The 57,671-nt window shown below is 69.0% G+C and carries 45 protein-coding genes (2 of these 45 running past the window's edge); 32 read left to right on the top strand and 13 right to left on the bottom strand.

Annotated features, from left to right (window positions below):
- Positions 1-1,551, top strand: the 3' portion of a protein-coding gene (locus E2F49_RS08490) for a S8 family peptidase (RefSeq protein WP_133393388.1). It extends 372 nt beyond the left edge of the window; only the last 1,551 of its 1,923 coding nucleotides appear in the window; its start codon lies beyond the left edge, outside the window; the stop codon is at positions 1,549-1,551.
- 84 nt (positions 1,552-1,635) lie between these two features.
- Here E2F49_RS08490 and E2F49_RS08485 read toward each other — a convergent pair whose 3' ends face one another.
- From E2F49_RS08485 to E2F49_RS08475, 3 genes are all read right to left on the bottom strand, one after another.
- Positions 1,636-2,790: a serine hydrolase gene (locus E2F49_RS08485; RefSeq protein WP_133393387.1), complete on the bottom strand. Its 1,155-nt coding sequence runs from the start codon at positions 2,788-2,790 to the stop codon at positions 1,636-1,638.
- The gene (locus E2F49_RS08480; RefSeq protein WP_243713518.1) at positions 2,787-3,815 is read right to left on the bottom strand and encodes a serine hydrolase; all 1,029 of its coding nucleotides are present in this window, start codon (positions 3,813-3,815) and stop codon (positions 2,787-2,789) included. Before E2F49_RS08480 ends, E2F49_RS08485 begins: the two co-directional genes overlap by 4 nt.
- A gap of 151 nt (positions 3,816-3,966) precedes the next feature.
- Positions 3,967-5,127 (bottom strand): heparan-alpha-glucosaminide N-acetyltransferase domain-containing protein, encoded by a 1,161-nt coding sequence (locus E2F49_RS08475; RefSeq protein ID WP_133393385.1) that lies wholly within the window; start codon positions 5,125-5,127, stop codon positions 3,967-3,969.
- A gap of 251 nt (positions 5,128-5,378) precedes the next feature.
- Between E2F49_RS08475 and E2F49_RS08470 the strand changes: the two genes are divergently transcribed.
- From E2F49_RS08470 to E2F49_RS08380, 19 genes are all read left to right on the top strand, one after another.
- Positions 5,379-5,786 (top strand): hypothetical protein, encoded by a 408-nt coding sequence (locus E2F49_RS08470; RefSeq protein WP_133393384.1) that lies wholly within the window; start codon positions 5,379-5,381, stop codon positions 5,784-5,786.
- A gap of 98 nt (positions 5,787-5,884) precedes the next feature.
- Positions 5,885-6,541 (top strand): DUF2242 domain-containing protein, encoded by a 657-nt coding sequence (locus E2F49_RS08465; RefSeq protein ID WP_082387525.1) that lies wholly within the window; start codon positions 5,885-5,887, stop codon positions 6,539-6,541.
- A gap of 125 nt (positions 6,542-6,666) precedes the next feature.
- Positions 6,667-8,400 (top strand): type II secretion system ATPase GspE, encoded by a 1,734-nt coding sequence (gene gspE, locus E2F49_RS08460; RefSeq protein WP_133393383.1) that lies wholly within the window; start codon positions 6,667-6,669, stop codon positions 8,398-8,400.
- Positions 8,400-9,050: a dihydrofolate reductase family protein gene (locus tag E2F49_RS08455; RefSeq protein ID WP_133393382.1), complete on the top strand. Its 651-nt coding sequence runs from the start codon at positions 8,400-8,402 to the stop codon at positions 9,048-9,050. Before gspE ends, E2F49_RS08455 begins: the two co-directional genes overlap by 1 nt.
- 2 nt (positions 9,051-9,052) lie before the next feature.
- The gene (gene xpsF / locus E2F49_RS08450; RefSeq protein WP_055249685.1) at positions 9,053-10,270 is read left to right on the top strand and encodes a type II secretion system protein XpsF; all 1,218 of its coding nucleotides are present in this window, start codon (positions 9,053-9,055) and stop codon (positions 10,268-10,270) included.
- Between the two features lie 31 nt (positions 10,271-10,301).
- Positions 10,302-11,177 carry a hypothetical protein gene (locus E2F49_RS08445; RefSeq protein ID WP_133393381.1) on the top strand — a complete coding sequence of 292 codons (876 nt, stop codon included), beginning with the start codon at positions 10,302-10,304 and terminating at the stop codon, positions 11,175-11,177.
- A gap of 62 nt (positions 11,178-11,239) precedes the next feature.
- Positions 11,240-11,677: a type II secretion system major pseudopilin GspG gene (gene gspG, locus E2F49_RS08440; RefSeq protein WP_133393380.1), complete on the top strand. Its 438-nt coding sequence runs from the start codon at positions 11,240-11,242 to the stop codon at positions 11,675-11,677.
- Between the two features lie 81 nt (positions 11,678-11,758).
- On the top strand, positions 11,759-12,223 hold the full coding sequence (gene xpsH / locus E2F49_RS08435; protein ID WP_243713517.1) for a type II secretion system protein XpsH: 465 nt from the start codon (positions 11,759-11,761) through the stop codon (positions 12,221-12,223).
- Positions 12,220-12,645 (top strand): type II secretion system protein XpsI, encoded by a 426-nt coding sequence (gene xpsI, locus E2F49_RS08430; protein WP_133393379.1) that lies wholly within the window; start codon positions 12,220-12,222, stop codon positions 12,643-12,645. The genes xpsH and xpsI overlap by 4 nt, the downstream gene beginning before the upstream one ends.
- Entirely contained in the window at positions 12,642-13,280 is a 639-nt protein-coding gene (locus tag E2F49_RS08425; protein WP_133393378.1) for a prepilin-type N-terminal cleavage/methylation domain-containing protein, read from the top strand. Before xpsI ends, E2F49_RS08425 begins: the two co-directional genes overlap by 4 nt.
- A 2-nt stretch (positions 13,281-13,282) precedes the next feature.
- Complete coding sequence (locus tag E2F49_RS08420) at positions 13,283-14,134, top strand: type II secretion system minor pseudopilin (RefSeq protein ID WP_133393513.1); 852 nt, start codon at positions 13,283-13,285, stop codon at positions 14,132-14,134.
- Positions 14,134-15,318 carry a PilN domain-containing protein gene (locus E2F49_RS08415; protein ID WP_133393377.1) on the top strand — a complete coding sequence of 395 codons (1,185 nt, stop codon included), beginning with the start codon at positions 14,134-14,136 and terminating at the stop codon, positions 15,316-15,318. The genes E2F49_RS08420 and E2F49_RS08415 overlap by 1 nt, the downstream gene beginning before the upstream one ends.
- Positions 15,308-15,970 (top strand): type II secretion system protein GspM, encoded by a 663-nt coding sequence (gspM, locus tag E2F49_RS08410; RefSeq protein ID WP_133393376.1) that lies wholly within the window; start codon positions 15,308-15,310, stop codon positions 15,968-15,970. The genes E2F49_RS08415 and gspM overlap by 11 nt, the downstream gene beginning before the upstream one ends.
- Complete coding sequence (locus E2F49_RS08405) at positions 15,960-16,814, top strand: general secretion pathway protein GspN (protein ID WP_133393375.1); 855 nt, start codon at positions 15,960-15,962, stop codon at positions 16,812-16,814. Before gspM ends, E2F49_RS08405 begins: the two co-directional genes overlap by 11 nt.
- 8 nt (positions 16,815-16,822) lie before the next feature.
- Positions 16,823-19,090 (top strand): type II secretion system secretin GspD, encoded by a 2,268-nt coding sequence (gspD, locus tag E2F49_RS08400; protein WP_133393374.1) that lies wholly within the window; start codon positions 16,823-16,825, stop codon positions 19,088-19,090.
- Positions 19,091-19,117: 27 nt separating this feature from the next.
- Complete coding sequence (locus E2F49_RS08395) at positions 19,118-20,080, top strand: glycosyltransferase family 2 protein (RefSeq protein WP_425481346.1); 963 nt, start codon at positions 19,118-19,120, stop codon at positions 20,078-20,080.
- Entirely contained in the window at positions 20,077-20,943 is an 867-nt protein-coding gene (locus E2F49_RS08390) for a glycosyltransferase (RefSeq protein ID WP_243713516.1), read from the top strand. The genes E2F49_RS08395 and E2F49_RS08390 overlap by 4 nt, the downstream gene beginning before the upstream one ends.
- Positions 20,943-22,130 carry a nicotinate phosphoribosyltransferase gene (gene pncB / locus E2F49_RS08385; protein WP_133393373.1) on the top strand — a complete coding sequence of 396 codons (1,188 nt, stop codon included), beginning with the start codon at positions 20,943-20,945 and terminating at the stop codon, positions 22,128-22,130. The genes E2F49_RS08390 and pncB overlap by 1 nt, the downstream gene beginning before the upstream one ends.
- A 91-nt stretch (positions 22,131-22,221) precedes the next feature.
- Positions 22,222-23,625 (top strand): hypothetical protein, encoded by a 1,404-nt coding sequence (locus E2F49_RS08380; protein ID WP_133393372.1) that lies wholly within the window; start codon positions 22,222-22,224, stop codon positions 23,623-23,625.
- 171 nt (positions 23,626-23,796) lie between these two features.
- On the opposite strand, the gene pyrF is transcribed toward E2F49_RS08380, so the two are convergent.
- The 4 genes from pyrF to E2F49_RS08360 form a co-directional block, all read right to left on the bottom strand.
- The gene (gene pyrF / locus E2F49_RS08375) at positions 23,797-24,627 is read right to left on the bottom strand and encodes an orotidine-5'-phosphate decarboxylase (RefSeq protein ID WP_133393371.1); all 831 of its coding nucleotides are present in this window, start codon (positions 24,625-24,627) and stop codon (positions 23,797-23,799) included.
- Between the two features lie 11 nt (positions 24,628-24,638).
- Positions 24,639-25,376 carry a type I methionyl aminopeptidase gene (map, locus tag E2F49_RS08370; RefSeq protein ID WP_133393370.1) on the bottom strand — a complete coding sequence of 246 codons (738 nt, stop codon included), beginning with the start codon at positions 25,374-25,376 and terminating at the stop codon, positions 24,639-24,641.
- 155 nt (positions 25,377-25,531) lie between these two features.
- A complete protein-coding gene (gene ettA, locus E2F49_RS08365; RefSeq protein WP_133393369.1) occupies positions 25,532-27,193 on the bottom strand; it encodes an energy-dependent translational throttle protein EttA in 1,662 nt (553 codons plus the stop codon).
- 169 nt (positions 27,194-27,362) lie between these two features.
- The gene (locus E2F49_RS08360) at positions 27,363-28,511 is read right to left on the bottom strand and encodes a DUF3667 domain-containing protein (protein WP_133393368.1); all 1,149 of its coding nucleotides are present in this window, start codon (positions 28,509-28,511) and stop codon (positions 27,363-27,365) included.
- Positions 28,512-28,687: 176 nt separating this feature from the next.
- Here E2F49_RS08360 and E2F49_RS08355 point away from each other — a divergent pair, with 176 nt between their 5' ends.
- Positions 28,688-30,067: an MATE family efflux transporter gene (locus E2F49_RS08355; protein WP_133393367.1), complete on the top strand. Its 1,380-nt coding sequence runs from the start codon at positions 28,688-28,690 to the stop codon at positions 30,065-30,067.
- 120 nt (positions 30,068-30,187) lie between these two features.
- The gene (gene sppA / locus E2F49_RS08350) at positions 30,188-32,083 is read left to right on the top strand and encodes a signal peptide peptidase SppA (RefSeq protein ID WP_133393366.1); all 1,896 of its coding nucleotides are present in this window, start codon (positions 30,188-30,190) and stop codon (positions 32,081-32,083) included.
- A gap of 73 nt (positions 32,084-32,156) precedes the next feature.
- Here the strand turns inward: sppA and E2F49_RS08345 are convergent, their stop codons facing one another.
- Entirely contained in the window at positions 32,157-33,185 is a 1,029-nt protein-coding gene (locus tag E2F49_RS08345; RefSeq protein ID WP_133393365.1) for a sugar kinase, read from the bottom strand.
- A 190-nt stretch (positions 33,186-33,375) separates the two neighbouring features.
- On the opposite strand from E2F49_RS08345, the gene E2F49_RS08340 reads away from it, so the two are divergent.
- The 5 genes from E2F49_RS08340 (at position 33,376) to E2F49_RS08320 (ending at position 45,490) form a co-directional block, all read left to right on the top strand.
- Positions 33,376-36,165 (top strand): TonB-dependent receptor, encoded by a 2,790-nt coding sequence (locus tag E2F49_RS08340; protein WP_133393364.1) that lies wholly within the window; start codon positions 33,376-33,378, stop codon positions 36,163-36,165.
- 266 nt (positions 36,166-36,431) lie between these two features.
- The gene (locus tag E2F49_RS08335) at positions 36,432-39,587 is read left to right on the top strand and encodes a TonB-dependent receptor (protein ID WP_133393511.1); all 3,156 of its coding nucleotides are present in this window, start codon (positions 36,432-36,434) and stop codon (positions 39,585-39,587) included.
- Positions 39,588-39,663: 76 nt separating this feature from the next.
- Entirely contained in the window at positions 39,664-40,563 is a 900-nt protein-coding gene (locus tag E2F49_RS08330; RefSeq protein ID WP_165971151.1) for a pectinesterase family protein, read from the top strand.
- Positions 40,560-41,621, top strand: coding sequence for a pectate lyase (pelA, locus tag E2F49_RS08325; RefSeq protein WP_133393362.1), 1,062 nt, complete (start codon positions 40,560-40,562; stop codon positions 41,619-41,621). Before E2F49_RS08330 ends, pelA begins: the two co-directional genes overlap by 4 nt.
- 53 nt (positions 41,622-41,674) lie before the next feature.
- A complete protein-coding gene (locus E2F49_RS08320) occupies positions 41,675-45,490 on the top strand; it encodes a LamG-like jellyroll fold domain-containing protein (protein ID WP_133393361.1) in 3,816 nt (1,271 codons plus the stop codon).
- Positions 45,491-45,577: 87 nt separating this feature from the next.
- Here the strand turns inward: E2F49_RS08320 and E2F49_RS08315 are convergent, their stop codons facing one another.
- The 3 genes from E2F49_RS08315 to E2F49_RS08305 form a co-directional block, all read right to left on the bottom strand.
- Positions 45,578-46,378 carry a rhamnogalacturonan acetylesterase gene (locus E2F49_RS08315; protein WP_133393510.1) on the bottom strand — a complete coding sequence of 267 codons (801 nt, stop codon included), beginning with the start codon at positions 46,376-46,378 and terminating at the stop codon, positions 45,578-45,580.
- A 113-nt stretch (positions 46,379-46,491) separates the two neighbouring features.
- Positions 46,492-48,114: a carboxylesterase/lipase family protein gene (locus E2F49_RS08310; protein WP_133393360.1), complete on the bottom strand. Its 1,623-nt coding sequence runs from the start codon at positions 48,112-48,114 to the stop codon at positions 46,492-46,494.
- Positions 48,111-49,034, bottom strand: coding sequence for an alpha/beta hydrolase (locus E2F49_RS08305; RefSeq protein WP_243713515.1), 924 nt, complete (start codon positions 49,032-49,034; stop codon positions 48,111-48,113). The genes E2F49_RS08310 and E2F49_RS08305 overlap by 4 nt, the downstream gene beginning before the upstream one ends.
- 169 nt (positions 49,035-49,203) lie before the next feature.
- On the opposite strand from E2F49_RS08305, the gene E2F49_RS08300 reads away from it, so the two are divergent.
- The 4 genes from E2F49_RS08300 to E2F49_RS08285 are packed head-to-tail and all read left to right on the top strand — an operon-like array spanning position 49,204 to position 52,873.
- The gene (locus tag E2F49_RS08300; RefSeq protein WP_425481344.1) at positions 49,204-50,052 is read left to right on the top strand and encodes a 2-keto-4-pentenoate hydratase; all 849 of its coding nucleotides are present in this window, start codon (positions 49,204-49,206) and stop codon (positions 50,050-50,052) included.
- Positions 50,049-51,044 carry a TRAP transporter substrate-binding protein gene (locus E2F49_RS08295; protein ID WP_133393358.1) on the top strand — a complete coding sequence of 332 codons (996 nt, stop codon included), beginning with the start codon at positions 50,049-50,051 and terminating at the stop codon, positions 51,042-51,044. Before E2F49_RS08300 ends, E2F49_RS08295 begins: the two co-directional genes overlap by 4 nt.
- A 25-nt stretch (positions 51,045-51,069) precedes the next feature.
- Positions 51,070-51,588: a TRAP transporter small permease gene (locus tag E2F49_RS08290; RefSeq protein ID WP_133393357.1), complete on the top strand. Its 519-nt coding sequence runs from the start codon at positions 51,070-51,072 to the stop codon at positions 51,586-51,588.
- Between the two features lies 1 nt (position 51,589).
- The gene (locus E2F49_RS08285) at positions 51,590-52,873 is read left to right on the top strand and encodes a TRAP transporter large permease (protein WP_133393356.1); all 1,284 of its coding nucleotides are present in this window, start codon (positions 51,590-51,592) and stop codon (positions 52,871-52,873) included.
- Positions 52,874-53,649: 776 nt separating this feature from the next.
- On the opposite strand, the gene E2F49_RS08275 is transcribed toward E2F49_RS08285, so the two are convergent.
- Together E2F49_RS08275 and E2F49_RS08270 are read right to left on the bottom strand one after the other, a co-directional pair.
- Positions 53,650-54,522 (bottom strand): methylglyoxal synthase, encoded by an 873-nt coding sequence (locus E2F49_RS08275; protein WP_133393355.1) that lies wholly within the window; start codon positions 54,520-54,522, stop codon positions 53,650-53,652.
- Complete coding sequence (locus E2F49_RS08270) at positions 54,522-55,928, bottom strand: sugar porter family MFS transporter (protein ID WP_133393354.1); 1,407 nt, start codon at positions 55,926-55,928, stop codon at positions 54,522-54,524. Before E2F49_RS08270 ends, E2F49_RS08275 begins: the two co-directional genes overlap by 1 nt.
- Before the next feature lie 447 nt (positions 55,929-56,375).
- Here E2F49_RS08270 and E2F49_RS08265 point away from each other — a divergent pair, with 447 nt between their 5' ends.
- Positions 56,376-57,671, top strand: partial view of a family 43 glycosylhydrolase gene (locus tag E2F49_RS08265; RefSeq protein ID WP_165971166.1) — the 5' portion only. It continues 270 nt past the right edge of the window; only the first 1,296 of its 1,566 coding nucleotides appear in the window; it begins with the start codon at positions 56,376-56,378; its stop codon lies beyond the right edge, outside the window.

The following is a 57,671-nucleotide window of genomic DNA, read 5'->3' as shown; positions in this document are numbered from 1 at the left end:
GCCGATCCGAACGTCAAGTCTGTCAGCGTGGACCGCTTCCGCCAGATCGCATCGGTGCAGCCGGCCTACGTGCCGAACGATCCCGACTTCCAGGAATACCAGTGGCACATGCGCGCGCCGGACGGCGGCGCGACCTTCGACGGCGGCCCGAACCGCGGCGGCGCGAACGTGCCGGCGGCCTGGGATCTGTCGGACGGCGAGGGCATCACGATCGCGGTGCTCGATACGGGCATCAGCGCACATCCGGACATCGACACCTCGCTGGCCGACGCAGGCTACGACTTCATCACCGACGCATTCGTGTCCGGTCGTGACACGGACGGCCGTGTACCTGGTGGCTGGGATCTGGGTGACTGGACCATCAACTACCCGGGCGCCAGCACCTGTCAGCAGCGCAACAGCTCCTGGCACGGCACGCACGTCGCAGGCAGCGCGGGTGCGCAGCTCACCGACAACGGCATCAGCATGACCGGCGTCGCCTATGGCGCGAAGCATCTGCCGGTGCGTGTGCTCGGTCACTGCGGCGGTGCGGAGGCTGACATTGTCGATGCGATCATCTGGGCGGCAGGCGGTGAGGTGGCCGGCGTGCCGACCAACCAGAATCCCGCGCAGGTCATCAACCTGAGCCTCGGCGGCTCCGGTCCGTGTTCCTCGGCCGAAGCGGATGCGATCGCGCAGGCCAACGCGCTCGGTGCGACGGTCGTGATCGCCGCGGGCAACAGCAACGGCGACGTCGCCAACTTCTCGCCCGCGAATTGCCCGGGTGCGATCGCGGTGGCCTCCAATGGCGTGACCAGCGCGCGCGCCTACTACTCGAACTACGGCGCCGGCATCGACATCTCGGCCCCGGGCGGTGGTGTGTACGCCAACGACGGCAGCGGCGGCACGCAGATCTACGACGGCTTCATCTGGCAGGCGAAGAACCCCGGCACCACCACGCCGACGCCTTCGGACGAGATCGCAGAGGACTACGCGTCCGGCTCGGCGGGCACCTCGCAGGCTTCTCCGCACGTGGCCGGCGTCGTCGCCCTGATGCAGAGCGCACGTCTGGCCGCCGAATTGCCGCTGCTGACACCGGTTGAGGTGCTCGACATCCTCAAGCAGACGGCAACGCCGTTCACCGTCACGCCAGCGGCGAACCGCCAGATCGGTCCGGGCATCGTGAACGCCGGCGCTGCCGTGCTGAAGGCGATCGAGCCGCCGTGTGAAGTCGACTGTGCGCCGCCGGCCACGCCGATCCTCAACGGCACGCCCGTGCGGTCGCTCAGCGGCGCAACCGGCAGCGAAACGCTCTACAGCATCGAAGTGCCTGCAGGCGTGACCGGTCCGCTGAGCATCACCACGAGCGGCGGCAGCGGTGACGTCTCGCTGCATGTCAGTCGTGATGAAGCGCCCGAAGCGACCGGTATGTGGAACTCCACGCGTCCGGGCAATTCGGAAACCATCCGGATCAATGCGCCGGCGGCCGGTACGTACTACATCAAGCTGGCCGGCACCCGTGCGTACGCCAACGTGATCCTGCAGGCGCGCTTCACCGCTCCGCAGAACTGAATCGAGGACCTGCTCCGCCTTCGGGCGGGGCAGGTCGAAGATTCCATGAGGGCCGATGGGCGCACCGCGCTTATCGGCCCTTTTTCATCTGGACGATCGTGTTTCAGCCGCCTTGCTTACCAGCACCGTCTCGCCCAGCGCGCGCCCCAGCCCTTGGAACGCGGTCTCCGCGTCGGCGATGTCGTCGAAATCCTCTGCACAGGCAAGAACCAGCGTCGCACCGTCACGCGCGCGTTCGGGGTCGACCACGCCGACGTTGCAGGCGCGCCGAAGCTGGGTGCCGGTCTTCTGCGCGAAATCGGTGCCCGGTGGCAGACCGGCCGAGATGCGGCGATCGCCGGTGCTGATGCCGCGCATGTGATCGAGCATCAGGCGTGTGCTGTCGGGCGACAGCAGCTCGCCGGCGGCGAGGCGGTCGAGCAGCGTCGCGAACGCGGGCAAGGTCGCGGTATTGCGATCGCTGCGGTAGTAGGCGTCGAACACGCCTTCGAGCGTGTCCGCGTCGAGATCGGTGCGCGCAACGCCGAGTTCACGGGCGAGCGCCTGCAGGCGTGCTTCGCCGGCGTCGGCATTGCGCAGCCGCACGATGGCCATGTTGTCGAGTCGCGCCACGCCCGGGTGCACCGGTCCGTAGGCGTCGTAGCGCACCTGCAGGATCGTGGTGACCGGGCCGAAGCCGCCGCCGGTCCATTCGCCGATGCGTGCGTTGAGCCGATCCTCGCCGAGCTTGCGGATCAGCATGTCGGTCGCGGTGCTGTCGCTGTCGCGCAGCGATTTCTCCAGCAGCGTGCCGATGCTGAAGCGCTCGCCGGGCTTGCGCTGCAGCATGTCGCCGGAACCGTCGACGAAATCGGTCTGCGCAAGCGTCAGCATCTCGTCGAGCGAGAGCGCACCGGCGTCGACCTGTTCGAGCACGGCGATCGCAACCGGAATCTTGATCGCCGATGACAGATACCAGGCCCGGTCGTCGCCGCGGTCCAGCGTGCCCGGCGCGGCGCCGTAGTGACGGACGTAGACACCGAAGCGTCCCGGTATCGCGTCATCCAGTGCATCGATGCGCGTGTCGAGTGCGCCGACCCAGGCCGCGTCGGTGGTCTGTGCGGCGGCGATCGCGGCACGCGCGTCGGGGTCGGATGCAGGCGATGGGGCGTCCGCGCCGCGGCAGGCGGCGAGCAGCGCGATCGCGAGCAGAATGCTCGCGTGCCGGAATGTCGTGCGCGAAGGAATGTGCGAGGTCATCGGCCGGTTGTCGGAACAGGGGGCTGTTCGAATACCGCCGATGCGGTGAGGGCCGCGCCAAGCTCACGCAGCGCGCGTTCGCTGGCCGCAGTGCCGGCGCCGCGCACGCAGGCGGCCACCACGACCTGCACCGGTGCGGCGCCACCGCGCGCCGGTACCGTCACGATGCCCGAGTCGCAGATGCGCCGGTATTGCGTACCGGTCTTGTGCGCGAAGCGTGCGCCCGTCGGCAGGCCTGCCCGGATGCGCTGCTTGCCGGTCTGCACGCGCGCCATGACGTCGAGCAGATAGCGCGTGCCTTCGGGGCCGAGCGCATCTCCGGCCTGCAGCGCGCCGAGCATATGGCCGTAGTCGCGCAGCGTGGCGCTGTTGGCATGGGTCGCGTAGTAGGACTCGAATGCGCTGTCCAGATCGGGCAGCAGAAAGTCCGACTGCGGTACGCCGAGCAGCTGCGAAAGCCTGCGCACGCGGGCCTGGCCCGCGCCGGCGCGTTGCAGTGAAAGCAGATCCTGCGAGGACAGCTGCGCGGCCGTGGGATGGAACATGCCGTAGGCAAGCCGACGCACGTCGGCCAGCGAGGTGATGCGCACATCGCGGGCGATCAGCTCCGAGGCGACCGTATTGACCTGTCCCAGCCCGACCGTGCGGATCAACACGTCGCTGGCGGTGTTGTCGCTGTGGACGATCATCTGCTCCAGCAGCCACGCGATCGTGAGCCGGTCGCCGGCGCGATGCGCGTTCGTGCCGCCGGCCCCATCGACGAAGTCGTCGGCGCGCAGCGTGACCTGGGTGTCCAGCGTCAGCCAGCCCTGTTCGATCTCGCGCAGGACCGCGATCGCGATCGGCACCTTGACGCCGGATGCGAGATACCAGACCTCGTCGGCACGGAAGCCGTACTGCGTGCCGCCATCGAGTCGCTGCACATGGACACCGAGTTCACCGGTACCCAGACGCGCGTCGATCGCGCGCACGTGATGGTCCAGTGTGGTCGTCCAGCGCGCATCGACCACGGGCGACGGCGTCACGTGGCCCGGCTGCGTCGCGGTCGCAGGTGGAACGGCGTTATCGCGTTGCGCCTGCGCTGGCGCGAGGCCAAAGACATAGACGGACACGACCGCGAAGACGAGGCAGTGCAGGCGTCTCAGCATGGGCACGGGAGCCTGCGGGCCGCGCCCTTCACTCGCGCTGAATCCGCGACTCGCGCGCCGTTCGCAGGCCGCGCTTCATGGCGCCCCACAGCCAGATCCAGGTCGCCGTGGCGATCAGCAGCAATGCGGTCAGCCACAGCGCACGCTCGTAGGTGACGGCCTGGTAGAGGCCCATCGCTTCGCGGAACACCAGGAAGATCACGCTGATGTGCACGATGAACGCCATCAGCGCGTCGCTGCCGATCACCGCGACCGGTCGCAGCCACTTCGCCAGCCACTCGCCGCCTGCGATGGCGACGGCCAGCAGCGCGAACGCGCCGCCGACACTGAAGAGCATGAACATCAGCTGCGGCGGGTGCTTGCCGGTGTTGCGCGCGATGTCGACCAGCAAGGGCCGCAGATCCCCGGCCCGCAGCAGGAACCAGGCGAACAGTGCGGCCGACAGCAACGCCAGGACGCCCGCCAGTGCCCAGCGCGTGCGCGGCGCGTGGTAGGCCTGCAACAGCACGCCGCCGATCAGCAGGCCGACGAGAATCAGCGGGCCCCGCGCGAGCTGGCCCCAGGTGTAGTAGTCGGGATGCTCGACGATCAGCGCCTGCAGCTGCGGCACGCCCCAGAAGTCGAAATGGTGCAGCAGCCACCACGAGGCGAAGGCGACCGGAACCGGACTCAACCAGCGCAGCACGGCGGGCGTCTTCGCCCACAACGGCAGCAGCCATGGAATCCACAGCAGGGCGATCGCATAGAAGCCGAGAATCTCGACGAACGACGGAAAGTCGCGATAGAGCAGGGTGTCGACGATCGCGGACGTGTCGTGTCGTCCATACATCTCCACGACCGTCAGCACCTTGTACCAGAACAGCACGAGCACGCCGCGCCACAGCAGACGGTTGCGACGCTGCGGCCAGTCCGGCGCACCGGTCTTGGGAACGAAGGCGACCGCCAGCGCGATGCCGAAGACCAGCACGAACAGCGACGAGGAGAACTTGGTGATCGCGTGGACCGGCACCTGTCCCCACGACGGGAAGTCATCGAACGGCAGCAGCGCGTTGGTGCCGTGGCTGAGGATCATCAGGCAGACCGCGAAGCCGCGGGCGAGATCGATCGCGCCGATGCGTCCGCTGCCTGGCGCTGCGCCGGCCCGGTCGTGCGCCACGCCTTGACTCGGGGTGGTGTCCGTGGTGCTCATGCCGCACCGCCGCGGTTGCGTGACGCGTGCGCCGCCACCGGTGTCCGGCGCATCAGCGGCCGGTCTCCAGGGCATCAACGCGTGCCAAGCCGTTGCGAATGTGGAAGCGCGCGAGGGCCATGTCGTGTCCATGACGTCGGGCGGTGCATTGCAGCAGCGACTGCGTGACGGAGCGGTCAGCGGAGATTCGCGGCCTCTGCCGGGTGATCTGGGATACTGTCGCGCCAGCCGACCGCGTTGATCGCCCGCCGATGTCCATTTCGTCCAAGTCCCGCCGTGATGCACGCCGTCGTACCGCGCCGCGTCGTACCGACAGCCAGACCGGCGGACCGAAGGTCCATGCGCAGCTCAAGGGGCCGGACGATCGCGTGCTCGCGGGCGCGACGTTTGCGGAAGGCGAGTGGACGCTGGTGCTGCGCGGCGAGCCGGTTGCCAGCACCGCGAGCGCGGCGATGCTGCTGGCGATGCTGCGCCACACGGCGGCCTCGCGGCACGCGCAGGGCATCGCGACGCGCCTGTCGGTCTCCAAGGCGCTCGACGCAGCCGCGAGCGCCGAGGCCGCGGCCGAGGGACGTACGCTGGCCGAGCATCTGGACTGGCTCGAAGCCGAGCGACGCACGCGCAACGACCCGCCCGCGGCCGCGCCCGTCGCGCACTGAGGTCTCGCCGTCTGCCCGATGAACCGTGCAGACGGTGTCGAAAGCCGCTGCGCGCTGCGCCGTTATCATCGCGTGCCCGCCCTGGAAACCCGCCTGCGATGCGTCCCACACTGTCCCTGCCGCGCCTGAGCGCCGTCGCCTTCGCCGTGATCGTGCTGGCCGGGTGCGGCCGCAATACGCGTGAGGACGCGCCGTTCATGGGTGAGTCCTTCGACTCGGACGAGACCTACTCGCGGACTTACGAGTTGCCGCCCGCACAGGTCTGCAGCTCCGCGCGTCTCGCGCTGCTCGGCCAGGGGTACGCCGTCGGCAAGTCCAGCGACGACGCGGTGGAAGCGACCAAGAATTTCCAGCCCGAGGACGAAGTGCACACGCAGCTGTCGGTGCGCGTGTCCTGCGTGCCGCGCGGCAACGAGCGCACGCTGCTCTTCGTCAGCGCGCTGCTGGATCGCTACGTGCTGCGCAAGAGTTCGAACTCGGCCAGCGTCGGTGTGGGCGGCATCGGCTCGTTGTCGCTGCCGGTCGGCAGTCGCGAGGATTCGCTGGTGCGCGTGGCCAGCAGCACGGTGCAGGACACCGGCTTCTATCGCCGTTTCTTCGAGCGCGTGGGCTACTACGTGCCCACGCCGAGCACCCGCGACCGCAAGCCCAGCGCGGACGAGATGCGCCGGGAGGATCCACCGCCGGCCGATCTGCAGCGCAGTGTCGAGACCGACGGCGTCGACGTGCCGTCGGATGGCGCCGCGCCGCGTTGATCCCGCGAAGCGCCGCGCCTCAGGCGCGTCCCTGATTCCGCTGTTTCCCGCTGTGGCTGTCGCCGCTGCCGGACCGTGCCGAACTGCTAAAGTCGACCGGTCCGAATCGAAGGAATGGCCAGTCCGTGAACGCGGTCCTCGAGGGTCCTGCTGCGCGTCCCGACACGCCCGAAGACCGTATCGTCGCGCGGTTGCGCGCGCTCGGCCGGCTCAAGGAGGTCGACCTGGCCCGCGCGCAGCGCCTGCACGCGGAAGCAGGCGGCAGTCTGCTGGGCTTGCTGGGGCGTCTGGGGCTGGTCTCGGAACGTGACCACGCCGAGGCCTGCGCTGCCGAACTCGAGCTGCCGCTGATCGCGGTGAAATCGGTGCCCGAGGACCCGCCCGAACTCGTCGACGGCGCGCAGCCGCTGTCGGTGCGCTTCCTGCGCCAGTTCCATCTGCTGCCCATCGGCGAGAGCCGGGGCCGCCTGCGCGTGTGGATGTCCGATCCCTACGACGCCTACGCGCTGGACGCGGTGCGGCTGGCGACCGGCTGCGACATCGCGCCGACCGTCGGCCTGCGCTCGGAAATCGACGACCTGATCGAGCGCTGGCACGGCCAGGGCCGCAGCGCGATGGGTACGATCATCGAATCGGCCGACGGCGAGGGCGGCGGCGACGTCGACGACGTCGAGCACCTGCGCGATCTCGCGTCCGAAGCGCCGGTGATCCGCCTGGTGAATCTGGTGATCCAGCGCGCCGTCGAGCTGCGCGCGTCCGATATCCACATCGAACCGTTCGAGAACCGGCTCAAGGTGCGCTACCGCGTCGACGGCGTGCTGATCGACGGCGAGAGTCCGCCGGTGAATCTCACGGCCGCGGTGATCAGCCGCATCAAGATCATGGCGCGGCTCAACATCGCCGAGCGGCGCCTGCCGCAGGACGGCCGCATCATGCTGCGCGTGCAGGGCAAGGAGCTCGACCTGCGCGTGAGCACCGTGCCCACCGCGCACGGCGAGAGCGTGGTCATGCGACTGCTCGACCGCGAGACGGTGGTCTTCGATTTCTACCGGCTGGGCTTCACCGACGAATTCCTGCCGCAGTTCAACAAGGTGCTCGACCAGCCGCACGGCATCCTGCTGGTCACCGGTCCCACCGGTTCGGGCAAGACGACGACGCTCTACACCGCGCTGTCGCAGCTCAATACGCCGGACGTGAAGATCATCACCGTCGAGGATCCGGTCGAGTACCAGATCGAAGGCATCAACCAGATCCAGGCCAAGCCGCAGATCGGGCTCGATTTCTCGCATGCGCTGCGCTCGATCGTGCGTCAGGACCCGGACGTGATCATGATCGGCGAAATGCGCGACCTGGAGACCGCGCGCATCGCGATCCAGTCGGCGCTGACCGGCCACCTCGTGCTCAGCACGCTGCATACGAACAACGCCGCCGGCGGCATCACGCGCATGCTCGACATGGGCGTCGAGGATTACCTGCTGACCTCGACGATCAACGGCATCCTCGCCCAGCGCCTGGTGCGCAGACTCGAGCCCACGCATGCGGTGCGTTATGCCGCATCGCCGGAAGAGATCGCGCGCTTCGAGCTGCGGCGCTTCCAGCCCGAGGGCGAGATATTCCTGTATCGCCCGGGCGCGTCCGCCATTGCGCCGACCGGCTATCTCGGCCGCACCACGATCGTCGAATTCCTGGTCATGAACGACGCCCTGCGCCGCGCGGTGATGCGCCACGCCGGCATGGGAGAACTCGAACAGCTGGCCCGCGAGTCGGGCATGCGCACGATGTACGAGGACGGCATCCTCAAGGCGCTGCGCGGCGAGACGACGATCGAGGAAGTGCTGCGGGTGACGGAGGACGCGTGATGGGCAAGGTGCGCGTCGACAGTTTCGCGGTGTCCATCGACGGCTTCGCCGCCGGCGCGGGCCAGTCGCTCGATGCGCCGCTCGGCGCGGGCGGCACGGCCCTGCACGACTGGTTCCGTCCCACCCGGACCTTCCAGCGCAACGTGCTCGGCAACGCGGAGGGCGAGTCCGGCGTGGATGACGATTTCGCGGCGCGTGGGTTCGACGGCGTCGGCGCGTGGATCCTCGGCCGGAACATGTTCAGTCCCTCGCGCGGCGCCTGGCCCGACGACGGATGGCGCGGCTGGTGGGGCGACGAGCCGCCGTACCACTGCGAGGTGTTCGTGCTCACGCATCACGCGAGACCGCCGCTGGCGATGGCAGGCGGCACCACATTCCACTTCGTCACCGAAGGTCACCAGGCGGCACTGACGCTGGCCCGGCAGGCAGCGGGCAGCGCCGACGTGCGGATCGGGGGCGGCGCCACGACCGTGCGCCAGTACCTGCAGTCCGGCCTGATCGACAGCCTGCATCTCGCCGTCGCGCCGGTGTTGCTCGGTCAGGGCGAATCGCTGTTCGCAGGACTGGATCTGCCAGCGCTCGGGTATCAGGCGAAACGTGGTGTGCCTGGCGCGCGCGCCTTGCACGTGCTGATCGAACGGACGGGCTGAGCGTGCCTCTCTACCGCTACAAAGCCCTCAACACCCGCGGCGAAGTCCTCGACGGCACCATGGAGGCCGGCAGCGAGGCCGAGGTCGCACTGCGTCTGCAGGAACAGGGCCATCTGCCGGTCGAGGCGCGGCCGGCGAGCGAGGCCCGCGCGGTCGAGGACTGGAAGGCGCTATTCAAGCCCAAGCCGTTTTCCGGGCAACGCCTGGTGCAGTTCACCCAGCAGCTCGCGACCCTGCTCAATGCCGGTCAGCCGCTCGACCGCGCGCTGACGATCCTGCTCGACCTGCCCGAAGAACCCGAGGCCAAGCGCACGATCACCGAGCTGCGCGATGCGGTGCGCGGCGGCGTGTCGCTGTCGACCGCGCTCGAGCGCCAGCACGGCACGTTCTCGCGGCTGTACGTGAACATGGTGCGCGCGGGCGAAGCGGGCGGCAGTCTCGAAGACACGCTGCAGCGCCTGGCCGACTACCTGGAAAGCGCGCGCGTGCTGCGCGGGCGCGTCATCAACGCATTGATCTATCCGGCGATCCTGATCGTCATGGTCGGCGCGTCATTGCTGTTCCTGCTCGGCTACGTGGTGCCGCAGTTCGCGGCGATGTACGAGAGCCTCGACGCCGAGCTGCCGGTGTTCACGCAGATCGTGCTCGGTCTGGGCGAGTTCGTCCGGGACTGGTGGATCCTGCTGGTCGTCGTACCCGCGATCGCGGCCTACGCCTTCGTACTGAAGCTGCGCGACGCCCGCTTCCGCCTGCGTTTCGACGGCTGGCTGCTGCAGCGCAAGATCGTCGGGCCATTGGTGGCACGCATCGAGACCGCGCGACTCGCACGAACGCTCGGGACCTTGTTGCGCAACGGCGTGCCGTTGATCTCGGCACTCGGCATCGGCCGCAAGGTGCTCGGCAATCTGGCGCTGTCGGCCGATGTCGAGGCCGCCGAGAGCGAGGTCAAGAACGGTGTGGGTCTGTCGACCGCGCTGGGCCGCGGCAAGCGCTTTCCCAAGCTGGCCATCCAGATGATCCAGGTCGGCGAGGAATCGGGCGCGCTCGACGCGATGCTGCTGCGCACCGCCGACACCTTCGACCAGCAGACCGGCACCGCGCTCGACCGCATGCTCGCCGCGCTGGTGCCGGCGATCACGATGCTGCTCGCACTGGTGGTGATGGTGGTGATCCTGGCGGTGCTGGTGCCGATCTACGACCTGACCAGCGTCATCGGGTGATCTTGGAGGGGATTTGTTCAAGGATGGGCGAATGCGAAGCTTGAAGATTGGTTGTCTGGTGGCCGGCATGCTGGCAATCCCGCTGTCCGCGTGCCGGCCGGCTGCGACGTCAGACGCGTCCGAGAATGACAACGCCATACCGACGGCATACAGCGCGGTCGAGGTGGCGCGGAGGCCGACTTCCCGCGCGGGCCACGAAGAGTCAATGCTGTGGCGAGCGAGTCGCTACGAGCAGCTGCAGACCGCTGCGAGAAGGTCCGGCGCCTCGTTCGGCGTTCTCATTGCCGCGTCCTCCGCGACCGATGTGTGCATCACCGATACCTACGGGATCCAGAGTGCTCTTAACGCGCAGCGCAACGATGCTGCGTTCAGTCGGTCGCTTGCTGACATCCGCACCTTCCAGGCGCGATTCTGTCCCGATCCGCGGCCGCTTGAAGGACACGCTGAAGAAAGTGCGGAAATGCGGCGTCGGGTTGTCTCAGGTGATGCGGAGGCCCGGTTGGTCAGCACATTGCTGGAAGTCGATCCGGAGATGGGAGTCGAGGATCGTGCCGAGCTCCGTCGCGCCGCAGAGGTCATGAGCAAGAAGGCTGACAGTCCCGCACTCTACGAAAGCATACAGATCATTCTGCTCGATGAGCGATTCTTCGATCCTGCCCAGGTCGCCGATCGACCATTTGGAATGAATCACGATACCCTGCGTGACGCGTGGGAGCACGCCGTGGTTCTGGCAAGTTGCGAGCGCTTCCAGCACTGCGGGCCAGGGTCGTTGATGGTGTATCGGCTCTGCATTCCGCAACACTGCCGTCCCGGGTTAGACGTGAAGCGTTACGTCAGGGACCGCCTGTCCGCCGATGCGTACGCGGAAGCGCAGCGCCGCGCGAAGTATCTGCTGGCGCAGTTCTGAGCGGGGTGCGTTCTCGGGTGTCACGCGTACAATCGGCTGAATTCCGCCACGAGGACATCCCGATGCCTATCCCGCGCCGCTCGCGTTTCACCGGCTCTCCGCGCGCAGTGCAGGGCGGCTTCAGCCTGATCGAAATCATTTTGGTGGTCGTGCTGATCGGCGGCATCGTCGCATTCGCGGCGACCCGCATCCTCGGCGGTGGCGACCGCGCGCGCGTCAATCTGGCCAAGGCGCAGGTGCAGACGCTGGCCGAGAAGGTGCACCAGTACGAGATGGACACCGGCACGTTGCCTAACAGCCTCGGCGACCTCGTGACACAGCCCGGCGGCGCCAGCGGCTGGCTCGGTCCGTACGCGAAGGAGGCCGAGCTGCGCGACCCCTGGAATACGCCCTACGAATTTAGCGCGCCGGGCACCAGCCAGCCCTTCGACATCGTCAGCTACGGCGCCGACCGCAAGCCGGGCGGCGACAGCGTCAACGCCGACATCCGCTACGAGTAAACCGCGGCTGCGGCGCTTCAAGCCCGGCCGATGGTGCTAGATTCCCGGGCTGCATCGCCTCACGGATTCCGGTTGCGCCAGATGTCGTCCCGCTTCGCCAGGGTCCGCGGTTTCTCGCTGCTGGAAATGCTGCTGGTCGTCGGTCTGATCGCCGCGGCCGGCATGCTCGCGGCGGCCGCGATGACCGGCGGTTTCGATCGCATCGCGCTGCAGTCGACCGCCAAGACCATCGCCGCGCAGCTGCGCTACACCCGGGCGCAGGCGATCGCGACCGGCGAGCCGCAGCGCTTCGTGCTCGATCCGCAGGCGCGCACCTGGCAGGCGCCGAATGGCCGCCACGGCACGATCCCCGACACGCTGCAGATCGAGTTCACCGGCGCGCGCGAACTGCAGGCCGGCGAGACCGAGGGCGTGATCCAGTTCTTCGCCGACGGCGCCGCCACCGGTGGCCGGGTACGTGTGCTGCTGCGCGATGCGGCCTGGCAGGTCGACGTGGCCTGGCTGACCGGCGAAGTGCGACTCAAGCGCGGCGCCGCAGACGAATGACGCGCGGGCGCCAGCGCGGCTACACGCTGATCGAAGTCATCGTGGCCTTCGCGGTGCTGGGCGTCGCATTGATGCTGTTGCTGGGCACGTTGTCGAACGGCACGCGCCAGGTGCGCTGGGCGGCCGATTCGGGCCGCGCCGCGCTGCATGCGCAATCGCTGCTGGACGGACTGGGCATCGAGATGCCGGTCGTGCCCGGTCGCGCGGACGGCACATTCGAGGACGGTCGCTACCGCTGGGCGCTCGAGATCACGCCGTACGTCGATCCCGCGTTGCCGCCGGCGCTGGTCGATCCAGCCGGGCAGCAGCTGTTCGAGATCGCACTGGACGTGGACTGGGGCGAGCGTGGCCCGCGCGAGCGCCTGCAGGTGCACACGCTGCGCCTGCGCACACCTGATGTGGCGGGGCCGCTTCTGCCATGAAGCACGCGCGCGGGTTCACCCTGATCGAAGTATTGCTGGCGACTGTGCTGCTGGCGGCGGGTCTGGCGCTGGCACTGACGACGCTCCGCGCGGCCACCGCGACCGTCGACCGCGGCGAGGCGCTGGCCCAGCGCAGCGAGCGCATCCGCGCCGTGGAAGGCTTCCTGCGCCGGCGCATCGCATCCGCGCAGCAGATCGCGTTCCAGACCGACGCGAACACCGGCGAGATCTCGCAGTTCGTCGGCGAGCCACAACGGCTGCGCTTCGTGGCCGACCTGCCGAACTATCTGGGCCAGGGCGGCCCACATCTGCACGACATCGCCGTGGACGAGGCGGGCCGGTCGCAACGGCTCACCGTCGCGTTCGGCATGGTGATGACCGGACGCACCATCGAGCTGGACACGCCGCGTCCACCCGAACCCCTGGTCGACGACCTGGTCGAGCTGCGCCTGCGCTACCGCGGGTTCGACGACACCGGCGCGCTCGGTGGCTGGCAGGAGCGCTGGGGTCCGGCGTCGCTGCCCTTACAGGTGGAAGTGGTGATCGAAACCGAACGCGACGGTGTCTGGCCCACGCTCGTCGTCACGCTGCCGCAGGGCACCGGCCAAGCCGGCAATGCGGTGCCGGCGCCGTGAGCCTGCGATCGCACCGCGGGGCCGCGCTGCTGCTGGTGCTGTGGCTCATCACGCTGCTGGCCGCGCTGGTCGGTGCCTTCGCACTGACCGCGCGCATCGAGCAGCAGCAGGGGCGGGTGCTGTACCGCGGCGTCGCGGCCGACCAGGCGGCGCGCGCCGGGCTCGAATACGCGCTGACGCGTCTGGCGATGGACGACCCGGCATTGCAGTGGCAGCCCGACGGCCGGCCCTACGCGTGGCGCTTCCACGACGTCGCCGTGGACGTGCGCATCGTCGACGAGACCGGCAAGGTCGATCTCAACGCGGCCGACGGCACGCTGATCGCCGCCCTGCTGCAGGCGACGGGCGCGGAGCCGGACGTGGCGCTTCAGGTCGCCGGTGCGATCGTCGACTGGCGCGACGGCGATGACTTCGTGCAGATCACCGGCGGCGCCGAGGCCGCCGATTACGCGAGCGCCGGACGTCCTTACGGCGCCAAGAACGCGCCCTTCGAAAGCGTGGCCGAGGTGGAACAGGTGCTGGGCATGACGCCGGCCCTGTTCGAGGCCGTGTCGTCGTACCTGACCATCTACAGCCGCCTGCCGTCGCCCGACCCGCAATTTGCTGCCGCGCCGGTGCTGCAGGCGACGGGTGTCGAGGCCGATCCCATCCTCGCGGCCCGCGAGGCGGTGGGTGCGCAGCTGATGGGCGCGCTGCTGGGGAGCGGCAGCGGCACGTATAGTATCGAGAGCCTCGCGCGGCTCCCGGAGGGACGCAGTGCGCGGTTGCGAGCGGTGATCAGGACCGGCGGTGGCGCCGTCCCGGGCACGGCGTACAGCGTGCTGCGTTGGGAGGAAGGAGCGTCACCACGATGATGTCCGCAACACCCGCATCCACGGGCGAGACCGCGCCCGGCCGTCGCGCCTGGCGCATCGACGGCCGCACGTCGGCGCGCCTGCGCGGTTTCCTGTCGTGGTGGGGCACGTCGCTCGCAGCGTGGTTGCCGGTGCGCGTGCGCGAGGTCTTCGGACTCGCCAGCCGGCGCCTGCTGCTGGCCGGCCCAGGCAGCGACATCGCCCTGCAGCTGCAGGATGCGAACGGCGTGCGCGATCTGGCGCAGGTGCCGCGCGCCGCGCTCGATGACAGCAGCGATCCGCTGGCGGCGCTGCTGGCTGCGCGCACCATCGATCTGCAGCGGTGGCTACTGCTGCCCGCCCGTACCGGGCTGCGTCGCCGCATGACCCTGCCCGAAGCGGCCGGCGACCGCCTGCACGACGTGCTGAGCTTTGAAATCGACCGGCAGACACCGTTCGCCGCGGCGGACGTGCGTTACGACCATCGCGTGCTCGGTCGTCGCGGCGATGGCCAGATCGACGTGGAACTGGTCGTGGTGCCGCGCGCGGTGATCGACGCGCAACTCGCGGCGCTGGGGCCGCTGGCGCCGACGCTCGCCGGTATCGACCTCGAAGGCGAGACCGGCCCGCTGGGCGTCAACCTGATCGACGATGCGCGTCGGCGTCGCCGCGAGGACCCGCAGCGCCGCGTGCAGATCCTGATCGCCGGCATCGCCGTGCTGCTGACCGCCTTCGGCCTGTGGCAGATGCGCGAGAACCGCAGCGCCGCGGCGGATGCGCTCGAGGCGCGCGTCGCGTCCGAAGCCACGCGTGCGCGCGCCGCGTCCGCGCAGCGCCAGCAGCTGACCGACCTGCGCGAAGGGATGGCCTTCCTGCAGGCGCAGCGTGCCGCGCGACCGCTGACCGTCGCGGTGCTCGACGAACTCGCCCGGCGCCTGCCCGATTCGACCTCGCTCGAAAAGGCCGCGATCGAGGGGGATCGCGTGCTGCTGATCGGCCTGAGCACCGAAGCCTCCGCGCTCGTCGGGCAGCTGTCCGGCTCGTCGCTGTGGAAGGCGCCCGCCCTGGCCGGTGCGCTGCAGAACGACCCGCGCTCGCGCGCCGACCGCTTCACCCTGACCGCCGAACTGGTGCCGCCGCCTGCGGATGCGCCGGCGGCCGCTTCCACTCCACAGGAGCCCGTGCGTGCGGACGATGCCCGATAGGTCCGTATCGGCCCGCGACCGCTGGCTGGCACTGGCGCTGCTGCTGGGCGTGCTGCTGCTCGGCTATCTGCTGCTGATCCATCCGTGGTGGACGCAGCCGATGCGCGAACTGGGATCGCGCATCGATACCCTGCAGGAGCGCGAGCTGCGCATCCGCCGCGAACTCGAGCAGGCGCCGCAGGTCCGCGCCGAACTCGAACGCGCGCGCGCGGCGATGGCGGACACGCCCGGCTTCATGCCGCAGGCCGGTGTCGAACTCGCGACCGCGGCGCTGGTGCAGCGTCTGGAAAGCGCGGTGCTCGACGCCAGCCCGGGCAATCGCAGCTGTGCGATCAGCAACCGCTCGCCGATCGCCGGCCAGCGCAACGACAAGTACCCGCGCGCGACCGTGCAGGTGCGCCTGCGCTGCGGCAACCCCGAGCTCGCCGCGGTGCTGCATTCGCTGGAGACCGGCACGCCACGCCTGTTCGTCGACAACCTCAACATCCTCAGCCAGCGCCACCAGCTGGCGGCAGGCGCGAGCAGCGGCGGCATCGACGTGAGTTTCGATCTGTCCGGCTACGTGCTCCCGCCGCCGGGCGCCGCGCCCGCGGGCAATGCCCGCAATGCGGCGCGTGCACAGCCCGCAGCCGGAGACGCCGATGCGGATTGACGCCACCAACGCGCGCACCTGGCTGACCGCCGCGGTCGGCAGCTGGGCGCTGCTGTTCGCGCTGCTCGCGCTGGCCGGCCTCGGCAGCCGCCTGGGCACGCCGGAGGACGATGGCAGCGCGGCCGCGCCCGTCGGCCCGGCGCCGGCGGAGGTCGCACCGGCGCCGCCGCTGTCGGCGTTCGGCGAAGTTGCCGCCCGTCCGCTGTTCACCAGCGACCGTCGCCCGCAACCGTTCTTCATCGATCCGCAGGACGAAGGCGAGGGCGGCAACGGCTTCGACTACGTGCTGACCAGCGTGCTGCGCACGCCGGACTTCGCGCTGGCGATCCTGCAGCCCAGCGGTGGCGGCGATTCGATCCGCCTGAAGATCGGCGAGGCGCCGCCGGAAGCGTCGAACTGGCTGCTCGACTCGGTCGACACGCGCAGCGTGGTGTTCAACACGCCCGAAGGCCCGCGCACGCTGGAGCTGCGCGTGTTCGACGGCACCGGCGGCCAGCCGCCGACACCGATGACGCCGGTGCCCTCGCCGGACGGTCGCCCCGCCGCACAAGCCGCATCGCGTCCGCCGCCGACGCCGGAGCAGGCCGCGCGCGCGGCGCAGCAGACCGCGGACGCCGCGGCGCGCGCAGCGCCGGGTACCGGCACGCAGAGCGGCAGCGCGCAGGCGGGCAGCAGTCCGGGCCGCCAAGCGTCGGCCGTGCCCGGTTCCAGCGCCACCGCCGAAACCGCACCGTCGGCCGGCCCGTCCGAGGCGCAGGTCGAGGCGATCCGTCGCCGCATCGAAGAACGGCGCGCGCGCCTGCGCCAGCAGCAACAGCAGCCGTCCACCTCTCCGACTCAATAGACCCGTCGATGAAGCCATCCATGACGCCAGCCCTCCATCTCCGTGCCATCGCCATCGGCACCGGCCTTGCGCTGCTCGCCGGCTGCGCCACCGCGCCGACCGCGTCGATGCGCCGCGATGCCGATCTGCGCCAGGGCGTGGCCGCCGGCGACACTGACGGTGCATCGACGACCGGCGCGCGCACGCAGCCGCTGCTCGCCGACGAGGAGCGTCCGCAGCCGCAGATCCGTCGCGGCAGCGGCACCGTGCTCAACCAGCGTGCGGCCTCCGCGGCCGCACCGTCGCTGGGTGGCACGACCGGGCAGGCCTCGTTCAATTTCGAGGGCGAGTCCGTGCACGCGGTGGCCAAGGCCATCCTCGGCGACATGCTCGGCCAGAACTACGTCATCGCGCCGGAGGTGCAGGGCACGGTGACGCTGGCGACGCCGCAGCCGGTGAGTCCGGCGCAGGCGCTGAGCCTGCTGGAGATGGTGCTGGGCTGGAACAACGCCCGCATGATCTACGCCGACGGCCGTTACAACATCGTCGCCGCCGACACCGCGCTGGCCACCGGCACCGTCGCGCCGCGGACCGGCGGCGCCGTGGCCGCGCGCGGCTTCGAGGTGCGCACCGTGCCGCTGCGCTACATCTCCGCGACGGAGATGGAAAAGGTGCTCGAGCCCTACGCGCGTCCGAACGCCATCGTCAGCGCCGACAACGCGCGCAACGTCATCACCATCTCGGGCAGCCGCTCGGAACTCGAGAACTACCTGCGCACGATCGAGATCTTCGACGTCGACTGGCTGTCGGGCATGTCGGTCGGCGTGTTCCCGCTGCAGTCGGGCAAGGCCACGCAGGTCGTCGCCGATCTGGAAAAGGTGTTCGGCCAGGACAGCGAATCGCCGGTGTCGGGCATGTTCCGGTTCATGCCGCTGGAAGGCGCGAACGCGGTGCTGGTGATCACGCCGCAGGCGGACTACCTGGGCGAGATCCAGCAGTGGCTCGAGCGCATCGACAATGCCGGCCAGGAACCGAAGCTGTTCTCCTACGAACTGAAGTTCATCAAGGCCCGCGAACTCGCGCAGCGCCTGTCGGAAGTATTCGGCGGCGGCAGTGGCAGCAGCGGCGGGCAGGATGCCGCCTCGCTGATGCCCGGGCTGACCGGCAACACGCTGCGCACCGGCGGGACCGACGGCAGCTCGGGGCTCGACAGTGGCAGCAGTTCCGGGCTCGGCAGCAACAACCGCGGCGGCACCTCGGGGATGGGGCGCGGCGGCAGTCGTGGCGGAAGTGGCGGCGGTGGCGACCTGGGCCAGATGCAGCTCAGCGAGCAGCAGGACGGCCCGAGCAGCGTGACGCTGGAAGTCGAAGGCGACCGCGTCGGCGTGTCGGCGGTCGACGAGACCAACACGCTGCTGGTGCGCACGACGCCGGCGGCGTGGCGTTCGATTCGCGATGTGGTCGAGCGGCTGGATGTGATGCCGGCGCAGGTGCACATCGAGGCGCAGGTGGTGGAGGTCGCGTTGAGTGGCGATCTGCAGTACGGCGTGAACTGGTTCTTCGAGCGCGCGGTCACCGACGCGGGGCTTCCCAACGCCGTTGGCCGCACCACGTGGGACGGCATCGCTGGTGCGATTACAGGTGTCGAAACCGGCGCGGGTCCGGCTGGCCTGGGCTGGACATTCCTCGGGCGCAATGCTGCGGCGGTCGTGAGCGCGCTCGACGAGGTGACGGATGTGCAGATCCTGCAGTCGCCTTCCGTCTTCGTACGCAACAACGCGATGGCCGAGTTCAATGTGGGTGCAAGCATTCCGATCGCATCCAGCAGCGTGAATCCCATCCTTGGCGACAGCCAGTACACCCAGGTCCAGTACATCGAGACCGGCACCATCCTCAAGGTGCGCCCGCGCGTCACCCGCGACGGCATGGTGTTCCTCGACATCGTGCAGGAAGTCAGTTCACCGCAGCCGCAGAACACCGCAGATCCGCAGGGCAACGTCCGCATCGACACCCGACGGTTGAAAACCGAGGCTGCTGTGCAGGCCGGGGACACGGTGATGCTCGCCGGATTGATTCGCGACGACGTCGGTCGGGTGTCCGCCGGCTTTCCGGGGCTGAGCAGGATTCCCGTGATCGGGGGACTGTTCGGCCGTCAGAGCTCGCGCACCGAACGCAGCGAAGTCATCGTCCTGCTGACGCCGACCATCGTGCGCAATCCGCTCGAGGCGCGGCAGCTGACCGACGAGTACGGGCGTCGCTTCCGCGCGCTGCAGCCGATCCAGCGCACGCAGGACTGACGCCGGCGATGCGCACGGAGGCGGCGCATGGCTGAGCTGCCGGTGATCCTGCTGCCGGTCGGGCACGATGACGACGCGCTCGACGCGTGCCTGGCGGCGCTCGATGCCGGCACGCCGGCCGGCACGCGGATCTGGCTGGCCGACGATGCGCGGATCGGGCCGCGTGGCGCGGAGATCGTGCAGCGCTGGCTGGCGCGCACGGCATTGCAGGCCGACTACACCTGCCGGCAGCGCTCGATCGGCGAGGTCGCGCATCTCGACGACGTGCTGCGTGCCTGCGGCGATGCCGACGTCATCGTGCTGGCGCCAGACGCGATTCCCGCGCCCGGCTGGGCGAATGCGCTCGCCGCGTGTTTCGCGCGCGATGCGTCGATCGCGACCGCAACGCCCTGGTGCAACGCGGGCGAGGCGGCGGCGTGGCCGCGCATCGGCGAGATCAACCCGGTTCCCGACGACATCGCGCGGCTGGCGCGTGCATGCCGCGCGCTGCCGCCGCTGTATCCCGAACTGCCCGCGGCCATCGGCCATGCGGTGCTGCTGCGTGGCAACGCGCGGCGCAAGGCCGGCGGGCTCGACGCGTCGAGCTACCGGTCCTGGTACGCCGCGCTGATCGACCTGTCGCTGCGCATGGCCGGGCTTGGATGGCGCAATGCGCTGTGCGAAACCGCCTTCGTGGCGCGCGGCGGTGAAGGCGGCCCGGCCGACGGCGACATGGATGCGCTGGCGGTGCGCTGGCCGGCTTGGCATTCGCGGCTGGCGACCTTCCTGATGGGCGATCCGCTGTACGCCACGCGCCTCGCGCTGCAGCAGGGCTTCGATGCGCTGGACGACGCGCCGGCGCAGCAGCAACTGTTCGACGCCGACGCGATCGGCAGCGAGGCCGATCCGGTGGCAGCCGACATGCCGCACGACACGCCGGCACCACCCGATCGGGCGGACAATACCGCGCCGCCCAGCGCGACGCCCGCCGCCCAAGATCCCACGCAGTGACTGCCGCCACCCCCGACTCCCCCGACATCGTCGCCGTCGTCGTCACCCATCGCAGCGGCAGCACGATCGACGCGTGCCTGTCGCGCCTGCGCGCGGCGGCTGGCGTGGCGCAGATCCGCGTGGTCGACAACGCGTCCGATGATGCGACGCTCGGCATCGTCCAGCGCCACGCCTCGCTCGATCCGCGCGTGCGCTTCATCGGCAATCCCGACAACCCCGGCTTCGCGGTTGCCTGCAACCAGGGCGCGCGCGATGCGGACGCCGCGTGGATCGCCTTTGTCAATCCGGATCTGCTGGTCGATGGCGACAGCCTGTCGCGCCTGCGTGCGCACGCGCGGACGCTCGACGCCGACTGTCTCCTCGGCACCGCATTGATCGGCGAGGACGGCGCGCAGGACCCGGCTGCACGACGTCGCGATCCCGACTTCGTCGCGATGCTCCGCAACGCCGGTGCCCGCGTGCTCGCCGTCGCGCAGGACCCCGCGCAAGGGCTGCAGCGCGTCGAGGCGGTCTCCGGGGCACTGATGCTGTTGCCACGCACGCTGTTCGACCGCATCGACGGCTTCGATACCGGCTACCGTCTGCACGCCGAGGATCTCGACCTGTGCCGTCGCGCGCGCGCGGCGGGCGCGGTCGTCGCGGTCGCCAACGACATCGCCGTGCTGCACGTGCGCGGCGTCTCGAGCCGCTCGCGCCCGGTCTTCGTGGAATGGCACAAGCATCGTGGCCTGTGGCGCTATTTCGGCAAGTTCGAGGCCGCGTCGCGCACGTGGCCGCAGCGTGTCGCGGTGTGGACGATGATCTGGGCGCGGTTTCCGCTGGCGGTGCTGCGGCGCCTGGCGACGACGGGAGGGCCGGGCTGATGGCCGTCATCGAATCACTGCTCGATACCGACCTGTACAAGTTCACGATGATGCAGGCGGTGCTGCACCAGCATCCCGGCGCGATCGTGCAGTACCGCTTCAGGTGCCGCACGCCCGGCATCGATCTGGCGCGTTACATCGACCAGATCGACGCCGAGATCGATGCGCTGTGCACGCTGCGCTTCAGTGCCGGGGAGCTGGACTACGTGCGTGGCCTGCGCTTCGTGAAGCCGGACTTCGCCGACTTCCTCGGCCTGTTCCATCTCGATCGCAAGTACATCGCGCTGCGCGCATCGACCGACGTGCCCGGCGAACTCGAACTCGAGATCACCGGACCGTGGCTGCACACCATCCTGTTCGAAGTGCCGCTGCTGGCGATCATCAACGAGATCTGGTTCCGCAACACGTCCGAGGCGGACTTTGCAGAGGGCGAGCGGCGCCTGCAGGCCAAGGCCGCGCTGTTGCGCGATGCGCCGGGGTTCGAGGACTGCCGCATCGCCGACTACGGCACGCGACGGCGCTATTCGGGCCGCTGGCACGACCACATGCTGCCGCGGCTGCGCGATGCGCTGGGCGACCAGTTCGTCGGCACCAGCAACGTGCATCTCGCGCGCAAGCATGGGCTGACGCCACACGGCACGATGGCGCACGAGTATCTGCAGGCCTTCCAGGCGCTGGGGCCGCGGCTGCGCGATTCGCAGGTCGTGGCGCTGGAAGCCTGGGCGCACGAGTACCGCGGTGATCTGGGCATCGCCTTGTCGGACGTGGTCGGCACCGATGCCTTCCTGCGCGATTTCGACCTGTATTTCTGCAAGCTCTTCGATGGCGTGCGCCACGATTCGGGGGACCCCTTCGACTGGGGCGACCGCATGCTCGCGCACTTCGCCGCCAACCGCGTCGACCCGACGAGCAAGATCCTGGTCTTCAGCGATGGCCTGGACATCGACAAGGTCAAGCGGCTGTACGCGTACTTTCGCGGTCGCTGCCGACTGGCCTTCGGCGTCGGCACGCATCTGACCAACGATCTCGGACCGACGCCGCTCAACATCGTGATCAAGATGGTCCGCTGCAACGGCCAGCCGGTCGCCAAGCTCAGCGATTCTCCAGGCAAGAGCATGTGCGACGACGCGGGCTATCTCGCCTATCTGCGGCAGGTATTCGACGTGCGGGCCGACGCCGGCGCCTGATCGAGACTTCGCGTCATCGACATGACACAGGGATGCGCTGGAATGTGCGGTCGCGATGTCTAGCGTCGTCCTTCCACTGCCCGAATTCTCCATGCCCCGAATCTTCCGCGTTTCCCGCGCTGCGTGCGCGCGTCGCACCGCACTGTCCCTGCTGCTGACCGCCTGCGTCGGCCACGTCCACGCCGCCGACGACACCGGCGCGCGCAGCTGGCTCGCAGGCGATCATCACGTGCACAGCGAGTGGAGCGTCAAGTGGGACGACAGCACCTCGCCGCCGACACCGATCCGCGGTGGCGATTCGCCGTACTCGCGCACGCGCAATGCGGAAGAAGCGCGACGTCACGGGCTGACGTGGATGGTGCACACCGATCACGGTGGCCCGGGCCATTCCGATGTCACCCGCGACTCGGCCTGGCCGGCCCTGCAGCAGGCGCGCCGCGACGTACCCGAGGTCGTGCAGTTCCACGGCATGGAGTTCGACGTGCCGGCCGCCGAGCATGCGTCGCTGATCATCGCCCCCGGTGCGCAGGAAGCCGACACGCTGGTCGACATCGAACGGCGCTTCAATCGCAGCGAGGTGTCCGACGGCTCACGCGAAAGCCCGGAGGCGATGCTCGCCGCGCTGCGGCACATGCAGGGCCTACAGCCGCGGCCGCTGATGTTCGTCAATCATCCCTCGCGCACCGCGACCGGCGTCGGCGCCTGGGGGCGCGTCGAACCGGCCGAACTGCGTGCCTGGCAGGACACCGCGCCCGGCGTGCTGGTCGGCATGGAGGGTGCGCCCGGTCATCAGGCCGACCGCCGGCACCGCGGTCTCTACCGCAACGATGCGGCGAAGACCTTCGGCGGCTTCGACCAGATGACCGCGCAGGTCGGCGGCATCTGGGATTCGATGCTGGCCGAGGGCCGCCGGTTCTGGATCACCGCGACCTCGGACTCGCACCGCAACGCCGACATCGGCGGCGCCGACTACTGGCCGGGCGAGTACAGCAAGACCTACGTGCATGCGCGCCACGAGGCCGAGGACATCGTCGACGGCCTGCGGCAGGGCCGCGTGTTCGCGGTGACCGGCGACCTGATCGACACGCTGGATCTGCAGCTCTCGGCCGAAGGTGCCGCAACGGCCACGATGGGCGGCACGCTGATCATGGCGACCGATGCGAAACTGACCGTGCGCGTGTCGGTCACGGTGCCGGCGGAGAAGAACTTCAACGGCGACCGCAATGCGATCGACCACATCGACGTGATCGCGGGACAGGTCGGCGCAGACGGTCAGCCGGAGATGACGGTGCAGACCGTGCGACCGGCGCAATGGACGCAGGATGGCGACCGCATCACGTTCGAGATCGAGCTGCCGACGCCGCGCGCGCAGGGCTTCGTCCGTGTGCGCGGTACGTCGACTACGGAGATCGAACCGACCATGGATGCGATTGGCGAGGATCCGTGGCAGGACCTGTGGTTCTACTCGAACCCGGTGTTCGTCGAGGTGCGCTGAGGTGGAACGTCTCCTTCCCCCGCTTGCGGGGGAAGGTCGGGATGGGGGCATCGATCCGGTTGCGGGGAGAACCGTCAGGGCAGGACAAGGTGCGCATAGTCGAGTGTTCCTCGACTGCCGGGTCGCCCCCACCCAACCCTCCCCCGCAGACGGGGGAGGGCTCGGAGCCTGTCAGCGGACACGGTTGATCGCATCCCGCAACGTCCGCGCTTCGCGCGCTGCCGCATCCGCATAGTCGTCACCGTTCGACGCGTACAGGATCGCGCGCGAGGAACTGACCATCAGGCCGGTGCCGTCCGCGGTCTTCGCGTTCGTCACCACGGCCTCGACATCGCCGCCCTGCGCGCCGACGCCCGGTACCAAGAACGGCACGTCGCCGACGATCGCGCGCACTTCGCGCAGCTGTTCGGGCCAGGTCGCACCGACGACCAGCGACACGTTGCCGTGGCCATTCCATTCGCGCGCGATGGTCTCGGCGACATGCTGGTACAGCGGACGCGTGCCGTCGCCATGCGCGACCGGCAGGTCCTGCAGATCGGCGGCGCCGGGGTTCGAGGTGCGGCACAGGATCACCACGCCCTTGTCGGCGCAGTCGAGGAAGGGCTGCACCGAGTCGCGGCCGAGATAGGGATTGACCGTCACCGCGTCGGCCTGGAATCGTTCGAACGCCTCGGCGACATAGCGCTGCGCGGTGCTGCCGATGTCGCCACGCTTGGCGTCGAGGATCACCGGGACGCCGGGATGCGCGGTGTGCAGATGCGCGATCAGGCGCTGCAGCGCATCCTCTGCACCGAGCGCGGCGAAGTGCGCGATCTGCGGCTTGAACGCGCAGGCGAACTCGGCGGTCGCATCGGCGATGTCGCGGCAGAATGCGAACACCGCGTCGGCATCGTTCGCGAAACGCGCGGGAAACTTCGCCGGTTCGGGATCGAGCCCGACGCAGACGAGGGTATCGGCGGACTGCCAGCGGGCGCGCAGCGCCTCGGAAAACGACGGCGACATGCGCTCGGGCCTCAGGTGACGATGATCGGGGCGCCGTGGGTCACCACGACGGTGTGTTCGAACTGCGCGCCATACCCCTTCGGACAGACCAGCGACCAGCCGTCGTCCAGGTCTTCGGTGCGCGTGGCATGGGTGGCGAGGAAGGGCTCGACGGTGATGACCATGCCGTCGTGCAGGCGACGCGTGTCGCGGCGGTCGTAGTAACCGGGGATCGAGCCGGGCGACTCGTGCAGTGCACGGCCGACGCCGTGGCTCTGCAGGTTGCGGATGATCCGGAAGCCGCGGCGCGCGGCCACGGCTTCGACGGCGCGGCCGATGCCGTTGATCAGTTCGCCGGCGCGCAACTGGGCGATGGCTGCATCGCGCGCTTCGCGGGTCGCGTCGAGCAGGCGCTGCTGCGCGGCGCCGGCGGTGCCGACGACGAAGCTCGCACCGGTGTCGGCGAAGAACCCGTCGAGTGCCGCGGACACGTCGATGTTGACGAGGTCACCGTCGCGCAGCGGCGTGCCGGTCGGGATGCCGTGCGCGACCACGCGATTGACGCTGATGCAGGTCTGGGCCGGGAAGCCGTAGGTCAGCACCGGCGCGGAGACCGCACCGGCATCGCGGAACATGTCGGCGGCGATCGCATCGAGATCGCGCGGTGTCGTCCCGGCCAGCGCCTGTTCGCGCATCGTCGAGAGGATGCCGGCGACGAGGGCGCCGGCGCGCTTGAGGCCTTCGAGTTCTTCGAGGTTCTGGATGGTCATGCGCGACTCCGGATGTCCGCTCTGCTCCGATCGTGAACCCTTCTCCAGAGCGAAGAGGGGCTCACAGCCATGACGCGAAAGTCACTGGATCCCGGCGTGCGCCGGGATGACGATCCGGCAAGGCCGCGCCTGCTCGGCAGGCGCGGGCGGATGCGTCACTTCAGCGCCTTGAACCGCAGGCGCTTCGGACCCGCGTCATCGCCGAGGCGACGCTTCTTGTCTTCCTCGTACTCGCGGTAGTTGCCCTGGAAGAACTCGACGTGGCTGTCGCCTTCGAACGCGAGGATGTGCGTGGCGATGCGGTCGAGGAACCAGCGATCGTGCGAGATCACGAAGGTGTTGCCCGGGAACTCGAGCAGCGCGTCTTCGAGCGCGCGCAGCGTTTCGATGTCGAGATCGTTCGACGGTTCGTCGAGCAGCAGCACGTTGCCGCCCTGCAGCAGGGTCTTGGCCATGTGCAGACGACCGCGCTCACCACCCGACAGCGAGCCGACCATCTTCTGCTGGTCCTGGCCCTTGAAGTTGAAGCGGCCGATGTAGGCGCGCGACTGGATCTCGGTGCCGTTGATGTTGAGGATGTCGAGGCCGCCCGAGATTTCCTGGAAGACGTTGTGGTTGCCTTCCAGCTTGTCGCGGCTCTGGTCCACGTAGGACAGCTGCACGGTCGGGCCGGTGACGATCTCGCCAGAGTCGGGCTTTTCCTGGCCGGTGATCATCTTGAACAGCGTGGATTTACCCGCGCCGTTGGGGCCGATGATGCCGACGATCGCGCCCGGCGGAATGATCATCGACAGGTTGTCGATCAGCAGGCGGTCGCCGAACTTCTTGCTGACGTTCTTGAACTCCATCACCGAGTTGCCCAGGCGCTCGCCCGGCGGAATGAAGATCTCGTTGGTCTCGTTGCGCTTCTGATAGTCCTGCGACTGCAGTTCTTCCAGGCGTGCCAGGCGCGCTTTGCCCTTCGAGCGGCCGCCCTTGGCGTTCTGGCGCGACCATTCCAGTTCCTTCTGGATCGCCTTCTGGCGTGACTTCTCCTGGTTCTCTTCCTGCTTCAGGCGCTCGTCCTTCTGCACCAGCCACTCGGTGTAGTTGCCCTTCCATGGAATGCCGCGGCCGCGGTCGAGTTCGAGGATCCACTCGGCGGCGTTGTCGAGGAAGTAGCGGTCATGGGTGACTGCCACGACGGTACCGGTGTAGCGGGCGAGGAACTGCTCCAGCCATTCCACCGATTCGGCGTCGAGATGGTTGGTCGGTTCGTCGAGCAGCAGCATGTCCGGCTTCTGCAGCAGCAGGCGGCACAGCGCGACGCGGCGCTTCTCGCCGCCCGACAGGTTGCCGACCTTGGCATCCCAAGGCGGCAGGCGCAGCGCATCGGCGGCGACGTCGAGCTGGTTCTCCAGCGTGTGCGCATCGCCGGCGGCGAGGATCGCCTCCAGGCGCTCCTGCTCCTTGGCCAGCGCGTCGAAATCCGCGCCTTCCTCGGCGTAGGCGTCGTAGACCTTGTCGAGCGCGGCCTGGGCCTGCAGCACTTCGCCCACGCCTTCCTCGACCGCTTCACGCACCGTCATCTCGGAATCGAGCTGCGGCTCCTGCGCCAGATAGCCGACCTTGGTGCCGGCCTGCGGACGGGCCTCGCCTTCGAAATCGGTATCCACGCCAGCCATGATCTTGAGCACGGTCGACTTGCCGGCGCCGTTGAGACCCAGCAGGCCGATCTTCGCGCCCGGGAAGAACGACAGCGAGATGTCCTTGATGATCTGCCGCTTCGGCGGGACCACCTTGGACACGCGGTTCATGGTGTAGATGTATTGCGACATGGGGGCTCCGGTTGCGCCGGCCCGCGCCGTGACCCGGTGGGGCGGCGTCGGGGAAGGATGGGATGGCGCCGATTATAGCGAGTCGCGATGACGGTCCGCTGGCTGCCGACCCGGCGGCGCACCGGTCCAGGGGCGTCGGTCGCGCGCCGGCCCCGTGCCTGCGGTCCGGCTACAGCGCGTAGAGCGCGTACCCGGCCATCGGGATGGCCACGCTGAGGAACAGCGCGAAGTACAGCTGGCCGATGACCGCGAACTTCAGCAGCGTCCACGGCCAAGACTGCCGGTAGACGCGCTTCTGCATCAGCAGCAGGTAGACCGGCATCGCCCACAGCAGCAGGGTCTGCAGCCAGCCGACCGCAGTGGCGGCCCACGCCGCGCGCGTCGCCAGCCAGGGCGTGACCAGTGCGCCGGCCAGGACCAGCAGCAGGCCGAGCATCAGCGCGGCATGGCTATAGAGGCCGACCACGACGTGTTCGAGGTACAGCCGTCCCTGGAACAGGTACAGCAGCTTGAGCATCACCGCGAACAACGGCACCAGGATGAAGAGCGTGGTCGGCGCGACACCGAGGACTGCGCGCACATAGACCTGCGGGTCGTCGTTCAGGCGCTCGACATTGCGTTCGATGCGTTCGCCGAAAGGCCCGCCCACGGTCGGGGGTGCGCGCGGCGAGGTGCTGGGTGTCGCGGCCGTTTCCTCGGATGCCGTGGTGTCCGCCGTTCTCTGCGGACTGGTGGTCTCCGCGGGCCCGGTGGCATCGCCACCAAGCGCGGCAATGCGTTCGGCCGCCGCCGCGCGCACGGCGGCTTCGGCCCTTTCGAGTTGCGGGGTCACACCGGGCACCGCGCCTGTCGTCTTGCGGGTCTCGGCGAGGCCGGCGAGGGTTTCGTCGCGCAGGCGTTCGACTTCGGCCACGGTGTCGGCGCGGGCGAAGCTGTCGTCGAGCTGGCCGGCGCGCGGGCTGTCGTCGGCCATCATCTCCGCCACGGCGTCCTGCACGACGAACTTCGCCACGAAGAAGGTCAGCAGGGTCAGGATCACCATCAGCCGCATCGGCGCGACGTAGCGCACGCGATGGCCGGCGAGGTAGCGCTCGGCGATGCGGCCGGGCACGCACAGGTCGCGCAGGGTGCGGAAGATGCGGCCGTCGAGGTGCCAGAACGATTCGAACACCTCTTCAACCGCATGGCCGACGTGGCGCACGGGGCTGTGCGTGGACTGGCCGCAGGCGTGGCAGTAGTCGCCCTGCAGCGGCGTCGCGCAGTTCTCGCAAGCAGACGGATGGGCGTCATCGGACGGCGGCGGCAGGGCGTGGGACATGCGCGGGCGGATTCCTGGCAAGGCCGCAGCGGCGTCGCCGCGGACAGGGACGGTGGAACAGGGCGCCGCGCGTGTCACTCCCCGGTCGCGGCGAACCGCTAGAATGCACGTCCTTCGCGCCCCGGTGCCAGCGCACGCATCCGTCGTACGCGCGGCCGAAGTCGCAGAGCCATCCCATGTCTTCCGCAGTCACGCCGCCGCGCTTCGGCCATGAAGTGCGGCGCACCGCCGTTCTGGCGGCCCCGCTGGTCGCCGGCCACGTCGCCACGGGCCTGATCGGCTTCGTCGATTCCGTCATCGCCGGCCACCACAGCACCGCCACGCTGGCGGCCGTCGCCGTGGGCACGGCCATCTTCTGGCTGCCGCTGATGGTGCCGATGGGCACGCTGATGGCGGTGCCGCCGTCGGTCTCGCAGCTCGACGGCGAAGGCCGCCAGGCCGAGGTCGGCCCGCTGTTCCGGCAGGCCATGTGGCTGGCCGCCGGGCTGGGCGTGGCGCTGTTCGCGCTGCTGACGGCACTGGCCGCGCTGCTCGGGCCGTTCGGCATCGCGCCCGACATCGTGCCGGGCGCGACCGCGTTCCTGCACGGCATCCGCTGGGGCGTGCCGGCGCTGACGCTCTACTTCTGCATGCGCTATCTGAGCGACGGCATCCACTGGACGCTGCCGACGATGGTGTTCGGCTTCGGCGGCCTGGTGGTGCTCGTGCCGATGGGCTACGCGCTTGCCTTCGGCTGGGGCCCGTTCCCGGAAGGTGGCGCCGGCGGTCTGGGCATCGCGTCGGCCATCATGATGTGGACGCAGGCGAGCGCGTTCGCGCTGTATCTCGCGGTGTCCAAGCGCTTCGCGCGCTACCAGCTGTTCACCCGGTTCGACCCGCCGCGCTGGACGGAAATCCGCAGCCTGCTGCGAACCGGTTTGCCGATCGGCGTGACGGTGACGATGGAAGGCAGCCTGTTCGTGGTGACCGCGCTGCTGATCGGCCGGCTGGGCGAACTCGAGGCCGCCGCGCACCAGATCGCGATCAACGTCGCCGCGCTGTGTTTCATGGTGCCCTTCGGTCTGGCCGAGGCGACGACGGTGCGCGTGGGCAATGCCGTGGGCCGCGGGCTGGGCAGTGCAGGCGTGCGCCGCGCCGGCTTCGCCGGGCTGGTGCTGGTGCTGGCCACGCAGACGCTGTCGGGCGTGCTGTTGCTGCTGGGCCACGATCACGTGGTGCGCATCTACACCGAGGACGCCGCGGTGGCCGCACTCGCCGGCTCGCTGCTGCTCTACGCGGCCGCGTTCCAGTTCCCCGACGGCATCCAGGCCCTGTCGGCCGGCGCGCTGCGCGGGCTCAAGGACACGCAGGTGCCGATGTTTCTCGCCGCCGCCGCGTACTGGGGCGTGGGCATGTCGCTGGGCGCCACGCTGGGCCTGGGGCTGGGCTGGGGGCCGAAAGGCATGTGGATCGGCCTGATCGCCGGCCTGACCGTCGCCGCCGTGCTGCTGGGCAGCCGGTTCCTGCGCAGCAGCTGGCGCGTGCCCGTCTCGCCGACCGGTCCCGCGGCACAGTGACGACCGGCGCATGCGGCCTGCACATGCGCCGGGTAGTCTGCCGGCATGGGATGGACCGTGGGCCGCGCCGCTGCCGGCGGATGCGACCCGATTCGAATTTCTGATGGAGCCGTTCAACGCATGAGTACTGTGCAACCCCGCGCGCCGCTGACGCGCTTCGTGGTCGGGATCTGGGACGGGATGAACTTCATCCGGCGCCTGATCCTCAACTTCCTGTTCTTCGGGCTGCTGTTCCTGATCGCGCTGCTGGTGCTGCTGGCCATCGTCGGCGGCGGTTCGCGGCAGGCGCCGCTGCTCGACCGCACCACGCTGGTCATCGCGCCCGAAGGCGCGCTGGTGGAGCAGTACAAGTCCGATCCGTTCATGCGCGCGCTGGCCGAGAACAGCGGCAGCGGCGTGGGCGAGGTGCAGCTGCGCGACGTGCTGCGCACGCTGGAAGCGGCCAAGAGCGACGACCGCATCGAGCGCGTGCTGCTGCGCACCGACCGGCTGACGTTCTCGGGCTACGCGTCGATGCGCGAAGTCGCCGAGGCGCTGGCCGACGTGCGCGCGGCCGGCAAGCAGGTCGTGGCGTTCGGCGAGTACTTCGGCCAGCAGCAGTATCTGCTCGCCGCGCAGGCCGACGAGGTCTATCTCGACCCCGAAGGCGGGATGATGCTCGAAGGCATCGCCGGCTACCGCCAGTACTACCGCGAAGCGCTGGCCGACAAGCTCGGCGTGGACGTGCATCTGTTCAAGGTGGGCGAGTACAAGTCGGCGGCCGAGCCCTACATCCTTGACGGCGCCTCGCCCGAATCGAAGGAAGCCGACCTCTACTGGATGGGCGACATCTGGCAGCGCCACATCGCCGACATCGGTCGCGCGCGCGGCATCTCGCCCGAGGCACTCAACGCCGGCATCGACACGCTGCCGCAGGGCATCGCCGCGGCGCAGGGCGACCTTGCGCAGTACGCGCTGTCGCAGAAGTTCGTCGACGGCCTGAAGACCCGCGAGGAAGTCGAACAGTTGCTGGTCGAGCGCGGTGTCGCCGACGAAGACGCCGAGGGCGGTTTCCGCCAGGTGTCGATGCGCGACTTCCTCGCGCACGTCTCGCCTGCCGCGAGCGCCACCGACCGTCGCGACCAGGTCGCGGTGGTCGTGGCCGAAGGCGGCATCACCGGTGGCGACCAGCCGCCGGGCACGATCGGTGGCGAATCGACCTCGGCCCTGCTGCGCGAGGCGCGCGAGGACGAGCACGTGAAGTCGGTCGTGCTGCGCGTGGATTCGGGCGGCGGCGAGGTGTTCGCCTCCGAGCAGATCCGCCGCGAAGTCGATGCACTCAAGGCCGCTGGCAAGCCGGTGGTGGTGTCGATGGGCGACGTCGCCGCATCGGGCGGTTACTGGATCAGCATGAACGCCGATCGCATCTACGCCGACGCCTCGACGATCACCGGCTCGATCGGCATCTTCGCGCTGGTGCCGACCTTCCCGCGCACGCTCGAGAAGATCGGCGTGCGGACCGACGGCGTCGGCACGACGCGCTTCGCCGGCGCGTTCGACCTGACCCGTGAACTGCAGCCCGAAGCGGGCCAGGCGATCCAGTCGATCATCGATCGCGGCTACGCCAACTTCATCGGCAAGGTCGGGCAGGCGCGCGGCCGCAGCGCCGAGGAGATCGACACCGTTGCCCGCGGTCGCGTGTGGAGCGGCACCCAGGCGCTGGACCGCGGCCTGGTCGACGAGCTCGGTGGCCTGCGCACCGCCATCGCCAAGGCGGCCGAACTCGGCGGTCTCGAAGACGGCAAGTGGCGCACGCGTTACGTCGAGAAGACCGCCACGCCGTTCGGTCGTTTCCTGACCGGCTTCGTCAGCGGGCGCCTCGGCAGCGCGCTGGTCGGCCACAGCGATATCGCCCGCAGCCTCCTGGTGCGCGCGGTGCCACGCGCCGAGCAGGACCTCGCGTTGATCGAAAGCGTGCTCACGCCGCAGCCGGGGCGTCCGGTCAAGGCGGTCGCATACTGCTTCTGCGACCTCTGAGTCCGCATACCGCTGCAACGCGAACGGCCCGTCCATTGGCGGGCCGTTTGCGTTTGGCGGGCAACGGTCCGGATCAGCGGCGCACGTCGAGCCGTCCACTGTCGACGAGCGCGTCGACGTCGTGCGCGCCGACCAGATTGAAGTCGCCCGGCACGCTGTGCTTGAGGCGCGCGGCCGCGAGGCCGAACGCCAGGGTGCGCGCATCGTCCAGTCCGGACAGCACGCCGTGCAGCACGCCGGCAGCGAACGCGTCGCCGCCGCCGATGCGATCGACGATGCCCTCGACGGGCAGCGGGTCGAGACGCTGTGCGCTGCCGTCGCGGCGGACCAGCAGCGCGCCCAGCGCATGGCGGTCGACGCTGTGCACGGTGCGCTGCGTGCACGCGATGCGCTGCAGCTGCGGAAATGCGGCGAATGCGCGCGTCGCGGCCTGCAGGGTGCGCTCGGCACTCGCGGGCGCGCCGGTCTCGGACGCATCGGACCCGAGCATCAGGTCGATGTCGCGGTGATCGATGAAGGCGATGTCCGCTTCGGCCAGCAGGCCGTGCAGCAGCGGCGCGGGCCGGTCATTCCAGGTCGCCCACAGCTTCGGGCGGAAATTGCCGTCGAACGACACCGTGGTGCCCTGCGCACGGGCGGCGCGCACCGCCCCCAGCGCCGACTCGGCCGCGTTCGGGCCGACGGCCGGCGTCACGCCGGACACGTGCAGGCAGTCGACGCCGTCGAGCAGGGCCGGCCAGTCGTACGACGACGCGGCGGCGCGCGCGAACGCCGAATCGGCGCGGTCGTAGACCACGTCGCTCGGGCGCAGGCCGGCGCCGGCCGCGAAGAAGTACAGGCCCATGCGCCCGTCCGCGCGTGCGACCCGCGACACGTCGACACCGTGGCGGCGCAATTCGCCCAGCGCGCCGTCGCCCAGCGCATTCGCCGCGACCGTGCCGGCCAGTGCGCTGCGATGTCCGAAACGGGCCAGCGATACCGCGACATTGGTTTCCGCGCCGCCGACGTGCACGTCGAGATGCCGCGACTGCAGCAGGAATTCGCGACTTGGCGCCCCCAAGCGCAGCAGCAGTTCGCCGAAACACAGGATGCGTTTGCCCATCGCGGCAAGGCCTTCTGGTGATCGCCCGGAGGTACGGGCAGGGTGGATGTGGCGGCGCAACATGCTTTGCAGAATCCGCTCTGCTAGCGTTTGGCCCGCGGTGTCATTCGGCACCGGCGGACACCATAACAAGCGCGACCCTGCAGTCAATACGCGCCGAGATCGCTTCGCACCCTGGGAGGGGACCAACATGACCCGTTTGTTCGGTACGAAAAAGACACCGGTTACCTTGCTGGCGACGGGCATCGCGCTCGCGCTGCAGGCGGTGGCCCTGCCTGCCCTGGCGCAGACCACCGGCGCCCCCGCCGACGATGTCCAGGAAACCGGTTCATCGGGGGATGCGACCCAGCTCGATGCCGTGCGCGTGGTCGGTTACCGCGCCAGCGTCGAGAAGGCGCTGGACATCAAGCGCGGCGAAGCGGGCGTGGTCGATGCGATCGTCGCCGAGGACATCGGCAAGTTCCCGGATCTCAATCTCGCCGAATCGCTGCAGCGCATCCCGGGCGTGGTGATCACCCGCGAAGCGGGCGAGGGTCGCAACATTTCGGTTCGCGGTCTGGGCCCGGACTTCACCCGCGTGCGCATCAACGGCATGGAAGCCTTGAGCACCGTCGGCGGCAGCGACGGCGCCGGCGGCACCAACCGGGGCCGCGGCTTCGACTTCAACGTCTTCGCGTCCGACCTGTTCTCGCAGCTGATCGTGCGCAAGACCGCCTCGGCCGAAGTCGAGGAAGGCTCGCTCGGCGCGACGGTCGATCTGCGCACCTCGCGCCCGTTTGATTACGACGGGTTCACCATGGCCGCCAGCTGGCAGGCCGCGTATGAGGACGCGTCGGACCGCGTGTCGCCGCGTATGGCCGCGCTGGTGTCCAACACCTGGGCCGACGGCCGCGTAGGCGCGCTGGTGTCGTTCGCGATCAGCGAGCGCAAGGGCGTGGAAGAAGGGACCGGTACCGTGCGCTGGGCCAACGGCCCGAGCAACGGCGGGTTCGCCGCCAGCTCGCCGTTCCAGGCCGCGCGCGCTGCGGATGTCTATCACCCGCGCTTCCCGCGCTACACGCTGATGGAACACGACCAGCAGCGTACCGGCGTCACCGCCTCGCTGCAGTTCAAGCCGACCGACCAGACGACGATCTCGCTCGACGGTCTGTATTCGAAGATCGACGCGCAGCGCGACGAGAAGTACATCGAGGCCTATTCCTTCAGCCGCAGCGGCACCGGCAAGCCGCAGACCATCGTGCGCGACGGCGAGATCCGCGACGGCGCGCTGGTCTACGGCGTGTTCGACAACGTCGACCTGCGCTCGGAAAACCGCCGCGACCACTGGAACACCACCTTCCGCCAGCTGGGCCTGGAAGCGGAGCACCGTTTCAGCAGCGATTTCCGCATGAGCGGCCGCGTTGGCACGTCGAGTTCGGAGCACGGCAACCCCGTGCAGGCGACGCTGATGATGGACAAGCTCAACGTCAACGGCTACAGCTACGACTACCGCGGCAATCCGTACAAGCCGGTGTTCGACTACGGCGTCGATCCGACCGATCCCAACGGCTGGACCTTCTCGACGGTGCGCCTGCGCCAGAACTACGTCGAGAACGATTTCGACAGCGCGCAGGTCGACTTCGACTGGAACATCTCGACCGGCTTCCGCCTCAAGGGTGGCGTGCTGGCGAAGAACTACGATTTCGCCTCGCGCGAGTTCCGCCGCGGTGCCAATGAAACCGTCGTCCCCAGCTTCCCGGGCGGCTCGACGATTGTGCCGGCCGACTACGTCGCGCTCGCCAGCCTCAGCGGCCTGGCCGGCGCGCCGGGCACGTGGGTGGTGCCGGACTTCAACAGGATCGCGAACCTGTTCGGCATCTTCAGCAATGAAGGCACCTTCGCGATGACCCAGTTCGCCGCCAGCACGCGCGGTGTGTCGGAAGAGGATCGCGGCGGCTATCTGCAGGGCGAGTTCTCGACCGATCTGGGTTCGATCCCGTTCTCGGGCAACTTCGGTGTCCGCTACGTGCGCACACGCCAGGAATCGAGCGGCATCGCATCGGCTACCGGTACGCCGGTCCCGACCACGGTGACGCGCGAATACAACGACACGCTGCCGTCGATGAACCTGGTGGCCGAGATCGCGCCGGACTTCCTGATCCGCCTCGGTGCGGCCAAGGTGATGTCGCGTCCGGGTCTGGGCAGCCTGACGCCCGGCGTGAACGTCAACATCAGCGGCTCCGCGCGCGCGGTCTCCGGCGGCAATCCGCTGCTCGACCCGATCCGCGCCAAGACCGCCGACCTCGGCTTCGAGTGGTACTTCGACGAAGGCGCGATGCTCGGCCTGGGCCTGTTCTACAAGGACATCGACTCCTTCATCCAGAACACTCGCGAGACCCGCACCTTTGCGTCCAGCGGCCTGCCGGTCAGCCTGCTCGACGGCACCGGCGTGTCGCCGAACGAAGAGTTCGTGTTCTCGGTGCCGATCAATACGCCCGGCGGCGAGCTCAAGGGCTTTGAGGCGAACTACACGCAGCCCTTCACTTTCCTGCCGGGCGTGTGGCGCGATTTCGGCGTGCAGCTCAATTACACCTACGTCGACTCGCAGATCCAGTACCTGACCTCGACCGGTGCGAACGCGCAGAAGACCGATCTGACGGGTCTGTCCAAGCACGCCTGGAACGCGACGCTGTTCTACGAGGGTGCACGCTTCTCCGGCCGCGTGTCCGCGACCAACCGCGACGACTATCTGATCCAGGTGCCGGGCACCGAGATCGGCTTCGACAGCGCTGGCAACGGTGTGCACGGTCAGAACGGCACGACGACGATCGACGCCTCGGTGCGCTGGAAGCTCAGCGACCAGTTCGAAGTCACGCTGGAGGGCATCAACCTCACCAACGTCGCGCAGGAATCGTGGGTGGCCAATCCGAGCCTGCAGTTGCCGCTGGAATACAGCGAAACGGGCCGCCAGTATCTGCTGGGACTGCGCTACAAGTTCTGACGGTTCGACTGACGCAAACCGAAAAGCCGGAGCAGAAATGCTCCGGCTTTTTTTTGTGCGTCCGAAATCATGCGGATGCCGGGTTCGCAGCTGCTTTTCGCGACATCCGCCCCCGTCTTGTTGCGTTGCAAGATGTCGCACGCCTGTCACGCTGTTAGCGTACGCGCCTCGAATGACCAGCGGTGTCATTCGTTCCGGCCGTGGAGACGCGCAGGGCGCACTCCGGCATCGGCAACACATCACGTTTCTCGGGGAGCACAGCCATGATGGATCGCGTCCGTCACCGTCGGAAGACACCGGTTACCTTGCTTGCGGCCGGTATCGCCGCCGTGCTCGCGTCGCCTGTACTCGCGCAGGAGTCGTCGCAGGACGCGCGCGCCGTGGATCTCGATGCGGTGACCGTCACCGGCTATCGCGAAAGCCTGCAGAAGTCGCTCGACGAGAAGCGCTACAGCGTGGAGCAGGTCGATGCGATCTTCGCCGAGGACATCGGCAAGTTCCCCGACCAGAACCTCGCCGAATCGCTGCAGCGCATCGCCGGCATCTCGATCGATCGCGAGGGCGGCGAAGGCCAGCGTATCTCCGTGCGCGGCCTGGGCTCGGACTTCACCCGCGTGCGCCTGAACGGTCTCGAGGCACTGGCCACCGCCGGCAGTGGCAGCGCCGGCGTGAACCGCTCGCGCGGCTTCGACTTCAATACCTTCGCCTCCGAACTCTTCAGCCAGGTCAAGGTCAACAAGACCCAATCGGCGCAGATGGACGAAGGCTCGCTGGGTTCGACGGTCGATCTGCGCGGATCGCGCCCGTTCGACTTCAAGGGCTTCCGCGCCTCGGCCAGCGCGCAGGTCGGCTACAACGAGCTGTCGGAAGAAAGCGATCCGCGCATCTCCGGCCTGATCAGCAACACCTGGGCCGACGGCCGCGTCGGCGCACTGCTGTCGGCTTCCTACAGCCAGCGCACGATCTTCGAGGAAGGCTACAACCCGATCCGCTGGGAACACGGCAACCACCGCAACTCGAACCAGTCCAACGCGGCCAACAACGGCATCTACGGCTTCTGTTCGCCGGCCGGCTACAACCCGCAGACGCCACGCAATCCGCTGGCCAACGAGACCCGTCCGGGCGTCGGGAGCCAGGCCAACCAGGACCGCAACAACGGCTACGGCGGTTACGGCATCGACGCCGCCAATTGCGGCACCGGCCTGCCGCGTCCGGCGGCGACGCCCGAGAACATCGCCGCCTACGAGACGGCGACCAACGCGTGGATTCCGCGCTATCCGCGCTACGTGCGCACCCAGCACGACATCGAGCGTCTAGGCGTGACCGGCGCGTTCCAGTTCCGCATCAGCGACGACACCCTGCTGAGCGTGGACGGCCTGTACTCGAAGCTGGAGAAGGACCAGCGCGAGGATTCGCTGGGTGCCAACCTGCACCGCGCGGCGAACCTCGGCGGCAAGACCCAGATCGTCGTGCGCGAGGCCGAGGTCGACGATCGGAACCGCCTGCAGTACGCGGTGTTCGACAACGTCGACTTCCGCACCGAGTCGAGCCAGATCGAGGAGTCGACCGAGTTCAAGCAGTTCAGCCTGCAGCTCGAGCACCGGTTCAACGACGCCGTGCGTCTGGACGCGACGGTCGGTCATTCGTCGTCGGACTATTCGCGTCCGGTGTTCTCGATGGTCAGCTTCGACAATTCCAATCTCGACGGCTTCGTGCTGGACCTGCGCGGCAATCCCGAGATGCCGAGCATGACCTTCCCCTTCGACACCGGCAGCGCCGGTGCCTGGCAGTGGCTCGGCTATGGCGCGGTGCCGGTCAACAGCAACGGCACCGCGCGCGGCGCGAACATCAGCGAGGTGCGCCTGAACCCGAACTACGTCAGCAACGCCTTCGATTCGGCGAAGGTCGACCTGTCGTTCGATCTCGATCCCACCTTCACCTTCCGCACGGGCCTGGCGTGGAAGGACTACGACATGCGCAGCGAGGAGTACCGGCACATCAGCTACGGCCGTCTGCCGCAGGCGCTGCCGGCCGGTGTGACCATCGGTGATCTGAGCACCACGCTCGAGGGCTTCGGCAAGAACCTCTCGGGCAACATGCCCGGCTCGTGGCTGATTCCGGACTTCGACAAGATCGCCGCGGCGCTGAACATCTACAGCAACGCCGACAACGGCGTGCCCGGCGGCGACTACCGACTGGCCGGCATCGGCCACTTCGGTTCGGCCAACAACAACTTCTCGGTCAACGAGCGCAGCATGGCGACCTACGCCCAGCTGGATTTCAACACCGATCTGCTCGACCGCGCGCTGCGCGGCAATGTCGGCGTGCGCCTGGTGAAGACCCAGATCAGCGCGGCCGGCTGGGCGCCGTGCCCCACCGGCGGCGAGGCCAACTGCGAGCGTGTGTTCGGCGTGGCCAATGCCACGTCCGCCGCGGGCGACCGCTTCGTCGTCGAGAGCGTCGTCGGCCACAACTACACCGACGTGCTGCCCTCGTTGAACCTGTCCTGGGATCTGAGCGACACCTTCGTGCTGCGTTTCGGTGCGGCCAAGACGATGGCCCGCCCGACCCTGACCTACATGTCGCCCAGCGTGACGGGCGGCCCGACCAACTTCTTCGACGACGGCCGCTACTACTCGATCAACCTCGGCAATCCGAAGCTCGATCCCTTCCGTTCGACCAACTACGACCTCAGCGCCGAGTGGTACTTCGCCGAAGGCGGCCTGCTGTCGGCGGCGGTGTTCTACAAGGACATCGAGAGCTACGTGCAGCGCACCCGCCTGCTCAGCACCTGGTCGGATCTGGGCTACTCGCTCGACCTGCTGCCGCCGGGCTTCACCGCCGACACCATCTTCAACGTGCAGAGCTACTACAACACGCCGGGCGGTCCGCTGAAGGGCTGGGAGCTGACCTACCAGCAGCCCTTCACCTTCCTGCCGGGCTTCTGGAGCAAGTTCGGCGTGCAGATGAACTACACGCACGTCGATTCGGACATCGAGTATCTGTTCAGTACCGCGGCCAGCAACAACACCGCCATCGTCACCCAGGTCACCGAGAACCAGCTGGTGAACCTGTCGCCGAACTCGTACAACGCCACGCTGTACTACGACGACGGCCGCTTCAGCGCCCGCGTGTCGACCAGCTATCGCGACGGCTACATCGGCGAGGTCCTCAGCCGCGAGAACGTGTGGGATCTCGACGGCAACCAGTTCGGCACCGCGGACGTGACCGGCAAGCACGCCGTGCGCAACGTGGACTTCAACACGTCCTGGAAGGTCAACGACAAGCTCAGCCTGACGTTCGAGGCGATCAATCTGCTCGACACGCCCGACCGCCGCTACGTCGATTCGGACCTGATGCTGCCCGACCGCTACACCACGACGGGTCGCCAGTACTACGTCGGTGCGCGCTATCGCTTCTGAGGCCTCCCTGCGTCACCCGCTGCCGTCGCTCCGGCGACGGTGGCGGGGGCGTGTCTGGCTCGCACTGTCGTGTGCGTTGTTCGCGCAGTCGGCGCAGGCCGCACGCACGTTCGACGTCGGCCCCGGCGCCGATGCGTACGGCAGCGTGCAGGCAGCGATCGAAGCCGCCGTCGCCCAGGGTGATGCGGCCACGATCCGGATCGCGGCCGGCACCTGGCGCGGCGTGGTCGACGTGCCGCCCGGGGCGCCCGCGTTGCGGCTCACCGGTGCGGGCGCGACGCAGACCCGTATCGTGCACGACCATGACGCTGCCCGGATCGACCCGCGCAGCGGCCAGCCCTTCGGCACCTACGGTTCGGCGACAATGTTCGTCCGCGCCGACGATTTCCACGCCGAACACCTGACCATCGCCAACGACGCCGGCCCCGTCGGCCAGGCGGTGGCGCTGGTGGTCGACGGTACGCGCGCGTCCTTCGACGGCGTGCATCTGCTCGGCCACCAGGACACGCTGTACCTGCGCAAGGCCGGCACGCGGGCCTGGTTCCGCGATTGCCGCATCGAAGGCACGGTCGACTACGTGTTCGGCGCGGCGACCGCGCTGTTCGAGCGTTGCACGCTGCATTCGGTCGGCGACGGTTACCTCGCCGCACCGTCGACGCCGGCGGAGCAGGCGCACGGCTTCGTGTTCCGGGACTGCACGATCACGGCCGCACCGGCCGTGACCCGGGTCCATCTCGGTCGACCCTGGCGCCCGCACGGCGCCACGCGCTTCGAACGCTGCCGCATCGATGCACCCGTGCCGTCCGAGGGCTGGCACGACTGGGGCAAGCCCGCGAACCGGGACACCGCGCGGTTCGCCGAGCATGCCAACACCGGGACGGGCAGCGCACTGCAAGGACGCGTGTCGTGGCTGCGCGACACTGACGCCGGTCCCGACACCGCCACGCTGATGCAGGACTGGAGACCGTTCGAATGAAACGTCCGACGCGTGCGTGGCAGGCCGCGCTGCTGGTGGCCGGACTGCTGGCCGCCCACGGCGCGTTCGCCGCCGGCGCCGATCCCGTCGCCGAACGCATGCTGCAGGCGCAGACCGCGTCGGGCGGCTGGCCCAAGCATCTCGACGGCAAGGCGATCGACTATGCCAAGCCCTTCGAGGCCGCCGCCGTCGCCGCACTCGCGGCGGCCGACCGCGCCGACGACGCCACCATCGACAACGATGCGACGACGCGCGAGATCGCGCATCTGAGCCAGGCCTGGCGCATGCATGGCGACGCGCGCTATCGCGATGCCGCGGTGCGCGGCGTGGACTATCTGCTCGCCGCGCAGTACGCCAACGGCGGCTGGCCGCAGTTCCATCCGGACCGTTCCAGCTATCGCGGCCAGGTGACCTTCAACGACGACGCCATGACCCAGGTCGTCGGCCTGTTGCAGGACATCGCCGAAGGCGAAGGCGCGGTGGCATCGTTGCAGCCGCTGCGCGGCGAGGCTGCCGCGAACGCGGTCGAGCGCGCACTCGCACTGATCCTCGATCTGCAGGTGCGCATCGACGGCACACCGACCATCTGGGCCGCGCAGTACGACGAGACCACGCTGCAGCCGGCCACCGCCCGCAGTTACGAGCTGCCGTCGCTGGCGACCGCCGAGTCGGTGACGATCGTGCGCCTGCTGATGCGCCAGCCGCCGTCGCCGCGCATCGTCGATGCGATCGAACACGCGGCACGCTGGTTCGACGCGCACGATCTGGAGGACACCGCGATCGAGCGTGTCGGTACCGCCGGCCAGCGCCCGCGCGCTGTGCGGCTCATCGCCCGGCCGGGGTCGACGGTCTGGGCGCGTTTCTACGACCTGCAGCGGCAGCAGCCCCTGCTGGTCGACCGCGGCGGCACCATCGTCGCGTCGTTGGAAGACATGTCGGCCGAACGCCGCACCGGCTACGCCTGGTACGGCGTGTGGCCCCAGGCCCTGCTGGCGCGGGACCTGCGCAAGTGGCGCCAACGCCATGCGCTGGAGGGCCGTCAGGCCGACAATCCGTAATGACGTGCCGGCCGCGGCCGGCGCGCGCTGTCGAGGAGATCGAGTTGAACCAGATGTCGAAGCGAGTCCTGGCCGTCGCCTGTGCGCTGGGCCTGTCCGCCATCGTCCATGCCGACGACACGCCCCGCCTGCTGTTCCACGTGTCGGCCGATCAGGATTTCGTCGCCGACACCGCGGTCGGCGATCCGGTACCGAACTTCAAGGACAAGGTGCGCCTGGTCGACGACGGCGTGCGCGGCCGCGCGATCGAATGGGACGACGACGGGGTGCTGTCGTGGAACGCGCCCGGCAACATCGATGCCGCGCGCGGCACGCTGAGCTTCTTCTGGCGCTCGCGCGATCCGGTCGGCGAGGCGCCGTTCGTGATCTTCCGCGTCGGCTATGCCGACCATTCCAGCTGGGACATGGCCTGGCTGCGCATCGACTGGAACGGAGAAGGTTTCGATGCATTCGTGACCGACGCCAATCTGGCGCGCACGCGCGTGTCGTTCAAGATGGACAGCGTGCCCGCGGCCGATGCGTGGACGCACGTGGCGTTTGCCTGGGACGAGACCATCGGCGTGCGCCTGTACGTCGATGGCCGCGAGGTCGCGCGAGAGGCGCGCCCGGCGAATGCGCAGGCCGGCTTCGACTACGACGCGGGCCTGGACCAGTTCGGCCTGGCCGCACGCATCCTCGCGCCGCACCAGGTGCAGAGCCGCTACAACTTCCTGCGCGGTAGTGATTTCGACGACATCCGCGTGCACGACCGCATGCTCGATGCCAGCGGCGTGCAGGCGGTGCGCAGCTTCCGCGCGCCGACCGCATCAGTCGCGCCCAACAACCGCCATGCCGCGTGGCTCTTCCGCCACGGCTGGTCGAACGGCGCCGCGCCGCCGCTGCTCGCCACGCCGGTGACGACGATCCGCAAGGTCGAGTTCGCCGACACCAAGGATCTGAAGCAGTGGATGTGGAAGGCGACCGACGGCATCGCCGAAACCACGTGGCCGGGCGTTTACAACCGCTCGCGGCTGCGCGGGCGCGACGACTACTTCCAGCTGCCCGACTGGAACACCTACGTCGACGGCGGCAAGGCGCTGGACCTGACCCTGCCCGACGAGCCCTTCAACCGCATCGAATTGCGCGGCGCCGCCTACGGCGAAGCGAGTTATGGCGCCGATGCCGAGACCCTGCAGCCGCTGTTCGCGCGGCCGCAGGGCGTGGTGCGCACGGTCGACAGCTTCGACACCCGACGCGGCGGCCAGCTGCGCTTCGCCAACACCGCGCAGGAAACGCCGATCCAGGAAATCTGGGCCTACCACGTCAGCGATGCCGCCGAGCCCGAAGGCTCGGTGAAGCAGGCCTACACGATCCGCAGCAATGCCGAGATCGATTACACCAATCTCGCCGACCTGCGCAGCTTCATCGAAGGTCGCTACGCGCCCGAGGAACGCAGCATGGTGCTGGCGCTGCCGGGCCGCGCCGCGTTCCGCGAACGCAGGACCCCGCCGGTGCGCGAAGCGAAGCAGCCGATCGTGCACGTGCTCATTCCCTCGGGCATCGGCAATGCGCCCGCCGCGCAGCCGCTGATCCGCAGCTGGGCGCACAGCTGGGAGAACATGTACGACGGGCTGGACGGCGTCGCCATCGACATTCCCGCGCTGGATCTGCCGGCGACGCACAGCGTCGAGGGCGCGGCGGCCATTCCGCTCAACATCCGCATCAAGGATCCGATCTGGCCGGCGCGCGACATGATCGACGTGTCGGTCTCGGTGACGCCGGGCCAGAAACGCACCCTGTGGCTGGACCTGCGCGACCGCATCCTCACCGACGACAGCCTGTGGATCAGCATCGCCTCGGCGGCGCCGGGCTTCGATGCCGCGACGCTCGACGGAGCCGAAGTGCGCATGGTCTACAAGCCGCGCGAAGAAGCCATCGCTGAGCACGTCGCCGACCGCTTCAACCAGGTGCGCGACAACTGGGGCTTCCTCGTCGAGGAGCACACCACCTCCAAGCGCCAGCGCCTCTACCAGCGCGTGTTCGCCGACATCAGCGATCTGCTGCGCGTCGATCCGGATCACGAACTCGGTCGCCGCTACTGGAACTACATGAGCTACAACAGCCAGGGCCTGCCGCCGTTCGAGCAGCCCGAGGCGCCGGCCGGCGTGCCGCTGTGGGCCTTCCGTCAGCTCGAGGACCTCAAGGCCGTGCGCCGCTTCATCGAATGGTGGATCGACGAGCGCCAGGTGGAATTCGGCGATTTCGGCGGCGGCATCTCCGACGACAGCGACCTGTCGCAGCAGTGGCCGGGCCTGGCGCTGATGGGCGTGATGCCCGACAAGATCAACGCTTCGATCACCGCACTGGCCGATGCCGCCTACGCGAACGACATGTTCGCCGGCGGCCTGTCGACGATCGAGACCGACGAGCTGCATGCCTACGAGGAAGGCATCAACACCAACAGCGCGATGGCGCTGCTCAACTGGGGCGATCCGCTGACGATGACGCGCCTGATGGAAACCGTGCACGATCTCGACGAGAAGATCGTGCTGCGCAATTCCCAAGGCCACGTGCTGTTCTCCAGCAACTGGTTCGGCGGCAACAAGGTCTATCGCGAGCCGCGCTGGCAGTGGCAGAAGCCGTATTCGTTCCCGGTGCTGCACCCGGCCTTCCTGCTCGGCGTGTTCAATGCCGATCCGACCAGTCGCGCGATGATCACCGGGCTGGCCGACGGCTATCTCGCCCACGCCTATACCGACGAGAAGGGCGCCTGGCAGCTGCCCAACGAGATCAACTGGGCCACCGGCGAGCGCCGCGGCGGCGATCTGTTCGACGGCTCGGGCGGCGCCGACACCATGCACCTGTACTGGGCGGCGTGGCGCTGGACCGGCGACGACAGGTATTTGCGGCCCTTGCAGTACCGCGTGGACCGCAGCGGACCGGCGGGTCTGTCGAACCTGGCCGAGAACTACGTCGACGTGCTCGGCAGGCGCGAGGACTGGGGCAAGCGCCTGCAGCAGTCGGCCGACAAGGGCGACACCGGCGTGCAGAGCGTGTTCGCCTGGCAGCAGACCGGCAACAAGGCCTACCTCGAAGCGCTGCACGCCGACGGCATCCAGGCCAAGGCGATGCGCGAGTACATGAACACCGAAGGCCACTGGTGGTCGGACCGCGTCGAGGCGCCGAGCGAATTCCTGCAGCGCGCCCGTCTGGGCGGCCTGGCCCTGCGCCGCAACACCACGTATCCGGGTCACACGGTGAGCTGGCGTTTCGCCGACGATGCGCAGGCCGAGCAGGTGGCGCTGCTGGTCTCGGCGCCGTCGCGCGAGGCCTTCAAGGTCATCGCGCACAACACCGGCGCCCGCACCGCGAACGCGGCGATGACCGGCTGGAACGTCGCCCCCGGACGCTGGCGCATCACCAGCGGCGTGGACCGCAACGGCGACGAGACCATCGACGGCCATGCGCAGACGCGCGAGGTGCTGCTGGAGTCCAGCACGTCGGTGGACCTGTCGTTCGCGGCGGGCCAGACCCAGGTGTTCGAGTTCGAGCTGATCGAGGCCGGCACGCCGGTCGAACTGCGCGCCGACCTCGGCATCGGCCGCGGCGACGTGCGCGTGGTCGATGGCGCGGTCGAGGTGACCGTGCACAGCCTCGGTCACGCCGACGCACCGGGCGGCGTGGCGATCCTGGAAGATGCGCGTGGGCGTGAATTCGCCCGCGCCGACATTCCCGCACTCGCCGCGCCGCGCGATCTGCAGCCGCGCAAGGCCACGCTGCGTCTGGCGCATGCCGCCGGCGTGGATCCGCGCGGCGGCCGCGTGCGCATCGCGCTGCCGGATGACGGCGAGGAAGTGACGCGCCTGAACAACGTCGTCGAGGTGCGCTGAGGTCGGGAATCGCCGGCTGCGCGCCGGCGACTCTTGTGTCACCGCCGCCGTCGGCACGACGCGGCGGGGACGACGAGGTAAGTCGCGTCAGGGAATCAGGTTGCGCCGCAGCGCCGGCACCTGCTGCGCCAGCTCGTCGGCGACGATCGCCGCGAACAGCGCGGCGCCCTCGGGCCCGAGATGGGTGTAGTCGAATGCCAGCTTGGCCTGGCCCATCGGCTCGGCCGCCGCGTTGTCCTGCGCGGCAGGCGGCGCAGGTGTCGTGCCCGCGGGGGCGGCGGACGGCGGCGTGCCGATCGTCGTGCCCGCCTGCGCCGCGACGACCTGCTCGGGGGCGGCCGGACGCTGCGCCGCGCGCATCGCCAGCACCGCCCCCATGCCCTGCACGAGGGCGCGGCTGCGCGCATGCAGATCGACCAGCGGCACGTCGAGTTCGCGCGCGACCGCGCGCGTCGCCTCGGCCCAGGGCGCCAGATCGTCGATCAGCACGCCGTTCTCGAACTGTCGGCGTGTCAGGGGCGTCACCAGTACCGGATGCGCACCGGCGGCGCGGATGTCGGCGACGTAGCGACGCAGGTTGTCGGGATACTCGGTGGCCAGATCGGTCGATCGGCCGGGCTTGCCCGGCTGGTCGTTGTGACCGAACTGCACCAGCACGTAGACCGCATCGAACGGACCGGCGCGCATCTCGTGCAGTGCGATGTCCCACGAGCCCTCGGCGCGATAGTTGTAGGTGCTGCGTCCACCGCGGGCGAGGTTGGTGCAGGCCAGGAACGAGGCGACGTGGCGATCGCAGAACGCGCCGCCCCAGCCACCCTGGACGGCGGTGGTGGAATCGCCGACGAGCACGATCTTGCTCGCGCGGATCGGCGTGACCGGCGGTCGCATCGGATCGTCGTCGGCGTGTGCGGGCGCGGGCGGCCACAGGCAGGCGCCCAGGGCGAGCGCGAGATATCTGGACATCGAAAGGTTCCTGATCAGGGGCGCACGGCGGCGCCGGCTTACTGGGTGCCGCGCTGCACGAACGGCGCCTGGCGGTAGAGACGGCGCTCGCCACCGCGCGGGTCGTCGACGAGGCGGCTCGGCGTATCGAAGACCATCGTTTCGCGCTGCGCCAGCGAGTAGGGCGCCCAGTGCGGCATGCCCGCGTGGTCCGGGTTGCCGGTGCGGGCGAACGCCAGCAGAGCGTCGCGCATCGTCGCGGCCATCGCACGTGCGCGCGCATCGGTGCCGGTATTCGAACCCGCCGCGTCGATGGTGTCGAACACGAGCGGAATGTCGAGCGTATGGAAGGCCCGCGTGCGCCGGCCTTCTTCGGTGTCGGGATGCCAGTCGAGCTGGTAGGCCCAGGTGTTCGCGCCCTGCGACGCGCGCACCTCGAGTTCCTCCACGGCGCCGCGCCAGGAGCGCCCGGCCGTCGTGGCGGCGAAGAACACCTCGGACGGCGTGTAGTCGGGATACAGCCGCCGGTATTCGGCGACGACGACGGCCGGGTCGAGATCGACGAACTGCTGCGTGCGCAGCTTCGCCGGCAAGGTCTCCCAGGTCAGCGCGAAGTGGTCCGGATCGTTGCCGAGGAAGGCGCGCGTCTCGTCGCGGGTGTTGCCGATGACCATCGGAATCGCCGCCGACTGCGGCGGTGCGTCGGGCCAGAACGGATGCCGGGGCAGGGTGACGGTGTCGACCACCGGGCCGAAATACAGCCCGCTGCTCTCCACGCGCGATGGGTCGCGCACCGATTGCGCCTCGATCAGGGCCTGCATCGGAAGCGTGCGCAGGCGCTCGACGTCGGTTGCCTTGAGGCCCAGGGCGCCGAGGAAGATCTCCGCCCGCTGTGTCGCCGCGCGCGGCCCGGCGGCGGTGACCTGCTGCCCGCTCATCGTCCAGGCGCGGTGGAACAGCCCCTGCGCCGCCGGCATCGCCATCAGGGTGGCGATCTTGGCGCCACCGCCCGACTGGCCGAACACGGTCACGTTGGCGGCGTCGCCGCCGAAGGCCTGCGCGTGCTGCGCGATCCACTGCAGCGCCTGCACCAGATCGAGCTGCCCGACGTTGCCCGAGTGCTGCAGGGCCTCGCCGCCGAGGTCGCGCAGGTACAGATAACCGAACGCGTTGAGGCGGTGATTGAGCGTGACCACCACGACGTCGCCGTGCCGGCACAAGGCGCCGCCGTCGTAGAGCGGATCGCTGCCCGAGCCGTTGTTGAAGCCGCCGCCGTGGATGTAGACCAGGATCGGCCGGCGCGCGCCGTCGGCCAGGCCCGGCGTCCAGACGTTGAGGAACAGGCAATCCTCGCTGCCCGGCCCGTCGCGTCCGGGCTGCGCGGTCGAGGCGCCGTAACGCGTGCAGTCGCGCACGCCCCGCCACGCGAGCTCCGGGAGCGCGGGCTGGAAGCGCCGCGGCGCGGTGTCGGCGCCGTAGGGGATGCCGCGGAAGACATGGACGCCGTCCTCGACCGTGCCGCCGATGCGGCCTGCACGCGTGCGTGCGGTGGTCGTGCGCGCCACGGTAGCGGCCAGCGTACCGGGCAGCACGGCCAGGCCGCCGGCGAGGGCGCCGGCCTGCAGCAGGCGCCGCCGGCGCGGGTCGTCGGGATGATCGTCGGAAGACGGGGGCAGGGTCATGGCGAAGTGTCCAGCGCGTCGATCCAGTCGATCGCAAGGCGGGGCCAGCGGGCCAGCGGGCCATGCGCGTCGCGCACGCCGAAGCCGTGGCCGCCGGTGGGGAAGATGTGCAGCGATGCCGGCGCGCCGGCAGCCAGCGCCGCCGCGTGGATCGCCAGCGTGTTGCCGACCGGCACGACGTCGTCGTCCTGTGCGTGCAGCAGGAACAGCGGCGGCGTGTGCGCGCCGACGTGCAGCGCGGGCGACAAGCGTTCGCGCGTCGCGATCCCGGCATCGCCTGCGGCCGACAGCAGGCGCGTGCGTGAGCCCGTATGTGCGATGTCGGGCTCGAGCGAGATCACCGGGTAGATCAGCAGGGCGAAGTCCGGTCGCCAGGCGTATGCGTCGATCGCGTCGCGCGGCATATACGCGGCGTCGCGCGCCGTGGCCAGCCGCGCTGCGACATGGCCGCCGGCGGAGAATCCCATGACGCCGATGCGTCCGGGATCGATGCCGTAATCCTTTGCGTGCGCGCGGATCGTCCGCATCGCGCGCTGGGCATCGACGAGCGGTGCATCGGCGCCTTCCGCATGCGACGCGTCGGGCAGCCGGTAGCGCAGCACGAACAGGGTGATGCCGGCAGCCTCCACGAAGGCGGGCAACAGCGCCGTGCCTTCCTTGTCCAGCACGATGCGCGCGTAGCCGCCGCCCGGAGTCACCAGCAGGGCGACACCGCTGGGGCGGGCGGGCGCATGCACTGCGATGTAGGGCGCGCGCACGTCTTCGATGATGCGATCGGGCACGCGCGGATCGAGGCTGCGCTCGGTGATCCGCCCCGGCGTGGCGTCCGGCTCGCTGGCCCACAGCGACAGCAGTGGCACCTCATCGTCCTGCGCCGGCACCGCGGCGCCCGCGGCACCGGTGGCTGCGACCCACAGCATTGCGGCGATGCACGCTCCCGTTCTCCACCACGACATGCGTTTGCGTGCCCTCCCGAGGCCCGACGGCTGCGTTTTGACGCACTGCACATTGAAGATGACACCGGTTTACCATACAAGACATCCCCAGCGGCCGCCTTCTGCGGCGCAGCACGATCGCCAGGAGATCCAGTTGAACAACGGCACCGCACACCCGGATGTGCAGGACGCACCTGCGGACACGACCGCGCGCATCGTCGACGCGTTCCTGCGCGCCCGCCGCGCAGGCGACGCGCTGCCCGGTTTCCCCGGCACCATCCCCGACACGCTGGTCGACGCCTATGTCGTGCAGGACGCGGCGATCGCCGGCTGGTCCGACGACGTGGTGGGCTGGAAGGTCGGCTACATCGCGGCCGAGAAGCGCGACGGCTCCGGCGACGAGCGACTGCTCGGCCCGATCTTCCGGCGCAATCTGCAGCAGGCCGCCGACGGTCTGGAAATCGCGGTGTTCGCACCGGGCGGTTTCGGCGCGATCGAGGCCGAATACGTGCTGCGTCTGGACGCCGACGCACCCGTCGACAAGACCGAATGGACGCCTGACGAAGCGGCCGCGCTGCCGTCGACGCTGTTCGTCGGCCTGGAAGTGGCGAGCAGCCCGCTGGCGACGATCAATGTGCTGGGCCCGCGCGTGGTGGTCTCGGACTTCGGCAACAACAACGGCCTGGTGGTCGGCGCCGAGATTCCGGACTGGACCTCGCTCGACGAAGCCACGCTGCGCGCCGAGAGCCGCATCGACGACGCCGTCGTCGGCACCGGTGGCGCGACGACGCTGCCTGGGGGCCTGCGCGCCGCATTCGCGTTCGCACTGTCGCGTTCGGCGCGGCGCGGACGCCCGCTCAAGCGCGGCGAACTGATCGCGACCGGAAATGCCACCGGTATCCATGACATTCTGCCGGGCCAGCGCGCACACGTGGTGTTCGAAGGCCGCGGCGAAATCCGCGCGACCGTCGTCGCCGCGACTGCCGAGGAATCGAGCCCATGACCAGCCGCCGCGCCTTCCTCGCTGCCGGCATTGGTGCCTTGTGCGCGGCGCCGCTGCTGCCCCGCGCGCTGCGCGCCGATGATGCGGCCACCGTGCTGACCGCCACCGACGTACACGTATCGAACTATCCGACCGTCGAGGCGGTGCGCTGGATCGGCGAAACGCTCGAGCGCGAAACGCAGGGCCGGGTGCGCCTGCGCCAGTACCACTCCGGCCAGCTCGGTCGCGAGGCCGAAGCGATCGACATGGCGCGCTTCGGCGCGATCGACATGACGCGTGTCTACGCGGGTGCGCTGAACAATGCATTTCCGCTGACCACGGCGCTGTGCCTGCCGTATGCGTTCGATTCGGTCGCGCACATGCGCCATGCGCTCGACACCGGCATCGCGCAGACCGTGCTCGACGGTTTCGGCACGCGCGACCTCGTGGGTCTTGCGGTTTACGACAGCGGCGCGCGCTGCTTCTACAACACGCGCCACCCCATCGTGACGCCGAAGGACCTGCATGGCCTCAAGCTGCGCGTGGCCTCGTCGGACATGTTCATCGACCTGGTGCGCCTGCTGGGTGCGAACCCGACGCCGATGTCGCTGGGCGACACGTTCTCCGGCATGGAGACGCACATGATCGACGGCGCCGAGAACAACATGCGCAGCTTCCATTCCAGCCGGCATTTCGAGGCGGCACGCTTCTGGTCGCAGAGCGAGCACTCCTATGCGCCGGACATCCTGCTGATCTCGCGCCGCTCGCTGGACGCGTTGCGCCCGGGCGACCGTGACCTGCTGATCGACACCGCGCGTGCATCGGTGCCGGTGATGCGCAAGTTGTGGGACGAGTCCGAAGGTGCCGCACGCACGGCGGTGGCCGATTACGGCATCGCGTTCAACGAGGTCGATATGGACGCCTTCCGCGAGGCGGCGCGTCCGCTGCGCGACCGTTACCTGCGTCAGCCCGAACTGCAGGCGCTCTACGCCCGCATCCGCGAGCTGGCCTGACCCTTCACGCTTCACGGAACCCACGATGTCCGAAGACACGACCCTCGCGCCCGATGGTGCCCCCAGGACCGCGCTCGACCGGCTCGCCGATTTCGTCATCGCCATCGCGGCGACCGCCCTCGCCGGGCTGGTCGTCGTGCAGGGCTGGCAGGTGTTCGCGCGTTACGTCATCAACGATTCGCCGAGCTGGACCGAGCCGGTCACGCTGCTGCTGCTCAGTGTCGCGATGAGCCTGGGCGCCGCCGCCGGCGTGCACACCAACCGCCACTTCGGCTTTTTCCTGCTGCAGGACCACATGCGCCCGGCGATCCGCCGGCTGGTGACGCTGCTGGTGCCGCTGGTGATCGTGGCGATCGGCGCGGTGCTCGCCTGGTGGGGCGCGGTGCTGCTCGTCGACGGCCTGCACATCAAGGCGGCCGGCGCGCAGCTGCCGCAGAGCATCAACTATCTGCCGTTGTCGCTCGGCGGTGCGCTGATGGTGGTCTTCGGTTTCAACCAGTTCCTCGGCGCAGTGCGCGCTGCGCCGGCCGGGGAGGGCCGCTGAGATGGGTATCGCGATTCTCTTCATCGTCTTCGGCGTGCTGCTCATGCTCGGCGTGCCGGTCGCCTTCGCGCTCGCCGCGGCCGCGCTGGCCACGCTGCTGTATCTGGACCTGCCGTCGATCGTGCTGGTGCAGCAGGTCTCGGCCGGCATCGGCTCGGCCTCGCTGATCGCCATTCCGCTCTTCATCTTCGCCGGCGAGATCATGATGCGCGGCGGCATTTCCGAACGCCTGATCGCGCTGGCCTCGTCCCTGGTCGGCCGCATGCGCGGCGGCCTGGGCCAGGTGTCGGTGCTGTCGTCGCTGTTCTTCGGCGGTGTGTCGGGTTCGGCGATTGCCGATGTGTCCGCAGTCGGCGGCACGATGATTCCGCAGATGGTCAAGCGTGGCTACGACCGCGACTTCGCGGTCAATGTCAGCATCACCGCCGCGCTCGTGGCGCTGCTGGTGCCGCCGTCGCACAACCTGATCCTGTTCACCGCAGCCGCGGGCGGCGGCCTGTCGATTGCCGATCTGTTCGCAGCGGGCATCGCGCCTGCGCTGCTGATGACCGTGGTGCTGATGTTCACCGGCTACATGGTCGCGCGGCATCGCGGCTACGGCGTGGAGATCTTCCCGGGCTGGCGCGCGGTGCTGCTGCGACTGGTGTCGGCCCTGCCGGGCCTGGGCCTGGTGGCGCTGATCTTCGTCGGCATCCGCATGGGCATCTTCACTGCGGTCGAGAGCGCGGCCGTGGCCGTGGTCTACGCGCTGCTGGTGACGATCGTGCTGTACCGCCAGCTGCGCCTGGCCGAGTTCATCGACACGATCGTGCATGCGGCGCGCAGCACGGGCGTGATCCTGTTCGTCATCGCGACGGCATCGGTGTTCGGTTGGCTGCTGGCCTACCTGCAGGTGCCGGCGGCGGCGGTGGAGTTCCTGCAGTCCTTTGCGCACAGCAAGCTGATGGTGCTGCTGATGATCATTCTGGTGCTGTTGCTGCTGGGCACCTTCATGGATCTGGCTCCGCTGATCCTGATCTGCACGCCGATCTTCCTGCCGGTCGCGCGCGCCTACGGCATCGATCCGATCCACTTCGGTCTGGTGCTGGTGCTGGCAGGTGGTCTGGGCCTGGTCACGCCGCCGGTGGGCTCGGTGCTCTTCATCGGCACGGCGATCGGCAAGATCACCGTCGTCGAGAGCATGCGCACGATCTGGCCGTTCTGGCTGGCGGGGTTGCTGGTGCTGCTGATCGTGGCGCTGTTCCCGGGTCTGTCGCTGTGGCTGCCGGGGGTGCTGCGGGCCTGATCGGGCGGCAGCGCTATTGATGTTTCGAAACGGCCCCGCTTCGGGGCCGTTCTCGTTTTGCGCGCTGCGCTGTTTTGCGGCTTCGTCTTGGCTTTTGCCATTGCCGTTGCCGTAGCTCTGGCTTGGCTGCGCGCTGTTGATCTTGATCTTGATCTTGCTCTTGACCTTGATCTTTCGAGCCGTAGAGCGAGCCGAGCACCGCAGGGCGGCGGGGTCGAAGAGCAGCCCATGTCTGAGCGCAGCGAGTTTGGGCTGCGTGCCCCGTCGGCCGAGAAGCGCAGGGGACCGCCGCAGCTGTATCGCGGCGGATCGCGTCCGGCGAAGGCGGTTTTGCTTCCTTTTGACAAGACAAAAGGAAGCCGCGCGCGGAGCGTGCGGAAGCCCTGGGCTTGATCTTGATCCTGCTTTTTTAACCTTTCAAAGCTTTCAAAGCGAAGAGCCAATGCCAACGCAAGTGCAAGGCTTTCGCCCGCTGCGCGTGCGAGTTTCTTTTGGCGGGACCCAAAAGAAACCAAAAAGTCCCTTCGCCGGACGCGATCCGCCGCATGAAACCGCGGCGGTCCCCTGCGCGCTTCGCCTGACGCGGCACGCAGCCCAAACTCGCTGCGCTCAGACATGGGCTGCTCTACGGCCGCGCCAGGCTGCAGTGCTCGGCTCGCTTTACGGCTCGCAGGTCAAGGTCAAAGGCCGAAGCCAAAGGCAAAAGCAAAAGCAAAGGCAAAAGCCAATGCGGAAGAAGCGAGGCGAAAGAACAGAGCGGCGCGTGAAGTCGAACTTCAGCCCATCGCCGCCCGTATCACCGCCGCCCGCGCCCATCGGTCCGCCACCGCCGGCGATGTCAGGCACGCCACCGTGTCGGTCACCGTCGTGACCGCCCGCTCGAGGAGCTGGATGTCCGCTTCGTGCTGCCGTGCGACGTGCGGATCCTCGAAGAACACCGCGCGGTGGCAGCGGCCGTCGAGGACGAGATCGGCGATCTGCGCGTCGCCGCCGAGGGGACCGCTGCGGAAGCGTTGCGCCCACGGCACGTCTGCGGGCCAGCCGCGCGACCAGGCCAAGTCGTTGAGCAGCCCGCCGGTCGTGCCCGTGGCCACGCGGTCGGCGAAGCGCGAAAGCAGGTCGAAGTGCGCGCCGACGAAGTCGAGCATCCGCGGCTTCATCGCGTCGTGGGCGATCAGCGCGAGCGTCTGGCCTTCGAAGGCGTGCAGATCGTCCGCGCCGGTGTCGGCGGGCAGGCCGGCGTGGATGCGTTCCGATTCGACCCAGTCGCGCGCGGAGGCGACCGTCGACAGGAAGGGCTTGCCCTGGATCACGCACTGGCGCTTGAGCGCGACGGCTTCGGGAAAGATCGACGAGGGATCGACCGGGTCGATCAGGTAGATCGCGCCGTCGAGCGTGCGGTCCTCGCCCATGCCGACGATCTCGGCGACCAGCTTCATCAGGCCGCCGTCGCGACCCAGCGGATAGCGGTGCAGACGGGCGAACCCGTCCAGCGCCCGGTGTTCGACGATCGCGTCATGCGTGCGCCCGACAACGTGCAGCGAATGGTCCAGTTCACGCAGGCCCGCGCCGCTGGCCCGCAGCCAGCGGAACAGGGCCGCGTCGCCGTCGGCATGGTGGCGGCGGTTGGCGGCCAGTCCGATGCGCATCAGCCTTCCATCTGTTCGAGCGCGCGGCCCTTGGTCTCGTGCACGTAGCGCAGCACGAAAAACACCGAGACGATCGCGGCGACCATGTAAAGGGCGTAGGTGCCGGCCAGGCCGATGCCGGCCAGGAGCACCGGGAAGGTCATCGTGATCGCGAAGTTCGAGGTCCACTGCGCGGCGCCCGCGACCGCCAGGCCGGAGCCGCGGATCTGGTTGGGGAACATCTCACCCAGCATCACCCACATCACCGGGCCCCAGGACATGTTGAAGAACACCACGTAGACGTTGGCCGCCACCAGCGCCAGCGTGCCCATCCGGCCGGGCAGCTGCAGCTGCCCGTCGACCAGCGAACCGCTGGCGAAGGCGAAGGTCACCAGCGCGAGCGAGACCGCCATGCCGAGCGAGCCGATCCACAGCAGCGGTTTGCGGCCGATGCGGTCGATCAGCACGATCGTGACCAGGCAGGCGCCGATGCTCAGGCCGCCGGACAGCACGTTGATCAGCAGGGCGTCGTTTTCGGAGAAGCCGACCGCCTGCCACAGCACCGCGCCGTAGTAGAACACCACGTTGATGCCGACCAGCTGCTGGAACGTGGCCAGGCCGATCGCCACCCACACGATCGGCCGCAGCTTGCGGGTGACCTTGTCCCGAAGATCCGACAGGCGCGGGCGATGCGACTCGGCCGCAAGCGAGCCTTCGATCTCGCCCAGCGTGTGCTGCGCCTGCGACGCGCCGAACAGGCGCGTCAGCACCGCGAGCGCCTCGTCGTGGCGGCGCTTGACCACCAGGTAGCGCGGACTTTCGGGAATCGCCAGCAGCAGCACCAGAAACAGCGCGGACGGCACCGCCATCATCCAGAACATCCAGCGCCACGCCGGCATGCCCATCCACAGCGCCTCGGTCGAGGCGCCGGCCGCGCGCGCGAGCAGGTAGTTGCTGAGGAACGCGGCGAACAGGCCGGAGATGATCGCCATCTGCTGCACCGTCGCCAGGCGGCCGCGGTAGCGCGCCGGCGCGACTTCGGCGATGTAGGCCGGCGACATCACGCTGGCCGCGCCGACGGCGAAGCCGCCGAGCACCCGCGCAGCGATGAACATCACCGAGTCGGTGGCCGCGCCCGAGCCCAGTGCCGACAGCAGGAACAGTACCGCGGCGATCAGCAGCACGCTGCGCCGGCCCCAGCGGTCGGCGAGGCGGCCCGCAAAGAAGGCGCCGATCGCGCAGCCGATCAGCATCGACGCGATCTCGAAGCCGTGCATCCATTCGCCCGACCGGAACGCGGCGTGGAGGCCGTCCTGGGTGCCGTTGATCACGCCGCTGTCGAAGCCGAACAGGAAGCCGCCGATGGTGGCGACGCAGCTGATCAGCACGATCAGCGACGTATTCTCGCCCGGGTGGGATGTGCGCATGGTCGCAGGGCTCCAGAAGTGGGCAGTGGCCGACAGCGGCGCAGGCCCGGGATAGGCGGAGGATCCGGGAGGCACGCAGCGCGCGCCGATGCCGCGACGGTGCGCGTGTTCGACTCGCATGGTGCATCCCCTGTCGTCGATGCTACGCCCGTTGATGCCCCGCGTGCGCGGCCGTTTGCGCGGCACATCGCGGCGCGTGCGGACATCGCGACACGCGATGCACCGCACTGCACATACAGGGCCAACACTGCCGGCAATCGCGCGATCCGCGGATTGGCAGCCCACGGTCAACCGGTGCTGCAATCGACGCATCCGTGTTGCGACGCAGAATGCCCTGCGCGCAGACGCTCTGCTACGGTCGGATGACCTGCGGTGTCATTCCGGTGTGGCGGCGCGAACCCAAGGAGCTTCCCCATGCCGAAGGGCACCCCGCGCGCTGCACGCCTGATGACCACCTGCCTGCTCGGCTTCTCGCTGTTCTCCGCGGCAGCATCCGACACCTCGCCCTGGGCGCGCGGCATCGAGAACCAGCGTCAGGCGGATCTCGGCGACGGCACCTTCCTCAATCCGGTGTTCGCGGGCGACCGCCCCGATCCGTCGGTACTCAAGGACGGCGACGACTACTACCTCACCCTGTCCTCGTTCGACGCCTATCCCGGCCTGCCGCTGTGGCATTCGCGCGATCTGGTCAACTGGCGGCCGCTGGGCCATGCGATCACCCAGAACGTCGGTTCGATCTGGGCGCCGGACATCATCAAGCACGAGGGTCGCTACTTCATCTACTTCCCCGCGCGCACCGGCGGCACCGAGGGCAGCGAGCGCAGCAACTACGTGGTCTGGGCCGACGACATCAAGGGGCCGTGGAGCGAGCCGGTCGACATCGGTCTGGGCCGTTACATCGATCCCGGTCACGCGGTCGGCGAGGACGGCAAGCGCTACCTGTTCCTCAGTGGCGGCGCCTACGTCCAGCTGTCCGATGACGGCCTGCGGGTCGTCGGCACGCCCAAGCACGTCTACGACGGCTGGCAGTATCCGGAAGAGTGGGACGTCGAGGCCTACGCGCAGGAGGGGCCGAAGATCAACTTCCGCGATGGCTGGTACTACATGACCACCGCCGTCGGCGGCACCGCCGGCCCGCCGACCGGGCACATGGTGATCACCGCGCGCTCGCGCTCGATCCACGGCCCGTGGGAGAACTCGCCGCACAATCCGATCGTGCGCACCGTGGATCGCAGCGAGCCATGGTGGTCGCGCGGTCACGCGACGATCGTCGAAGGCACCGACGATCGCTGGTGGATGATCTACCACGGCTACGAGAACGGGTACTGGACGCTCGGCCGCCAGGCGCTGCTCGAGCCGATCGAGTGGACCGACGATGGCTGGTTCGTCGCCAGGGGCGGGGACCTCGGCCAGCCCTTGGCCAAGCCGGCCGGGGAATCGTTCGGCCAGCACGGCATGGCGCTGTCGGACGATTTCAGCAGTGGCAGACTCGGCCCGCAGTGGTCGTTCTTCAATCCGGCGCAGGACGAGTACGACCGGCTGGGTTTCGGCGAGGGCACGCTGACGCTCGAAGGCAAGGGCAGCCAGCCGCGCGACAGCTCGCCGCTGACGGTGATCGCCGGCGACAAGTCCTACGAATTCCAGGTGGAAATGGAGATCGAGCCGGGCGCGCAGGGCGGGGCATTGCTGTTCTACAGCGACAGGCTCTACGTCGGCGTGGGCAGCAACGGCGAGCGCTTCATC

Source organism: Luteimonas terrae, from assembly GCF_004358165.1.
Classification (GTDB): Bacteria; Pseudomonadota; Gammaproteobacteria; order Xanthomonadales; family Xanthomonadaceae; genus Luteimonas; species Luteimonas terrae.
Note: the sequence above shows the minus strand (reverse complement) of the source record. Positions and strands in the feature narration are given on the sequence as shown.

Bases quoted from the DNA above. Each gene is read 5' to 3' on its own strand.
- E2F49_RS08290 (WP_133393357.1), top strand. From the start codon at position 51,070: ATGTCCGAAGACACGACCCTCGCGCCCGATGGTGCCCCCAGGACCGCG.
- E2F49_RS08455 (WP_133393382.1), top strand. From the start codon at position 8,400: ATGGGCAAGGTGCGCGTCGACAGTTTCGCGGTGTCCATCGACGGCTTC.
- E2F49_RS08275 (WP_133393355.1), bottom strand. From the start codon at position 54,522: ATGCGCATCGGACTGGCCGCCAACCGCCGCCACCATGCCGACGGCGAC.
- E2F49_RS08305 (WP_243713515.1), bottom strand. From the start codon at position 49,034: ATGCTGTGGGTCGCAGCCACCGGTGCCGCGGGCGCCGCGGTGCCGGCG.
- E2F49_RS08465 (WP_082387525.1), top strand. From the start codon at position 5,885: ATGCGTCCCACACTGTCCCTGCCGCGCCTGAGCGCCGTCGCCTTCGCC.
- E2F49_RS08345 (WP_133393365.1), bottom strand. From the start codon at position 33,185: ATGGGCAAACGCATCCTGTGTTTCGGCGAACTGCTGCTGCGCTTGGGG.
- E2F49_RS08475 (WP_133393385.1), bottom strand. From the start codon at position 5,127: ATGAGCACCACGGACACCACCCCGAGTCAAGGCGTGGCGCACGACCGG.
- E2F49_RS08445 (WP_133393381.1), top strand. From the start codon at position 10,302: ATGCGAAGCTTGAAGATTGGTTGTCTGGTGGCCGGCATGCTGGCAATC.
- E2F49_RS08340 (WP_133393364.1), top strand. From the start codon at position 33,376: ATGACCCGTTTGTTCGGTACGAAAAAGACACCGGTTACCTTGCTGGCG.
- E2F49_RS08295 (WP_133393358.1), top strand. From the start codon at position 50,049: ATGACCAGCCGCCGCGCCTTCCTCGCTGCCGGCATTGGTGCCTTGTGC.
- E2F49_RS08335 (WP_133393511.1), top strand. From the start codon at position 36,432: ATGGATCGCGTCCGTCACCGTCGGAAGACACCGGTTACCTTGCTTGCG.
- xpsH (WP_243713517.1), top strand. From the start codon at position 11,759: ATGTCGTCCCGCTTCGCCAGGGTCCGCGGTTTCTCGCTGCTGGAAATG.
- sppA (WP_133393366.1), top strand. From the start codon at position 30,188: ATGAGTACTGTGCAACCCCGCGCGCCGCTGACGCGCTTCGTGGTCGGG.
- E2F49_RS08285 (WP_133393356.1), top strand. From the start codon at position 51,590: ATGGGTATCGCGATTCTCTTCATCGTCTTCGGCGTGCTGCTCATGCTC.
- gspM (WP_133393376.1), top strand. From the start codon at position 15,308: ATGCCCGATAGGTCCGTATCGGCCCGCGACCGCTGGCTGGCACTGGCG.
- E2F49_RS08360 (WP_133393368.1), bottom strand. From the start codon at position 28,511: ATGTCCCACGCCCTGCCGCCGCCGTCCGATGACGCCCATCCGTCTGCT.
- E2F49_RS08310 (WP_133393360.1), bottom strand. From the start codon at position 48,114: ATGACCCTGCCCCCGTCTTCCGACGATCATCCCGACGACCCGCGCCGG.
- gspD (WP_133393374.1), top strand. From the start codon at position 16,823: ATGAAGCCATCCATGACGCCAGCCCTCCATCTCCGTGCCATCGCCATC.
- E2F49_RS08485 (WP_133393387.1), bottom strand. From the start codon at position 2,790: ATGACCTCGCACATTCCTTCGCGCACGACATTCCGGCACGCGAGCATT.
- pncB (WP_133393373.1), top strand. From the start codon at position 20,943: ATGGCCGTCATCGAATCACTGCTCGATACCGACCTGTACAAGTTCACG.
- E2F49_RS08415 (WP_133393377.1), top strand. From the start codon at position 14,134: ATGTCCGCAACACCCGCATCCACGGGCGAGACCGCGCCCGGCCGTCGC.
- E2F49_RS08405 (WP_133393375.1), top strand. From the start codon at position 15,960: ATGCGGATTGACGCCACCAACGCGCGCACCTGGCTGACCGCCGCGGTC.
- ettA (WP_133393369.1), bottom strand. From the start codon at position 27,193: ATGTCGCAATACATCTACACCATGAACCGCGTGTCCAAGGTGGTCCCG.
- E2F49_RS08425 (WP_133393378.1), top strand. From the start codon at position 12,642: ATGAAGCACGCGCGCGGGTTCACCCTGATCGAAGTATTGCTGGCGACT.
- gspG (WP_133393380.1), top strand. From the start codon at position 11,240: ATGCCTATCCCGCGCCGCTCGCGTTTCACCGGCTCTCCGCGCGCAGTG.
- pelA (WP_133393362.1), top strand. From the start codon at position 40,560: ATGAAACGTCCGACGCGTGCGTGGCAGGCCGCGCTGCTGGTGGCCGGA.
- E2F49_RS08315 (WP_133393510.1), bottom strand. From the start codon at position 46,378: ATGCGACCGCCGGTCACGCCGATCCGCGCGAGCAAGATCGTGCTCGTC.
- E2F49_RS08270 (WP_133393354.1), bottom strand. From the start codon at position 55,928: ATGCGCACATCCCACCCGGGCGAGAATACGTCGCTGATCGTGCTGATC.
- xpsI (WP_133393379.1), top strand. From the start codon at position 12,220: ATGACGCGCGGGCGCCAGCGCGGCTACACGCTGATCGAAGTCATCGTG.
- E2F49_RS08380 (WP_133393372.1), top strand. From the start codon at position 22,222: ATGCCCCGAATCTTCCGCGTTTCCCGCGCTGCGTGCGCGCGTCGCACC.
- E2F49_RS08320 (WP_133393361.1), top strand. From the start codon at position 41,675: ATGTCGAAGCGAGTCCTGGCCGTCGCCTGTGCGCTGGGCCTGTCCGCC.
- map (WP_133393370.1), bottom strand. From the start codon at position 25,376: ATGACCATCCAGAACCTCGAAGAACTCGAAGGCCTCAAGCGCGCCGGC.
- E2F49_RS08470 (WP_133393384.1), top strand. From the start codon at position 5,379: ATGTCCATTTCGTCCAAGTCCCGCCGTGATGCACGCCGTCGTACCGCG.
- pyrF (WP_133393371.1), bottom strand. From the start codon at position 24,627: ATGTCGCCGTCGTTTTCCGAGGCGCTGCGCGCCCGCTGGCAGTCCGCC.
- E2F49_RS08395 (WP_425481346.1), top strand. From the start codon at position 19,118: ATGGCTGAGCTGCCGGTGATCCTGCTGCCGGTCGGGCACGATGACGAC.
- E2F49_RS08355 (WP_133393367.1), top strand. From the start codon at position 28,688: ATGTCTTCCGCAGTCACGCCGCCGCGCTTCGGCCATGAAGTGCGGCGC.